Origin of the sequence: Streptomyces sp. NPDC098101 (assembly GCF_044760185.1) — a bacterium.
In the GTDB taxonomy this organism is placed as follows: Bacteria; Actinomycetota; Actinomycetes; order Streptomycetales; family Streptomycetaceae; genus Streptomyces.
Window position 1 is genome coordinate 1,070,800 of record NZ_JBIWAS010000003.1, and the last position, 57,421, is coordinate 1,128,220.

The following is a 57,421-nucleotide window of genomic DNA, read 5'->3' on the forward strand; positions in this document are numbered from 1 at the left end:
CTCGGCCAGGCGCTTCTCGGCCTTCGCCTGGCGCGAGGCCAGGTCCCGCTCCGACTGCTCGCGGCGCTTCGCCAGGTTGGTCTCGAAGTCCGCGGCGGCCTGGGCGGCCTTGGCGCGGGTCTCCTCGAAGAGGGCGTCCGCCTCCTCGCGCTTCGACTGCGCGTCCTTCTGCGCCTCGGCGCGCAGCGAGTTGGCCTCGCCCTGCGCCTTCTCGACGATCCGGACACCCTCGTCCTCGGCCTTGGCCTTGCGGTCGGACGCGAACGACTCCGCGTCGTTGCGCACCTGCTGGGCGGCCGACTCGGCCAGCTCGCGGTGCTGCTCGGCGGCGCGACGGGCCTCCTCACGCAGGTCCTTCGCCTCCTCCTCGGCGAGCCGGAGGATCTTCTCGACCCGGGCGCCGAGCCCCGCGTACGACGGCTCGGCGTCGGTGACCTGTGCCTGGGCGTTCTGCGTTTCGAGGTGGAGCTCCTCGATGCGCTTCTCCAGAGAGGTGATGCGCGAAAGAGCACTGTCGCGGTCGGCCACGAGCTTGGTAATGCGGTCGTCCACCTGACCGCGGTCGTAACCGCGCCGCACGAGCTCGAAGCCGAAGGGGGAGGAAGTGTCGCTCATGGGGTTCCTGTCGAATGAGACCGGTGAGGTGTTAGAGGGAATCCTAGGGGCCGAAGCGGCGTGTCATCGAGCGTATGCCTGTTTGGTCTGGAGAATGTCCAGCCTTTTGAGTGGCTAGCCGTCCTGGGACTTGCCACTCGTACGGGTGGAACCCGCCGAGGCCCCCGCTCTGGCGCCCACCGCCCCGGAGGACTTCGCACCGCCCGGGGTCTCGAAAGACTCCAACGCCTCCAGCACGTCCTGGACACGGGAGATCTCGGCGTTGATGTCCTTGCGCCGGCGCACCAGGACCTCCAGCTCGCGCTTGCCCTCCGCGATCGTCTCCTCGGCCTCGGCCGCCGCCTCGGCCCTGATCCGCTCGGCCTCCGCCTTGATGCCCTCGGCCTCCGCGACGAGCGACGCCTTCTTCTGCTCGGCCTCCTTGAGCAGCGCCTCGGCCTTGCGCACCGCCGCGATCCGGACCTTGCTCGCCTCCGAACTCGCGTCGGAGACCAGCTCCTTCGCCTTCTCCTCGGCCTCGGCGCGCTGCTCCGTCGCCGCCTTCACCAGCTTGTCGACCCGCTCGCCGGCCGTCTTCATCTGCTCGGCCGTCTCGCGCCGCGCCCGCTCGTGCAGCTCCTCGATCTCGCCCTCGATCCGGCTCCGCAGCTCCTCGGCCCGCTCCCTTATGGCCGTCGCGTCGCTGCGCGTCCCGACCAGGAGCTCGTCCGCGTCCGTGCGGGCCTTCTCCACCAGGGAATTGCCCTCGACGGTCGCCTCGGCGACGATCCGCTCGGCCTCCTTGCGGGCCGCGCCGACCATCAGGTCCGCCTGCGACTCGGCCTCCGTGGTGGCGCGCAGCGCCTCCTCCCGGGCCTTGTTGATGAGCTGGTCCGCCTGCTCGGCCGCGTCGGAGCGCTTCTTGGCCCCGGCCTCCCGCGCCTCGTCCAGGACCCGGTCCGCCTCCTCGCGGGCCTCCGCGCGCATCCGCTCGGCCGCCGCCTCGGCGTCCGCCTTCAGCCGCTCGGACCCGGCACGGACCTCCTCGGCGTCCCGCCGCGCGGAGCCCAGCGTCGCCTCCGCTCCGGCGCGCGCCTCCGCCACGACCGCCTCGGCCAGTTCGGCGGCCTCGCGGGTGATCCGCTCGGCCTCGCTGGTCGCCTCGGCGATGAGCGCGTCGGCCTGCTCGGCGGCATCGCTGCGGCGCTTGTCGGCGGCCTTGCGGGCCTCGTCGAGGACCTGCTCGCCGTCCGCGAGCGCGGCGGCCCGCAGGGCCTGGGCGTGCGCCTCGCCGTCGATCCTGACCTGCTCGGCCTCGGCGCGGATGCGCAGGGCGTCCTGCTCGGTCGTCTCCATGAGCTCGACCGCCTCGGCGGTGAGCCGCTCGGACTCGGCCGTCGCCTCGGACGTGACCCGCTCGGCCAGTTCGGCGGCCTCGCGGGTGATCCGCTCGGCCTCGCTGGTCGCCTCTGCGACGAGGGCGTCGGCCTGCTCGGCGGCGTCGGCGCGGCGCTTGTCGGCGGCCTTGCGGGCCTCGTCGAGGACCTGCTCGCCGTCCGCGAGCGCGGCCGCCCGCAGCGCCTCCGCGTGCGCCTCGCCGTCCGCCCTGACCCGCTCGGCCTCGGTACGGATGCGCAGCGCGTCCTGCTCGGTCGTCTCCATGAGCTCGACCGCCTCGGCGGTGAGCCGGTCCGCCTCGGACCGCGCCTCGCCGACCACCGTCTCGGCCCGCTCGGCGGCCTCCGAACGGATCCGGTTCGCGTCGTCCCGGGCGTCCGCCCGCGTGCGGGCCGCGTCCTGCTCGGCCGCGGCGAGCGAGTCCGTCACCTCGGTGCGCACCCGCTGCGCGTACTCGGCGGTGTCCGCCCGCAGCTTCTCCGACTCGGCGAGCGCGTCCGTGACCGTCCGCTCGGCCAGCGCCTTCGCGGCCTCGGTCTCCTCCTGGACACGCGCCCGCGTGCGGGCCGCGTCCTCGGTCGCCCGCTCCCGCTCCTCGTACGCGTCGGCGCGGACCCGGTCCGCCTCCTCCTGCGCCTCGCCGCGCGTCCGCTCGGCCGCGTGCTCGGCCGCCGACCGCAGCCCGGCGATCTCCTCCTCGGCCTGCTCGCGCAGACCGGCCACCGAGTCCCGCACCTCCTGGGCGGTCTGCTCGGCCGCCGCGACCATCTCGGTCGCCCGCGCGTCCGCCTCCTCGACCAGGCGCTGCGCCTCGGTCTGGGCGTCCTCGACCCGCTTGCGGGCGGCGGCGAGCAGCTCCTCGGACTGCTCCCGGGCCAGCTCGCGCTCCCGGCCGGCCTCGGAACGGGCCGACTCCAGCGTCTCCTCGGCCTCCCGGCGGCGCCGGACGGCCTCCTCCTGCGCGGCGGCCAGCGCCTCGGCGGCCTCGGCGGCCACCCGCTCGGCGGCGGCCGCGGCCTCCGACCGCACCCGGTCGGCGGTCTCCTGGGCCTCCGACCGCAGCCGCTCGGCCTCGTCGGACGCCTCCGTGCGCAGCCGTACGGCCGCGGCCTCGGCCTCGGTGCGCGCGGCGGACGCGTCCGCGGCCGCCTCGGCCCGTAGCCGCTCGGCCTCCTGCTCGGCCTGCTCCCGGAGGACGCGGATGCGCTCGGCGGCCTCGGTCCGCAGCCGCTCCGTCTCCTCGGCGGCCTCGCGCCGGATCCGCTCGCCCTCGGCGCGCGCGTCGGTGAGCTCCTCCCCGGCGGACGCCACCTTCGCCTCGGCCTCGGCGTGCAGCCGGGTCAGCTCCTCGGCGGCCTCCGCGCGCCGGGCCTCGGCGGCCCGCTCGGCGTCCGCGCGCAGCCCCGCCGCGGCCGTCTCGGCCGCGGCCCGCACCGACTCGGCCTGCTCCTCGGCCTCGACCCGCAGCCGCTCGGCCTCGGCCCGGGTGCGCTCCAGCGTCTCCTCGGCCTGGGCCCGGAGCGTCTGGGCGCGCTCCATCGCCTCGGACTTGACCTTCTCGCTCTCCGCGCCGGCCTTCGTCCGCACTTCCTCGGCGTCCGTACGGGCCTTGGAAAGCAGCTCCTCGGCGGTCTTGGCCGCCTCCTCGATCTGCTGGAGGGCCTCGCGGCGGGCCTCGCCGCGGATCCGCTCGCCCTCGTCGATGGCCTCGCCGCGCAGCTGCTCGGCCTCGCCGCGCAGCCGCCGCGCCTCCTCCTGGAGCTCGACGGTCTTGGCGCGGTACTCCTTGGTGTCGTCCTTCGCCGAACCGAGCAGCTCGTCGGCCTGCTCCCCGGCCCGGGCGCGCAGCCGGTCGGCCTCGGTCTCGGCCTCGCGGCGGACCCGCTCGGCCTCCTCGGCGGCCTTGCGGGTGGTCTCCCGGGCGTCCTCGGACGCCTTGGTGAGGATCTCCTCGGCGCTGCGGGCGGCCTTGGCGAGCGCGGCGGCGGAGTCCTCGGCGGCGGCCGTACGGGCCTTGTCGGAGGCCTCCGTGACGAGCTTCTCCGCCTCGGCGGTCGCCTCGCGGAGCTTCTCCTCGGCCTCGGCCTTGAGCGCCTCGGCCTCCTTGGTGGCCTCGCCGACGAGCCGGGCGATCTCCGCCTTGGCGGTACGGGTGCGCTGCTCGTTGACCGATTCGGCGGAGGAGAGCTGCCGGGCGGCGGCCTCCTTGGCCTCGGTGAGGGACTTCTCGGCCTCGGCGCGGGCGAGCCGCAGCCTCTCCTCGGCCTCCTGCATCCGCTGCTCGGCGGCGCGGGACAGCTCGGTGGCCTGGCGGCGGGCCTGGTCGGTCTCGGCGGCGGTGGAGGAGCGGAGCTGCTCGGCGTGGCTGGTGGCCTCCTGGGCCTGGCTGGACGCGGCTCCGAGGAGCCGCTCGGCGTCCTTGCGGGCGCGCAGCAGAATCGCTTCGGCCTCGGCACGGGCGGCCTCCGCCTCGGCGCCGGCCCGGCGGCTGGTCTCGTCGGCGAGCCGGGTGGCCTCGGCGCGGGCGGTGGCGAGCGCCTGCTCGGCCTCCGCGCGGGACTCCTCCATCAGCCGGCGGGCCTGGGACTCCGTACGGGCGCGCAGCTGCTCGGCCCAGGCGACGTTCTCGTTGACGTGCGCCTCGACGGTCTGGCGGCGCTCGTTCAGCTCCTGGTCCAGCTGCTGACGGCGCTGGACGGCCTCGTTGTGGAGCTCGGCCTGGAGCCGCGCCTGGTGCTCGGCGTGCTCCTGGAGGATGCGCTGGGTCTGGGCCCGGGCCTCGCGCAGCTCGCGCTCGGCGTCCTGGCGGAGCTGCTCGGCCTGTGCCTGCGCGTTCCGCAGCATCTGCTCGGCCTGGTAGCCGATGTCGGCGCTGTCGTACGCGGGCCGGGACGCGATGGTGCGCCGCGCCTCGTGGAGCTTGGCGCGCAGGACCTCGACCTGGTAACCGAGGTCCTCGGCGTGCTGGACGGCCTTCTCCCGCTCGGTCCTCAGCCGGTCCATCTCGGCTTCGAACCGGGCGAGATGGTCGTCTTCGGCTCGGTGGCTCTCCTGCCGTTCGTAGCCCCGCACTGCGCGGTCCCATCCTTCCCCGAGCTCTCAACGCGTTCGAGCAGGGGTGACCCCAACCCTGGTCGCAACACTCCACGAGCGCCGTCCCCTCGGACGGGGACGGGCCCCCGGGGAATCGTGGCAGATCGGACGACCCCGACATCCCGACTTGGGTGCCACGCGGAGCGGCCCCGACCGGCCCCGGCCCGGAGCCGCCCACTCTACCGGGCCGGGAATCCGGAGGTCAGTGCTCCGCTGAGGAGTGGTCAGCCGACGGGTCCGCCGAGGTGACCAGTTCCGTGAGCACGCCGTGACAGTCCTTGGGGTGCAGGAAGGTGATCCGGGAGCCCATGGAACCGGTCCTCGGCTCGTCGTAGAGGACCCGGACGCCCTTGCCGCGGATGGCCTCGGCGTCGCCGTCGACGTCGGCGGTGCCGAAGGCGATGTGGTGCACGCCCTCGCCGTTCTTGGCGAGCCACTTGCCCACCGCCGAGTCCTCCCGGGTCGGCTCCAGGAGCTGGAGGTAGGAGGCCCCGCCGTCCGAGGTTTCGTTGATCTTGAGCATGGCCTCGCGGACGCCCTGCTCCTCGTTGACCTCGGTGTGGAAGACCTCGAAGCCGTAGGTCGCGCGGTAGAACTCGACGGTCGCGTCGAGGTTGAAACAGGCGATCCCGATGTGGTCGATTCGCGTCAGCATGGCTCCAGTGCAACCCCGGAGGGGCGGTTACGCAACGTGCGCGCCGTCACACCGTCCGGCCGATGACCGGGCGCCGGACGCCTCAGTACATTGACTGTAAACCCTCGTTCACTTCTCACCCCTAGGGGCCGTGCCTCATGTCTGGAACGACCGGTACCACCTCAGTGATCGTCGCGGGCGCCCGCACGCCCATGGGACGCCTGCTCGGCTCGCTCAAGTCCTTCTCGGGCGCCGACCTCGGAGGCTTCGCCATCAAGGCGGCCCTCGACCGGGCCGGCATCGGCGGCGACCAGGTGCAGTACGTGATCATGGGGCAGGTGCTCCAGGCGGGCGCCGGTCAGATTCCGGCCCGCCAGGCCGCTGTCAAGGCCGGCATCCCGATGAACGTCCCGGCCCTCACCGTCAACAAGGTGTGTCTCTCCGGGCTCGACGCCATCGCCCTCGCCGACCAGCTGATCCGCGCCGGCGAGTTCGACGTCGTCGTCGCCGGCGGCCAGGAGTCGATGACCAACGCCCCGCACCTGCTCCCGAAGTCCCGCGAGGGCTTCAAGTACGGCGCGATCGAGATGCTCGACGCCATGGCGTACGACGGCCTCACCGACGCCTTCGAGGGCATCGCCATGGGCGAGTCCACCGAGAAGCACAACACCCGCCTGGGCATCGCGCGCCCCGAGCAGGACGAGATCGCGGCCCTCTCGCACCAGCGCGCCGCCGCCGCCCAGAAGAACGGCGTCTTCGAGGCCGAGATCACCCCGGTCGAGATCCCGCAGCGCAAGGGCGACCCGGTGATCTTCGCCAAGGACGAGGGCATCCGCGCCGAGACCACCGCCGAGTCCCTCGGCAAGCTCCGCCCCGCCTTCGCCAAGGACGGCACGATCACCGCCGGCACCTCCTCGCAGATCTCCGACGGCGCCGCCGCCGTCGTCGTGATGAGCAAGGCCAAGGCCGAGGAGCTGGGCCTGGAGTGGATCGCGGAGATCGGCGCCCACGGCAACGTGGCGGGCCCGGACAACTCCCTCCAGTCGCAGCCGTCCAACGCGATCCTGCACGCCCTGAAGAAGGAGGGCCTGACCGTCGACGACCTCGACCTGATCGAGATCAACGAGGCCTTCGCCGCGGTCGCCGTCCAGTCGATGAAGGACCTCGGCGTCACCTCCGACAAGGTGAACGTCAACGGCGGCGCCATCGCGCTCGGTCACCCGATCGGCATGTCCGGCGCCCGGGTCGTGCTCCACCTCGCCCTGGAGCTCAAGCGGCGCGGCGGCGGCATCGGCGCGGCGGCCCTGTGCGGCGGCGGCGGCCAGGGCGACGCCCTGATCGTCCGCGTGGCCGGCAAGTAAGTCACCCGGGCGACAGGCCGGGCAGGATCGGTCAAGGTCAGGCAAGGAGTTCTGCACATGGTGGACGTCCCCGCACTCGTCGCCCAGGCGCGCGAGGGCAGGCCCCGGGCCGTGGCCCGGCTGATCTCGCTCGTGGAGGGGGCGTCCCCGCAGCTGCGCGAGGTGATGGCGGCGCTCGCGCCGCTCACCGGCGGCGCGTACGTGGTGGGCCTGACCGGCTCGCCCGGCGTCGGCAAGTCCACCTCGACGTCCGCGCTCGTCACCGCCTACCGGCGGGCGGGCAAGCGGGTCGGCGTCCTGGCCGTCGACCCGTCCTCGCCGTTCAGCGGCGGGGCGCTGCTCGGCGACCGGGTCCGGATGTCGGACCACGCCTCCGACCCGGGCGTCTACATCCGCTCCATGGCCACCCGCGGCCACCTGGGCGGTCTGGCCTGGTCCGCCCCGCAGGCGATCCGCGTCCTGGACGCGGCCGGCTGCGAGGTGATCCTCGTGGAGACCGTCGGCGTCGGGCAGTCGGAGGTCGAGATCGCCTCCCAGGCCGACACCTCCGTGGTCCTGCTCGCGCCGGGCATGGGCGACGGCATCCAGGCCGCGAAGGCGGGCATCCTGGAGATCGGCGACGTGTACGTGGTCAACAAGGCCGACCGGGACGGCGCGGACGCCACCGCCCGCGAGCTCAACCACATGCTGGGCCTCGGCGAGGCGCGCGGCCCGGGCGACTGGCGTCCGCCGATCGTCAAGACGGTCGCGGCGCGCGGCGAGGGCGTCGACGAGGTCGTGGAGGCCCTGGAGAAGCACCGCGCCTGGATGGAGGAGCGGGGGGTCCTGGCGGAGCGCCGCAGGGCCCGGGCGGCGCGCGAGGTCGAGACCATCGCGGTCACGGCCCTGCGCGAGCGGATCGGGGACCTGCGCGGCGACCGGCGGCTCGACGCGCTCGCGGAGCGGATCACGGCGGGCGGCCTCGACTCGTACGCGGCCGCCGACGAGCTGGTCGCGGAGCTGACGGGCAACTGAGCGCGCGCACGCGTACGGAGAGGGCCCCCGGTGATCCGGGGGCCCTCTCCGTACGCGTACCGCCTACGGCTTGCCGCGCCGTCCGCGCAGCTGCTCCGCGACCGGCTTCAGGGACTCGTGCAGGTCGCCGAGCGCCTCGGGGGTGAGCTGGTCGATGAAGTGCCTGCGCACCGACTCGACGTGGTGCGGGGCGACCTTGCGCATGGTCTCCATGCCGGTGTCGGTGAGGACGGCGTACAGCCCGCGCCGGTCGGACTCGCAGTTCTCGCGCCGGACCAGGCCCGCGGTCTCCATGCGGGTGATCTGGTGGGAGAGGCGGCTCTTCGACTGGAGGGTGGCCGCGGCGAGGTCGCTCATGCGCAGCCGGCGCTCGGCCGACTCCGAGAGGTTCACCAGGATCTCGTAGTCGTTCATCGTCAGGCCGAAGGGCTGGAGGTCCTTCTCCAACTGGTACGTCAGCATCCGCTGGACGTCCAGGAAGGTGCGCCAGGCACACTGCTCGCCGTCGGTGAGCCACGGGGTGGCCGTCTCGGTCTCCATATGTGGATTCTACCTAAGAAGTTGAATTCTTGACGAAATCTGGGAGCGTGACGCCGGGCACCCGGGGCCCCACCCGGAAGCGACCCCCGCCCCGCCACCGGCGCAGACGTTCGAGGGCGTCACACTCCGCAGACTACCGCTCACAGCCCGAAGCGACGCTGGAGGTCCCCCAGCTGGCCGGGAAGGCGCGGTACCGCACCCTGCTGCCCGTGGCCTGAACCGTACCCGCCGTGACCGCCGGGCACACCCGCCTGTGCCGGGGGAGTACCGGCGTCCCGCTCCGCCATCAGCAGCTCCGTCGACTGGAGCAGCACCGTGCCCGCCCCCACGAACTCGAACTGGTGCTCCTCGCCCGAGGTGCCGCCCAGGCCCGTCAGGGACCGCAGACCGCCCAGCACGCCCGTCAGATAGCCGTGGTCGTAGTGGTGGCAGGGCGAGGGGCAGTCCGCCCAGCCCACGAGGGCCTGCGGGTCCACCCGCATCGGCGGCTCCATGAAGACCACCGGACCGTTCGACGCGGCGACGAACTTGCCCGTCCCGATCAGCGTCACGAAGCCCGGCACGATCGACTGCTTCAGCGCCAGGGTCGGCTGGTAGGCCAGCAGGTTCCCGGACCGGATCGTCAGGTTGCCCTCGTCCAGGTCGAAGGAGTTCACGTCGAAGGCCCGGTCCGCGAGCAGCATCTTGCCGCTGCCCTCGGCCACCACCCAGTCGCTCGCGTGCAGCGGCGAGTGGAAGGACGTCCGCACCAGCCGGTCGAGCCGCCCGTGCCCGATGCCGTTGAACTCGATCCGCCCGTAATAGGCGATCATCTTGCCCTTCTGCAGGAACCACTGGGAGCCCTTGAGCTCCACGCAGAAGGTGTACGGATTGACGTTGTCGTCCGACGGCAGGGTGTGCGGATCGTGGATGACAGGGGTGCTCACAGCTTCTCCTCCGAGGCCTGGACGTACACCGCGCCGCTGCCGCTCAGCTCCAGCTGGAACGCCTCGCCCGAGCCGCGCCCCACCATGTCCCGCCAGCCGAGCGCGGTGGAGAGCTTGTTCCGCACGTCGCCGTGGTGGGCCACGTACGCCTGCGGGTCGACGTGCACCGGACGGCCCGGGACGATCGGCAGCTCGATCACGCCGCCGTGCGCCATGACGGCCACCGAACCGTGGCCCTTCAGGGTCGTGGTGAAGAGTCCCTGGCCGGTCACCTGGCCCCGGACCATGCCCATGACCCCGCCCTGCGAGCCCAGGAACATCGTGCCCTGCTCCAGGGTCCCGTCGAAGGCGAGCAGCCGGTCGGCCTCGACGTACAGGGTGTCGCCGGTCAGCGCGATCACCTGGATGTGGTGGCCGCCGTGCCCGAACATCACCGTGCCGCTGCCCTCGACCGTCATCAGCGGGGTCGCCTCGCCGGCCACCCGGCGCCCGATCATCGACATCAGGCCGCCCTGGCCGCCCGCCGTGTTCGGCGTGAAAGAGACCTCGCCCCGGTACGCCAGCATCGCGCCGCGCTGGCTGAACAGCCGCTGCCCCGGGACGACGGTCGCCTCGACCATCTTCGAGTTGATCTCGCGGAACGGCATCAGACGTCGCCCCCGATCGTGTTCCGCTCGCTGGGCTGGACGTACACCAGGCCGTCCCCCTCGAAGCGGATCTGGAAGGCCTCGCCGCCGCCCTCGCCCATGAAGGTGCGGAAGGTCACACCCGACTGGAAGTGCTGCTGGAGGTTGCCCTGGTGGGCTATGTACGCGCCGGGGTCGACCTGGAGCGGGTACTGCGGGGTCACCCGCAGCACCACCGCCGGGCCGTCCGACATGATCGCCGCCTGGCCCGTCCCCTCCACCGTCGTGGTGAAGAGGCCGTTGCCGGTGGCACCGCCGCGCAGCCCCGTGAAGGTGGTGCCGGTGCGCAGCCCCGCGTCGGTGCACAGCAGATTGCTCGCCTCCACCCACAGCTTGTCGCCGTGCAGGGAGACGAGGTTGATCTCGGAGGCCCGGTCGGCGAACCAGCAGGTCCCCTGCCCGCGCACCTCCATCACCTCCATCTGCTCACCCGTGAGCCGGCGGGTCACCATGCCGCGCAGGCCCTCACCGCCGCCGCTCATCTTCTTGAACGCCATCTGGCCGTCGTAGGCGACCATCGAGCCGTTCTTCGCCTTCACGGCGTCGCCGGTCAGGGAGACGGCGAGCACCTTGCTGCCTTGGAGTCGGAACGTTGCCACGGGCCGAAGGTACTGGGGACCCGGTTAAAGGGACAGCAAAGTCGCCGTGCACAATGGACGGGCCCTTGTGCTTCCGTTCACAAGATCGCGTCACGAGACCGAACGAAGGTGACCCCCTCCGTGGACATCAAGACCGCCTCCTCCCTCCACCGGCTCCGGCTCGTCTCCGCGCCGGAGGCCGTCTCCTTCCTGCTCCTCCTCGTCTGCTCGGTGCTCAAGCGGACGACGGAGTTCAACGCGGTGCCGGTCATGGGAGCGATCCACGGCATCCTGTTCGTCGTCTACGTCCTCTTCTGGCTGGACGCCTGGAACCGGACCAAGTGGGGCTTCGGCACCGCCGCCCTGTACTTCGCCCTCTCGGTCCTGCCCCTCGGCGGCTTCTACGCCGAGCGGAGGCTGAAGCGCGAGGCCGAGGACGCGGTCATCGCGTCCCGCGCCCGCCGCGAGGGCACGGTGAACGCGTGATCGTCGCCTTCTCGGTGACTCCGCTCGGCGTGGGCGAGGAGGTCGGCGCATACGTCGCCGACGCCGTCCGGGTCGTCCGCGAGTCCGGCCTGCCGAACCGCACCGACGCGATGTTCACCTCGATCGAGGGCGAGTGGGACGAGGTCATGGACGTCGTCAAGCGCGCCGTCGCCGCCGTCGAGGCCCGCGCGCCCCGGGTCTCCGTCGTCCTCAAGGCCGACATCCGCCCCGGCGTGACGGACGGTCTGACCTCCAAGGTCGCGACGGTGGAGCGCCACCTCGACGCCTGACCCCCGTCCGTCCCCTCGCGCGCGGCCCCCGCTCCCGTCCGGAGCGGGGGCCGGTCCGTTTTCCCCGCTTCCCCCGCTTCCCCCGCGACGGCGCGGCGAACGACACGCCCGGCAAAACCCCTCGCACGGACGACTCCGGTCGACACACCGGTTCTTTGCCCCTTTGGTGGTGATATCAACCCGTTCGGCGAGGGCTGGAGGCAGCGTGCGGCCGGAAGGCTACGACTACGACACCTACAGCCGACTCGCCGGCCCCCTCACGGAGCCGGACCCGACGACCACCTACCGGGTGGAGTACCGGAGCCTGCTCGCCGGGGAACCGCACCGCGTGCGCGCCGTCCTCCTGATGTGCCTCGCGCCCCTCCTGTCGGCGCTGCTCCTCGCCTACCTCGTCTGGCCCACCCACCGGACCGTCCGCGAGAACGGCGAGCGCTGGCTCGTCCACCTCGACACCGTCATGCTCGTGTCGATCGGGCTCGTCTGCCTCTTCATGTTGGTGAACGTCGCGTCCATCGCCCACGCCACCATGGTCGCCCGCGACCCGATACCCGTGTCCCCCGAACCGGGCGTCCGCGTCGCCTTCCTCACCACGTACGTCCCCGGCAAGGAACCCCTCGCCATGGTCCGCGCGACCCTGGAGGGCGCCACCCGGCTGCGCCACGACGGACCCCTCGACGTCTGGCTCCTCGACGAGGGCGACGCGCCCGAGGCCAGGGCGCTCTGCGCCGCCCTGGGCGTCCACCACTTCACCCGCGCCGGCGTCCCCGAGTGGAACCGCCCGAAGGGCCCCCACAAGGCCCGGACCAAGCACGGCAACTACAACGCCTGGCTGGACGCGCACGGCGACGCGTACGACCTCTTCGCCTCCGTCGACACCGACCACGTCCCGCTCCCCGGCTTCCTGGAGCGGATGCTCGGCTACTTCCGCGACCCCGACACCGCCTTCGTCGTCGGACCGCAGGTGTACGGCAACTACACCGGCCTCGTCACCAAGGCCGCCGAGTCCCAGCAGTTCCTCTTCCACGCCCTGATACAGCGGGCCGGAAACCGCTACCACGCCCCCATGTTCGTCGGCACCAACAACGCCGTCCGGATATCCGCCCTCCGGCAGATCGGCGGCCTGTACGACTCCGTCACCGAGGACATGGCCACCGGCTTCGAACTGCACCGCAGGCGCAACCCGGCCACCGGCCGCTTCTGGCGCTCCGTCTACACCCCCGACGTGCTCGCCGTCGGCGAGGGCCCGGTCTCCTGGACCGACTTCTTCACCCAGCAGCTCCGCTGGTCCCGGGGCACGTACGAGACCCTCCTCAAGCAGTACGGAAAGGCGCCCTTCCGCATCCCGCCGGGCCGCTTCCTCAACTACACCCTGATGCTCGTCTACTACCCGATGACGGCCGTCAACTGGCTCGTGGGCGTCCTCGGCTGCGTCCTCTACCTCTGGTTCGGCGCCTCCGGCACCCAGGTCTCCGCCTCGGTCTGGCTGATGATCTACAGCGACGCCGTCGCCCTCCAGATCGGCCTCTACCTCTGGAACCGGCGGCACAACGTCTCGCCCCACGAACCCGAGGGCTCCGGCGGCCTCGCCGGCATGGCGATGTCCGCGCTCTCCGCCCCCGTCTACCTCCGGTCGCTCGGCTCGGCGCTCCTGCGCACCAGCGGCCGCTTCGTCGTCACCCCCAAGGGCGGCGCGGCCAGCGCCGACCGCCTCCCCACCTTCCGCCTCCACCTCTTCTGGGCCGGGGTCCTCGCCGTCTCGCTCGCCGCCTCCGTCCACTTCGGCCACACCCACGCGGCCATGCGCACCTGGGCCTGCCTCGCCCTGGCCGTCTCCCTCTCCCCGGTCGCCCTCTGGGCGTTCACGAGCCTGCGGGAGCGGCGCGCCCTGCGCGTCCGGGAGACCGCCCGCGCCCGGCTCCGCGCCCGCGCCGGGACCCCCGCCCCGACCGCTCCCGCCCCCACCACGCCCGGAGGGAACTGAGCCATGCACCACAGGCGGCCCAAGAACCTCAGGAAACCCCTGCTCGGTGGCGGGGCGTTCCTGGTCCTGGCGGCGCTCAACGCCCCCGCCGCCGTCTCCTTCGCCGAGCAGCGCTACCACGCGTACAAGATCTCCCGGCCCGCCTACCAGCGGCAGTACGGCTCCTGGGCCCGGGTGGAGGTCCCCGCCGAGTACCGCGTCAACGCCATCCACGCGGCCCTCCTGCACACCGGCAAGGTGCTCCTGATCGCCGGCTCCGGCAACAGCCAGAAGAACTTCGACGCCGGCACCTTCGACACCGTCCTCTGGGACCCGGTGGCGAACACCTTCAAGAAGGTCCCCACCCCCGAGGACTTCTTCTGCTCCGGCCACTCCCAGCTCCCCGACGGCCGCCTCCTCGTCGCCGGCGGCACCGCCCGCTACGAGATCCTCGACGGCGAGGTCAGGAAGGCCGGCGGCGGGATGCGCGTCAAGAACGAGAGCCCCGACAAGGCCGTCACCCTGAAGAAGGGCACCGTCTTCCGCTCCCCGTCCGGGATCGAGTACGTCTCCAGGGCCGACGTCACCGTCCCGAAGGCCACGCGCGAGTTCGAGGTCTCGTACTTCGGGAACGGCGCGATGAAGCCCTGGAAGACCAAGGTCACCGCCGCCGAGGCCCGGGTCTTCGTCGAGGCCGTCGAGGAGGGCCCGCAGGCCCTCACCACCCAGGCCGCGCAGTACGAGGTCGTCGGCCTCCACGGCGAGGACGCCGACAACGTCTACGGCCTCGCCCAGAAGCTCACCACCGAGAAGCAGGACTTCCAGGGCATCAGGAGCGCCTACGAGTTCGACCCGAAGGCCGAGAAGTACGTCCCCGTCGACCCGATGCGGGACGCCCGCTGGTACCCCACCCTCGTCACCCTCCAGGACGGCCGGGTGCTCGCCGTCTCCGGCCTGAACGACGTCGGCGACGTCGTCCCCGGCGACAACGAGATCTACGACCCGAAAACCAGGAAGTGGACCAAGGGCCCCACCCGCTACTTCCCCACCTACCCCGCCCTCTTCCTCACCCGGGGCGGCAAGCTCCTCTACACCGGCTCCAACGCCGGATACGGCCCCGCCGACAAGGGCCGCGAACCCGGCCTGTGGGACCTGGAGAAGAACACCTTCACCGGGCTCGGCGGCCTCACCGACCCCGACCAGCTGGAGACCTCCGCCTCCCTGCTCCTGCCGCCCGCCCAGGACCAGAAGGTCATGGTCCTCGGCGGCGGAGGCGTCGGCGAGTCCGAGAAGTCCACCGCCCGGACCTCCGTCGTCGACCTCTCGAAGGACAGCCCCGTCTTCACCGACGGACCCGACCTCCCGCAGGGCACCCGCTACCTCAGCAGCGTCCTCATGCCCGACGACACCGTCTTCACCAGCGGCGGATCCGGGGACTACCGGGGCCGGGGCGGCAGCGACGTCCTCAAGGCCCAGTTCTACGACCCGGGGACCAACGCCTTCACCGAGGCCGCCGAACCCACCGTCGGCCGCAACTACCACTCCGAGGCCCTGCTCCTGCCCGACGGCCGGGTCGCCACCTTCGGCTCCGACCCCCTCTACGGCGACCGGGACAACACCAAACTCGGCACCTTCGAGCGGCGCGTCGAGGTCTTCACCCCGCCCGCCCTCCACCGGGGCGGCGCGAACCGGCCCGTCCTGGGAAACGGACCGGCGGAGCCCGGCGCCGACGGCCGCGCCACCTTCGCCACCGAGGACGCCGGCCGGATCGCCGCCGCCCGCCTGATGCGGCCCGGCGCCGTCACCCACACCACGGACGTCGAACAGCGCTCGGTCGCACTGGAGCTGACCCGGGGCCGGGACGGCCGGAGCGTCACCGTCGACGTCCCGGACGACCGGACGCTCGTCCCGCCCGGCTGGTACATGCTCTTCGTCACCGACGGCGACGGCGTCCCCTCGGTGGCCCGGTGGATCCGGGTCAAGTGAGGAGCGCCCTCAGGACGCGGCCCGCCGGGCAAGCCCCAGGGCGTACTCGGGCCACCACGTCCCGGCCGCCGGACCGCCCCGGCACTCCCCGTCCGAGTCGCCCGGCCGCTTGATCCACAGATAGGCGTCGACGAGCGCGTCCCCGGTCCGGTCCGTCGGCGGCGCCCCCAGGGCCCGGCCCGGCGGATTGCACCAGGCCTCCGCCCGGTCGCCCGGCAGGGGCCCCGCGCCGTTGCGGCTGGTGTCCACCGTGAAGCGGGCGCCGCCGAGCAGGCCGGAGAGCACGCCCCCGAAGCCCCGTACCGCCTCGTCCGTCTGGAAGTTGGAGACGTTCAGGGAGAAGCCGTCCGCGCGCGCCACGCCCGCCCGGCGCAGCGGCTCCACCAGCTTGGCCGGGTCGTCGATCCAGGCCGGGTTGCCCGCGTCCAGGTAGACCCGGACGCGCGGCTGCCGCTTGAGCCGGTCGACCGCCCCGGCGAGCAGCGCGTAGCGCTCGTCGTGGTACCCGGCCGGGGTGCAGCCGTCCACCACGTGCGGCACCGCGTCCGGCTCCAGGACGACGATCGCGGGGGCGTCGCCGAGCGCGGCGGCGAAGGAGTCGATCCACGTCCGGTAGGCCTCCCCGTCGTGCGCGCCGCCCGCCGAGTACATCCCGCAGTCGCGGTGCGGGATGTTGTACGCGACGAAGACGGCCGTGCGGTTCCCGGCGGCCGCGCCCCGGACCGCGCGCGCGATCTCCGGCACGGGGTCGTCGCCGGGCGGCCACTGGGCCGCCGGACGCTCCGAGATCCGCCGCAGCACCCGGGCGTCCTCGGCCCGGCCCTCCGCCTCGTAGCGGCGCACCTGCCGGGCCGCGTCGCTCTCCGGGTCCACCCAGAACGGGGAACCGCCCGCCGGGGCCGCGCTCGCGCCCCCGGTGCGGGCCGGGCGCTCCTCCGGCGGCCCGTCCGCGCCGCACCCGGTCAGGAGCAGCGCGGCGACGAGGGCCGGGGCGGCGAGGACGGTACGGCGGGACATCCGGCCCCCAGGGTCGGGAACGGCGTGCGCGGCGGCGCGTACGGGCGAGCGGACGATCCGCGCCATCGTGACATGACGGTCAGCCGGTTCCGGGCTGCGACACCGCCAGGCCCAGCGGGGTCCGCTCGTACAGCACCTGGTGCCCGTAGCGCCGGGAGGTGAGGAGCCCCGCGTCCCGCAGCACCGCCAGGTGCGCCGAGACGGTGGAGGGCGCCCTGCCCAGGAGGTGGGCGAGCGCCGTGGTCCCCATCGGCTCCGTCAGGGCGCACAGGACGTCCGCCCGCACCGGACCGAGGAGCCGCCCGAGGACCTCCGGGGTGCGGTCCCGGGCGTCCGTCCACAGCCCGCCGATCCCGCGCGCCGGGTACACCACCGTCGGCTGCCACGGCGGGTCGAAGCCGCTCACCACGTCCGGCCAGGTGAACACGGACGGCATCAGGACGAGGCCCTGCCCCTCCAGCGGCCGCACGTGCTCGCCGTGGTGGTCCACTCGGAGCGTGGCCGTCTCCGCCTCCCAGGCGAAGGACGGGTGCAGCTCGCCCAGGAGCCGCTCGAAGCCGCCCTCCGCGAGCCGCCGCGAGTGGTACGCCACGTCCGCCTCCAGGAGCGCCCGCAGCCGGGGCCAGTCGGGCGCGACCAGCGCCTCCCAGGCGGCCCGCAGCAGCTCGGCGAGCCGCCCCACCGCACCGGCCGGGTCCGCGAGCATCCGCCGCCCCTCGTCGGTCCCCGCCGCCCCCGGCGTCGAGGCCAGCGCCCGCTCGAAGTCGTCCAGGGCGAGCGCCGGAGGGGTCTCCCGCACGGCCTCGATCTCCTCCTCGAAGGAGGCGGCGGGCCCCAGCGGGGGCGGGTACAGGAAGTCCGGGCTGTGCCCGCGCACCGGCATCAGCAGGTGCAGCGGCCCCAGGTCCAGCCCCCGCGCGGCGCCCGCGATCCGGCGCATCCAGGGCAGGTGGTACCCCTGCTGCCGGGGCCGCGCGAGGACCCGCACGGCGGAGTGCGTCTCCCACAGCGGCGACACCGCGAACCGCACCCGCAGCGGGTCGGCCTCCCCGAAACGCAGGCGGTACGGCACGGCCCACCCCTCCCGAAGATTCGTCCCCACCCGAAAGCCTAGGCCCCCCGCCCGCCCGACGGCAGTCTGCGCCCATGCCGAAACCCGACGCCCTGGACACCTCCGAGTCGGCGGAGGAGCCCGCGCCCGTGCCCGTACGGACGGACGCATCCGCATCCGCGCCCGCACCGGCGGGGGAGCCCTTCCCCGTACCGGCCGGGGCGCCCACGCCCACCGCCCGGCCGGCGGCTCTGCCGGGCGGAACGCCCCCGCGCCCCGTGGCGCCTACGCCCACCGCCCGGCCGGCGGCCTCGGCCCCGCCCGCCGGAGGGCCGGCGGCTCTGCCGGGCGGGACGCCCCCGGGCCCCGTGGCGCCCCCGTCCACCGACGGGCCGGAGGCCGGTCGCCCGCCCGCGCCCGCGCCCGCACTCGCCGTCCGGCCCGGAGCCGTACCCGCTCCCGCTCCCGGCGATCCGGCACCGGACGAGGGCGCGGGCCCCGGCCCCGGCCCGAAGGGCCCGGCCGGCAGCGGATACCGGGCCGTCTTCCGGGTGCGGGAGTTCCGGTTCGTGTTCGTGGCGCACCTGTTCTCGCTGCTCGGGGTCGTCGTCAGCGAGCTCGCGCTCACCGTGCTCGTCTACGACCTCACCCGCTCCCCGCTCCTCTCCTCCCTCACCTTCGCCCTCGGCTTCCTCCCCTACCTCCTCGGCGGCACCCTCCTCGCCGGTCTCACCGACCGGTTCCCGCCCCGCCGGATCCTCGTCGTCTGCGACCTCCTCTGCGCCGCCTGCGTCGTCCTGATGACCGTCCCCGCCACCCCCGTCGCCGCCCTGCTCGCGCTGCGCTGCGCCATCGCCGTCGTCTCGCCCGTCTTCAACGGGACCCGCATGGCGACCCTCGCCGACGTCCTCGGCGAGGGCGACCTCTTCGTCCTCGGCCGCTCCCTCCTGCGGATCGTCTCCCAGAGCGCCCTGCTCGCCGGGTTCGCCGCCGGCGGCCTCCTCCTCACCGTCGTCCCGCCGCGCGGCGCCCTCGTCGTCACCGCCGCCACCTTCCTCACCTCCGCGCTGCTGCTCCGCCTCGGCACCGTCCGCCGCCCCGCCCGGGCCGCCGGGTCCGCGAGCGGGCTCTCCGGCACCTGGGCGGTCCTCCGCGACCGCCGCGTGCGCGCCCTGATGGTGATGTTCTGGGTGCCGCCGCTCTTCGCCGTCGTACCGGAGGCCCTCGCCGCCCCCTACGCCGACGAGATCGGCGTCTCCACCGCCGCCCTCGGCCTCCTCATGTGCGCGCTGCCCGTCGGCACCATCGCGGGCGAGCTCCTCGCCGGCTCCCTCCTCTCCGCCGCCACCCGCTCCCGGATCGTGCTGCCGCTCGCCGTCACCGGCGTCCTGCCCTACCTCCTGTACGCCGTCGGGCCCGGCGTCGCCCTCGCGGCCGCCGCGCTCTTCCTGGCCGGCGCCACCGGCGCGTACACCCTCGGCCTCGACGCGTGGTTCGTCGCCGCCGTCCCCGAGGAGCGGCGGGGGAGGGCCATGACCCTGATGACGGCGGGCCTGATGACCGTCCAGGGCGTCGGGATGGCGGGGGCCGGGCTCGCGGCCGAGTTCTTCCCCGTCCACGCGGTCGTCGCGGGCACCGGGGTCGTCGGGACCCTCTGCCTCCTCGCCGCCGCCGCGGAACTGCGGGCGGCCGGGGCGACCGAAGGACGAGACGGGGCTGACCGCCATGTTCCCCATGGGTAAGGTCGACGCGTGCCGAAGCCGCTCAGTCTCCCCTTCGACCCCATCGCCCGCGCCGACGAACTCTGGCAGAAGCGCTGGGGCCCGGTCCCCTCGATGGCCGCGATCACCTCGATCATGCGCGCCCACCAGATCCTCCTCGCGGAGGTCGACGCGGTCGTCAAGCCGTACGGCCTGACCTTCGCGCGGTACGAGGCCCTGGTGCTGCTCACCTTCTCCAAGGCGGGCGAGCTGCCGATGTCCAAGATCGGCGAGCGGCTGATGGTCCACCCCACCTCGGTGACGAACACGGTCGACCGGCTGGTGAAGTCCGGTCTCGTCGCCAAGCGCCCCAACCCCAACGACGGCCGCGGCACCCTCGCCACCATCACCGACAAGGGCCGCGAGGTGGTCGAGGCGGCCACCCGCGACCTGATGGAGATGGACTTCGGCCTCGGCGCGTACGACTCCGAGGAGTGCGCCGAGATCTTCGCGATGCTGCGCCCCCTCCGGGTGGCGGCGAACGACTTCGACGAGGCCTGACCCGCGCGAAGATCGCCCGGAACGTGCGGTTACGCTCGACGGCATGAAATCCAGCGTGCTGACCCGCTACCGCGTCATGGCGTACGTGACCGCGGTCATGCTCCTCATCCTGTGCGCGTGCATGGTCGCCAAGTACGGCTTCCACACGGGCGAGGACCTCACCTTCGCGGTCTCCCAGACCCACGGCGTCCTGTACATCCTTTACCTGGTCTTCGCCTTCGACCTGGGCTCCAAGGCGCGCTGGCCGTTCGGCAAGCTCCTGTGGGTGCTGGTCTCCGGGACCATCCCCTTCGCCGCCTTCTTCGTCGAGCGCAAGATCTACCGCGAGACGCTTCCGCTGGTCAGCGGCGCGCAGCCCGTCCCCGCCAAGGTGTAACCCCCACCCCGCGCCACGCCGCGCGGGGTCCGCCATCGACATTTACTAGGACGTCCTAGTAAATTCGAAGCATGGACGCTGACGCCATCGAGGAAGGCCGCCGTCGCTGGCAGGCCCGTTACGACAAGGCCCGCAAGCGGGACGCCGACTTCACCACGCTCTCCGGCGACGCCGTCGAGCCCGTCTACGGCCCCCGGCCCGGGGACGTCTACGAGGGGTTCGAGCGCATCGGCTGGCCCGGCGAGTACCCCTTCACCCGGGGGCTCCACCCCACCGGCTACCGCGGCCGGACCTGGACCATCCGCCAGTTCGCCGGCTTCGGCAACGCCGAGCAGACCAACGAGCGGTACAAGATGATCCTGGCCGCCGGCGGCGGCGGCCTCTCCGTCGCCTTCGACATGCCCACCCTCATGGGCCGCGACTCCGACGACCCCCGCTCGCTCGGCGAGGTCGGCCACTGCGGCGTCGCCATCGACTCCGCCGCCGACATGGAGGTCCTCTTCAAGGACATCCCCCTCGGCGACGTCACGACGTCCATGACGATCTCCGGGCCCGCCGTCCCGGCCTTCTGCATGTACCTGGTCGCCGCCGAGCGCCAGGGCGTCGACCCGGCCGTGCTCAACGGCACGCTCCAGACCGACATCTTCAAGGAGTACATCGCGCAGAAGGAGTGGCTCTTCGAGCCCGAGCCCCATCTGCGCCTCATCGGCGACCTGATGGAGCACTGCGCGGCGAAGATCCCCGCGTACAAGCCGCTCTCCGTCTCCGGCTACCACATCCGCGAGGCCGGGGCGACGGCCGCGCAGGAGCTGGCGTACACCCTCGCGGACGGCTTCGGCTACGTGGAGCTCGGCCTCTCCCGCGGCCTGGACGTCGACGTCTTCGCCCCCGGCCTCTCCTTCTTCTTCGACGCGCACCTCGACTTCTTCGAGGAGATCGCCAAGTTCCGCGCCGCCCGCCGCATCTGGGCCCGCTGGATGAAGGAGACGTACGGCGCGAAGACCGACAAGGCGCAGTGGCTCCGCTTCCACACCCAGACCGCCGGCGTCTCCCTCACCGCCCAGCAGCCGTACAACAACGTCGTGCGGACCGCCGTCGAGGCCCTCTCCGCCGTCCTCGGCGGCACCAACTCCCTCCACACCAACGCCCTCGACGAGACCCTCGCGCTCCCCAGCGAGCAGGCCGCCGAGATCGCGCTGCGCACCCAGCAGGTGCTCATGGAGGAGACCGGCGTCGCCAACGTCGCGGACCCGCTGGGCGGTTCCTGGTACGTCGAGCAGCTCACCGACCGCATCGAGGCCGACGCCGAGCGGATCTTCGACCAGATCAAGGAGCGCGGCCGCCGCGCCCACCCGGACGGGCGGCACCCGATCGGCCCGATCACCTCCGGCATCCTGCGCGGCATCGAGGACGGCTGGTTCACCGGCGAGATCGCCGAGTCCGCCTTCCAGTACCAGCGTTCCCTGGAGAAGGGCGACAAGCGGGTCGTCGGCGTCAACGTCCACCACGGCTCCGTCACCGGCGACCTGGAGATCCTCCGCGTCAGCCACGAGGTCGAGCGGGAGCAGGTCCGCGTCCTCGGCGAGCGCAAGGGCCGCCGGGACGACGCGAAGGTCCGCGCCTCGCTCGACGCCATGCTGGCCGCCGCCCGCGACGGCTCGAACATGATCGGGCCGATGCTGGAGGCCGTCCGCGCCGAGGCCACCCTCGGCGAGATCTGCGACGCCCTGCGCGACGAGTGGGGCGTCTACACGGAGCCCCCGGGCTTCTAGCTCCCGGGCTTCCGACCCCCGGGCTTCCGACCCCCGGGCTTCTGAAGTCCCGCGCAGGACAGGGGCGGTACGGCGATGAGGGGCGGTACGGGATTCCCGTACCGCCCCTCACGCGTCCGTGCGCCGCTCGGCCTCGGCCCCGGCCGCGGCCGCCGCGCCCAGGCCCCCCACCAGGAGGGCCGACAGGCGCGCCACCCACGGCCCGTCCACCGGCTCGGCGCTGACCAGGGCGCGGTGCACGACCGCGCCCGCGATCACGTCGAAGATCAGGTCGTCGGTGGCGCCGACGGCCGGCAGGTCGCGGTCGGACGGGAGTTCGCCGCGCCGCTGCGCCCGCATCCGGCCCTCCAGGACCAGCCGCTTCTGGCGGTCGACGATCGAGGCGCGGATGCGCCGGCGCAGCGGCTCGTCCCGGGTCGACTCGGCGACCACCGCCATCAGCGCCGTCTTGGTCTCGGGACGCTCCAGGAGCGCCGCGAACTGGAGCACCACGTGCTCGATGTCGGCCCGGAGCGAGCCCAGGTCGGGGAGTTCGAGCTCGTCGAAGAGGACGGCGACCGCGTCCACCACCAGCTCGCTCTTGTTGGCCCAGCGGCGGTAGAGGGTCGTCTTCGCAACCCCGGCGCGGCCGGCGACGTCCCCCATCGTGAGCTTGGACCAGCCCAGCTCGACCAGGGCCGCCCGCGTCGCCTCCAGGATGGCCTCGTCGGCCTCGGTGGAGCGGGGGCGCCCGGTACGGCTGCTGCGGTGGGTGCGGCTACACATGAACGACGACCATACCCGCCGGTAGGTACCGCGCCAGAGGGCCGTGATGTGAGGCAGTTCACCGTACGGATCGGCCGTCCGCCCTCCCGCCGCCTCCGCCCCGCCAGTTACGCTACGACTCGTAGCGAAAGGCTTTGAGCGGCCCGAGCGACAACCATGGTGCCGGGTGGGGACCCGGTACGGAATCCAGACAACAGAAGACGGGCAACCGTGTCGTCCACGCGTCTCGCACACCGGCGGGAGGCGGGTGGACGGCGCGGTTCGGCCACGGCTTAACGGTTACGCGCGCGGAGGGGGGAGGATGGAGCCATGCAGCCCCGAAACATGTCCATGAGCGGCGTCGTCGACCTCGCCGCGGTGAAGGCGGCCGGAGAGGCCAAGGCGAAGGCGGAGCAGGCGCGCGCCGAAGCCGCCCGGCAGGGCGGAACGGCCGCCGTGCCCCCGTCCGCCCTGGTGATCGACGTCGACGAGGCGGGCTTCGAGCGCGATGTGCTCCAGCGTTCCGCCGAGGTCCCGGTCGTCCTCGACTTCTGGGCCGAGTGGTGCGAACCCTGCAAGCAGCTCGGCCCCCTCCTGGAGCGGCTCGCCGTCGAGTACCACGGCCGCTTCCTGCTCGCGAAGATCGACGTCGACGCCAACCAGATGCTGATGCAGCAGTTCGGCATCCAGGGAATTCCGGCCGTTTTCGCGGTGGTCGCCGGTCAGGCGCTGCCGCTCTTCCAGGGCGCGGTGCCCGAGGCCCAGATCCGCGAGACCCTCGACCAGCTGATCGCGGTCGGCGAGGAGCGCTTCGGCCTCACCGGGATCGCCGTGGACGCGGAGGCCGACCCCTCGGCCCCCGCCCCGCGTCCGGCCGGCCCGTACGACTCCCTCCTCGAAGCGGCGATGGTCGCGCTCGACGCGGGCGACCTGGCGGGCGCCGTCCAGGCGTACAAGAACGTGCTGGCCGACGACCCGGCCCACCCGGAGGCCAAGCTCGGCCTCGCGCAGGCCGAACTCCTCGCCCGCGTCCAGGACCTGGACCTGGACCCGGGCGCCGTCCGCCGGAACGCCGCGGACGACCCGGCCGACGTCACCGCGCAGCTCGCCGCCGCCGACCTCGATCTGGCGGGCGGCCACGTGCAGGACGCCTTCGGGCGCCTGGTGGAGACCGTGCGCCGCACGGCCGGTGAGGACCGGGACGCGGTGCGGCTGCGGCTCCTGGAGCTGTTCGAGGTGATCGGCTCCGACGACCCGCGCGTGACAGCGGCCCGGCAGGCCCTCGCCCGCGTGCTCTTCTGAGGTCTTCCGGACCCCTTCCCCCGCGCCCGATCGTCCGGCGATTTGGCAGCGGAGTGACAAATGGCGGCCGCGCTTTACCAAAACTTGGTAATCGCGGCCGCTGTTACTTGCAGTAAATCGAACCCGGCGCTCTGTCCGGATTCGTCTGGCGATCTGCCGATATTCCCCTCCCCTTGAAGGCACCCTGTGTGCCCGTTCGGTCCCGTCCCGCCATGTCGCGGTTATCCACCCGTTACTAGCCAGTAACGAACCCCCTTGTGCGGGCGCCCGGAATGGACCACGATCGGCCACGCTCGGTCCGAACCGCACGACCCCGGCAACCAACCGGGATCACGGAGAGGGTCCCCACCGGGCGGACCGGTGCCCCGGCACCGGTCGTGGACAGGGGGGTTCCCGCTCTCACCGAACGGGGCCTGTCCGATCAGGTCACGCGCACCGCGTGGCCCATGGTTGTCGCTCGGGGGTGATCGCCGGTGATGCGGAGGCGTACTGCGCCGCTCGTCGCCTCGGCGCTCTCCTTCCCGAGGACGTAGCTCTTCTCCCATCGCAGAACGGGCCCACGCCCCTTCTGGAGATGTACGTCCGAGAAGGAGGATTCTCATGAAGTCCCAGGTTCGTGGCGGGACCAGATGGAAGCGTTTCGCCGTCGTCATGGTGCCCAGCGTGGCCGCGACGGCAGCGATCGGCGTCGGCCTGGCGCAGGGCGCGCTCGCCGCGTCGTTCGCGATCTCCGGCCAGGAGTTCAAGGTCTCCACCGACAAGCTGGTGGGCACCGAGTTCGTCCAGTACGGCAGTGTCGCCAAGGGCAACAAGCTGGACGGCACGCCGTTCGGCGCCCCGGTCGCGGTCTCCGGCTTCGACACGGCCCACATCACCAACATGTGCCAGTCGGTCGTGACGCCGGTTCCGGGTCTCGGCGACATCACCCTCCGCCTGGAGGCCGGCAACAGCGCCGCCGCCAAGAAGGGTGACACGGACGAGCAGGTCTACGCGAAGGACCTGTACCTCGACGTCTCCTACCTGGAGGCCGACGCCGAGTTCAAGCAGATCGACATCGGCATCGCGGCCGGCTCGCTCAACGCGGGCCCCGACGGCAAGCCGACGGACCGGCAGGGCATCCAGCCCAACACCGAGGCCAACAAGTTCGGCTTCGGCCAGCGCGCCAAGGACGCCACCCTGAGCAACGTCAAGCAGAAGGCGTGGGCCACCACGGCCGCCACCTTCAGGCTTCCCGACCTGAACCTGTCCCTGCACCGGGGCACGGAGAAGGAGTGCTTCAAGGGCTGACCGGTCCCCGGACCGATCCGCCCCGAAGCGGCGGGACCGCCGTGCGCGGTCCCGCCGCCGGGCCCCTCTCTTCTCATCTCCACTTCTCAGCAACACCGCTTCCAGGGAGCTGTTTTCCATGAGCGCCGAGACCCCTGCCTCCCGCGAAGTCCCCAAGGAGAACCGGTTCAAGGTCTGGCGGCAGACCCGGCCCTTCTGGGCGGGACTGTTCACCCTCCTCGGTGGCGTGCCGATCGCCTACCTCCCCTACGGGGACATGCGGCTCGGCAACATCACCCTCGCGATGAAGACGACCGCCGGATCCAGCGCGCTGATCATCGGCACCCTGCTCATCACGCTCGGCCTGATGATGTGGTTCCAGCCCGCCGTACGGGTCTTCGCGGGCGTCGCGACGATCGTCCTCGGACTGGTCTCCATCCCCGTGTCGAACTTCGGCGGTCTCGGCGTCGGATTCCTGCTCTCCCTCATCGGAGGCGGCATGTCCATCGCCTGGGCGCCCGCGCCCCCGGTCGAGGAGGCCGTGGACACGGAGGGCGAAGCCGGGCAGGAGGCCCCCGCGGAGGCCGGGGCCGTACTGACGGCCGGACTCCCGGAGCAGCGCGGACCGGAGCACTACGCGACCGACAAGACGTTCGATGCCAACGGCGGGAGGAACAGTGCGGGGTGACGAGACCCAGCCGGCGCTCGCGAAGGGCGGACCGCGCCACGCGGCCCCACGCAAGACGCTGCTGAACAGGATCCAGGGCCCCGCGGGCAAGGCGATGGCGCTGGCCGCCATGCCGACCGCGGTGTTCGTGGGGATGGGCCTCACGCCCAAGATCGCCCTCGCCGACGACAAGGACGTCCCCTTCGCGCCCGGCCCCTGCGTGACGCGCTCGGACGAGCCGACGCCGGAGGCCACGGAGACGCAGAAGGAGACGCCGAAGCCGACGGCCACCCCCTCGGCGACCGCCACGCCCTCGGCCACTCCCTCCGGGACCCCGTCCGCCACCGCGACGCCGACGCCGACCGCGACCGGACAGACGACCACGCAGCGGAAGCTGACCACCACCACGGCCCCGAAGCCCGCCGCCACCCCGACCCCGACGGCCACACCCACGCCGACGAAGTCGAAGAACCCGCTGGACCCGCTGGGTCTGGGCGACGCGCTGAAGGACGTCTTCGACGGCCTCGCCCCGAAGAAGGCGACCCCCACGCCCACCGCGACGGCCACGCCCACCGCGACGGCGGCGCCGACGACCCCGGCCCCGACCGCCACGGCCGCCGCGCCGAAGCCGACCGCCGACCCGAAGGCCACCACGGCCCCGAAGCCGGCCGTCGACCCGGACGCGGAGAAGAAGAAGGCCGTGATCCGCGAGGCCGCCGAGAAGGCCGGTGCCAAGACCGAGGAACTGCCGGAGAGCGCGAAGGGCCTCGACGCCAAGAAGGACGAGGACATACCCGAGGGCGCCAAGCCCCGCTTCCCGTGCCCCGAGCGCGACGACAAGGCGCTCGCGGCGGCCGAGCTGGAGCCCGGCGTCCCGCTGCTCCCGGACGAGCCGTGGCGCCTGGAGAGCACGAAGCTCACGCTGAGCGGTCTGAAGTACCACGGCATCGTCGAGGTGAAGACCTACGGCGGCAAGGTCAAGAAGGTCCTGAAGTTCACCGCGACCGATGTGACCATCAAGGACCTGCACCAGATGACGGACCACTCCGAAGGGCGCACGGCCCACGTCCGTTCGGCCAGGGGCAAGGACTCCACCATCACCGACGGCACGGTCACGATGTACACGGAGGAGCTGAAGGGCAACATCTTCAGCCTCCCCTTCGTCCGGATCACCTTCAGCCCGGAGTCCCCGCCCCCGGTGGACATCCCGTACGTCTGGTTCAGCGACGTGGAGCTCAAGCAGGCCGGCCAGTTCGGCGGCACCCTCAGGGTCCCGGGCCTGCGCAACACGATCGAGCCGAACTGACCCCCGTAACACCCCGGGAGCCGCACCACGCCACGGGCCGCACTCACTTCGTGGGATGCGGCCCGTAGCTCTTGCCAGGCTTGAAAAGATCTTTACTTAATCAAATTGGTGTTCTATTTTCAATGTCACTGAGGTCGACCACCTCGGCGTGCGGGCGTCGGGGGCGGCCGTCGTGCAGTGCTCCTCCGCGCGTCCCGCGCAGGTAGAACCTGTGAGGACCAACCACGCTTATGTCTCGTAAGACCGCTCACCTGTTCCGGAGAGCGGTGATCTGCGCGATCGCCCTGAGCGCCGCACTGGCCGCCTTGTTCACCGTCACGAGACCATCACTCCCGTAAAGTGACCGTACGGACGCGGCTGCGGCCCAGCAGGTCCAGGCCGCTCCCGGACCCGTCATGTTCCCTCTCTTCGGCCGCAAGTCCGGCCGGCTCTACGACTACGAACCCAAGGGGACCACTGCGGGCTTCAAGCCTTTGGTGGATATGGGCGGCGGTTGGCCCGACTTGAAGGCGTGCTTCACCAAGGGCGATGTAGAGGCCTGCCTGTGGACGTTGTTCCCCGAACCTCCCTCCGCGCGTGCCGGCGCCCAAGGTCGCGAGCTTTGTCGCCTTCTCCTCGTCCGCCAACAGCACCCCGAACCACTGCAACTTCGGTAACGCGAGCGGTCTGAAGAAGGAGTACCTGGACTACCTCAAATACCAGTACCGTCAGGACGTGGCCACCGGCGTCGACTACAACTGGGTGCGCAGGCACGATGGGACCGCCCATGCCGCCAACCACTCGATCATCGGTATCGGCCGGGACATCGACAAGCTCGGCAAGTACCTGGACAGCTGGCGCGGCCGGGGCACCCATTACGACAAGCGGCACGGCGTGAACACCAAGGTTGCCTACGGCAAGTCCAAGGGTGTCGTCATCATCATCGAGCCGCACCGCATCCACGCCTACCACCTTCCCGAGGCGGAATTCATGAACGAGAAGCTCTACCTCCCGCTGCCGGACAACTGATGAGGAGGATCGTCGACCTCGTCGCCCTGCCGGCCGGTGGATACCGCGCGGTGTTCACTCCCGATCAGGGGCTGGCGGCCCACGCGGCCCTCAGCGCTCTCGCCCGGGGCCCCTTCACGGACGCCGCGACGAGGGTCCAGACGGGCCTGGAGAAGAAGGAGCTGCGAGAGCTGGCCGGCCGGATGCCGACGGACCCGGGTGATCCCGGTGCCGAAGGGCTGGAGCTGAGCGAGGGGGAACTGCACGCGATCCACACGGCCCTCACCGCCGTCGCCACCCTCTACCTGGTCAACTCCGCCTACTTCGCTCAGGAGCCGTTCCAGATCGAGGTGGGCTATCTCCGGGAACACATGGACGCCTTCGCGCTGGGCCTGACGAAGGCGGTCTCCGAGGCCACCCGTCCGTCCTAGCCGTCGGTTCCGAAGGACCCGCGGGTCGTACTCCCTCCGAGGGGGTACGACCCGCGGTCGCCGGAAGGCGCTTCCCGGCGCGCGGCCGGTCGATCGCGACCGAGCCGGACGAGCGGGAGGGGTTCGAGGTCATCGAGCTACGGGAGGAGCTTCATGGGTGATCCGCTGCATCTGGTGAGGACGCCGCACTTCGACGCGGTCTTCATCCTGGGCGCCGAGGACGACGAGGCCACCGTGGACAACGTCGACGTGATCGTCACGCTCCAGGACGGGACGCGGTACAGCGCCACCTTCCTCACGCTCGGGGCGATCCGGCGATGGATGGAGGGGGAGCGCGAGGAGTACGAGCGCATTCAGTTCCAGTGCCCCGATCTGGTGATCACCCGGGACGCCGGGGTGCCCGCCATGATGCGCGTCCTGGAAATGGCCCACGAACGTGACGACCTGCGGTTCCTGCTGACCATGCTGGAGCCGTCGGTCCTCGACGACGAGGACGACGACTGACCTCAACGCGCGGTGGGCCGCACCCCTTTCCAGGGGTGCGGCCCACCGTCACGTGCGGTCCGACGCAGGCGCGTCAGTCGCGCTCGCCGCCGCCCAGGTGGTGCACCCGGACCATGTTCGTGGTGCCGGGGACGCCGGGGGGCGAGCCGGCCGTGATGACCATGGTGTCGCCCTCGTTGTAGCGCTGGAGCTTGAGCAGCTCGGCGTCCACGAGGTCGACCATCGCGTCGGTGTTGTCCACGTGCGGGACGACGAAGGACTCGACGCCCCAGCTCAGGGTGAGCTGGTTGCGGGTGTTCTCGTCCGTGGTGAAGGCGAGGATCGGCTGCTGGGTCCGGTAGCGCGAGAGGCGGCGGGCCGTGTCGCCGGACTGGGTGAAGGCGACCAGCGCCTTGCCGCCCAGGAAGTCCGCGATCTCGCAGGCCGCGCGGGCGACCGAACCGCCCTGGGTGCGCGGCTTCTTGCCCGGGACCAGGGGCTGGAGGCCCTTGGAGAGCAGCTCCTCCTCGGCCGCCGTGACGATCTTCGACATCGTCTTGACGGTCTCGATCGGGTACGCGCCGACCGAGGACTCGGCCGACAGCATGACCGCGTCGGCGCCGTCCAGGATCGCGTTGGCGACGTCGCTCGCCTCGGCGCGGGTCGGACGCGAGTTGGTGATCATCGACTCCATCATCTGGGTGGCGACGATGACCGGCTTGGCGTTCCGGCGACAGAGCTCCACCAGGCGCTTCTGCACCATCGGGACCTTCTCCAGCGGGTACTCCACGGCGAGGTCGCCGCGGGCCACCATGACCGCGTCGAAGGCCGCGACGACGGCCTCCATGTTCTCCACGGCCTGCGGCTTCTCCACCTTGGCGATGACGGGGACCCGGCGGCCCTCCTCGTCCATCACCTTGTGGACGTCCTTGACGTCGTCGGCGTCCCGGACGAACGACAGGGCGACCATGTCGCAGCCCATCCGCAGGGCGAAGCGCAGGTCGTCGACGTCCTTCTCGGACAGGGCCGGGACGTTCACGGCCGCGCCGGGCAGGTTGATGCCCTTGTGGTCCGAGACGACACCGCCCTCGATGACGATGGTCCTGACCCGGGGGCCCTCGACCTCGACCACCCGCAGCTCGACGTTGCCGTCGTTGATGAGGACCTGGTCGCCCTTGGAGACGTCGCCCGGCAGACCCTTGTAGGTGGTGCCGCAGATCGACTTGTCGCCCGGGACGTCCTCGGTGGTGATGGTGAACTCGTCACCGCGCACCAGCTCGACCGGTCCCTCGGCGAAGGTCTCCAGACGGATCTTGGGGCCCTGGAGGTCGGCGAGGACGCCGACGGCCCGCCCGGTGTCCGCGGCGACCTGCCGGACGCGGTCGTACCGCTCCTGGTGTTCTGCCTGGGAGCCGTGGCTGAAGTTGAATCGGGCCACGTTCATGCCGGCCTCGATGAGAGCCTTCAGCTGCTCATACGAGTCGACGGCGGGGCCCAGCGTGCAGACGATTTTGGAACGGCGCATGAGGCGGATCCTATCGGTTTGTTTCACTGCGGAATATTCCGACTGGCGGAAAGTACAAATGGGCGGGCGGCCGCTCAAGCGATCACTCGTTCGAGCCCTCCGCACCCCGTACGAGCGCGTCCCCCGCCGGCGCGTCCTCCCCGCGCGCACCCCGTACGAGCGCGTAGCTCTGGCGCGCGATCTCCAGCTCCTCGTCCGTCGGCACCACGGCGACCGCCACCCGCGCGTACTCCGGCGAGATGAACCGCGCCTCGTCCGAACGCACCGCGTTCAGCTCCGCGTCCACCGCGAGCCCCAGCTCCTCCAGGCCCGCGATCGCCGCCTGCCGCACCGGCGCCGCGTTCTCCCCGACCCCCGCCGTGAACGCCACCGCGTCCACCCTGCCGAGCACCGCGTAGTACGCGCCGATGTACTTCTTCAGCCGGTGGACGTAGACGTCGAAGGCGAGCGCCGCCCGCTCGTCGCCCTCGTCGACCCGGCGGCGGATCTCCCGCATGTCGTTGTCGCCGCAGAGCCCCACCAGACCGGACCGCTTGTTCAGCAGGACGTCGATCTCGTCCGCCGACATCCCCGCCACCCGCCGGAGGTGGAAGGTGACCGCCGGGTCGATGTCCCCCGAGCGGGTCCCCATGACCAGGCCCTCCAGCGGCGTCAGGCCCATCGAGGTGTCCACGCACCGGCCGCCCCGCACCGCCGAGGCGGACGCCCCGTTCCCCAGGTGCAGCACGATCACGTTCACCTCCTCCGGCTCCTTGCCGAGCAGCCGCGCCGTCTCCCGCGAGACGTACGCGTGCGAGGTGCCGTGGAAGCCGTACCGCCGGATCCGGTGCGCGTCGGCGGTCTCCACGTCGATCGCGTACCGCGCCGCCGACTCCGGCATCGTGGTGTGGAAGGCGGTGTCGAAGACCGCCACCTGCGGCAGGTCGGGCCGCAGCGCCATCGCCGTACGGATGCCCACGAGGTTCGCCGGATTGTGCAGCGGCGCCACCGGGACGAGCCGCTCGATCTCCGCGAGCACCTCGCCGTCGATGACGGTCGGCTCGGTGAACCGCAGCCCGCCGTGCACCACCCGGTGCCCGATCGCCGCCAGTTCGGGGGAGTCCAGGCCCAGGCCGTCCGCCGCCAGCTCCTCGGCGACCGCCTTCAGGGCGGCCGAGTGGTCGGAGATCGGCCCGTTCCGCTCGCGCCTCCCGCCGTCCCCCTCCTGGAGCGGGGTGTGCGCGAGCCGCGAGGTCTCCTCGCCGATCCGCTCCACCAGCCCCTGCGCCAGACGGCTGCCGTCGCGCATGTCGAGCAGCTGGTACTTCAGCGACGACGAACCGGAGTTGAGGACGAGGACGCGGGTGGGGGTGCCGGTGGGCGCGGTCATGCGGGGAGCTCCTGACCCTGGGACTGGATCGCCGTGATGGCGACCGTGTTGACGATGTCGCTGACGAGCGCGCCGCGCGAGAGGTCGTTCACGGGCTTGCGCAGGCCCTGCAGGACCGGGCCGACGGCCACGGCGCCGGCCGAACGCTGCACGGCCTTGTACGTGTTGTTGCCGGTGTTCAGATCGGGGAAGATCAGCACCGACGCCTGCCCCGCCACCTCCGAACCCGGCAGCTTCGTCGCCGCCACCGAGGGCTCCACGGCCGCGTCGTACTGGATGGGCCCCTCGATCCGCAGCTCCGGGTGCGCCTCCCGGACGAGCTTGGTCGCCTCCCGCACCTTGTCGACGTCGGCGCCGGAGCCCGAGGTGCCCGTGGAGTACGAGAGCATCGCGATCCGCGGCTCCACGCCGAACCGGGCCGCGGTGGCCGCCGACTGGACGGCGATGTCCGCGAGCTGCTCGGCGTTCGGGTCCGGGTTGACCGCGCAGTCGCCGTACACGAGCACCTTGTCCGCCAGGCACATGAAGAAGACCGAGGAGACGATCGAGGCGTCCGGCTTCGTCTTGATGATCTCGAAGGCCGGGCGGATCGTCGCGGCCGTGGAGTGCACCGAGCCGGACACCATCCCGTCGGCCAGCCCCTCCTGGACCATCAGGGTGCCGAAGTAGTTCACGTCCGACACCACGTCGTACGCCAGCTCCACGGTGACGCCCTTGTGGGCGCGCAGCGCCGCGTACTTCTCCGCGAACGCGTCCCGCAGCTCCGAGGTGTGCGGGTCGATCAGCTGCGTCTCGCGCAGGTCCACGCTCAGGTCGGCCGCCTTCTTGCGGATGGTCTCCACGTCGCCGAGCAGCGTCAGGTCGCACACGTCCCGGCGCAGCAGCACGTCGGCCGCGCGCAGCACCCGCTCCTCGGTGCCCTCCGGGAGCACCACCCGGCGCCGGTCGGCCCGCGCCTGTTCGAGCAGCTCGTGCTCGAACATCATCGGGGTGACCCGGCCGCTGCGGGCCACCGAGATCCGCTTGAGCAGGTCGGCGGTGTCCACGTGCCGCTCGAACAGGCCGAGCGCGGTCTCCGCCTTGCGCGGGGTCGCCGCGTTCAGCTTGCCCTCCAGGGCGAAGAGTTCGGCGGCGGTCGGGAAGCTGTTCCCGGCGACCGAGACCACCGGGGTGCCGGGCGCGAGCCGGGCCGCCAGGGTCAGGATCTCCTCGCTGGGCCGCTCGTTCAGGGTGAGCACCACCCCGGCGATCGGCGGGGTGCCGGCCGAGTGCGCGGCGAGCGCGCCGACGACCAGGTCGGCCCGGTCCCCGGGGGTGACGACCAGACAGCCGGGCGTCAGGGCGTGCAGGAAGTTCGGCAGCATCGCGCCGCCGAAGACGAAGTCCAGGGCGTCCCGGGCGAGCCCGGCGTCGTCCCCGAGGACGACGGTGGCGCCGAGCGCGTGGGTGATCTGGGCGACCGTCGGCGCGGAGAGGGCCGGCTCGTCCGGCAGGACGTAGCAGGGCACCGGCAGCCGGGCCGCGAGCCGCTCCGCGATGGCCTCCCGGTCCTCGGCCGCCACCCGGTTGACCACCATCGCGAGCACGTCGCAGCCGAGCCCGTCGTACGCCCGGAAGGCGTTGCGCGCCTCGGCCCGCACGGACTCCGCCGACTGGCCCTTGCCGCCGACCACCGGGATGACGGAGGCGCCGAACTCGTTGGCGAGCCGCGCGTTGATCGCCAGCTCGTCGGGGAGCTGGGTGGCGGCGAAGTCGGTGCCGAGGACGAGGACGACCTCGTACTCCCGGGCGACGGCGTGGAAGCGGTCGACCAGCCGGGAGACCAGCTCGTCGGTGCCCCGCTCGGCCTGGAGGGTGGAGGCCTCGTGGTAGTCCATGCCGTAGACCGTCGACGCGTCCTGCGAGAGCCGGTAGCGGGCGCGCAGCAGGTCGAAGAGCCGGTCCGGCCCGTCGTGCACCAGCGGCCGGAAGACCCCCACCCGGTCCACCTGGCGGGTGAGGAGCTCCATGACTCCCAGCTCGACGACCTGGCGGCCGTCACCGCGGTCGATCCCGGTCACGTACACGCTGCGCGTCACGCCGTGGTCTCCTGTCCAGTCCTGCGGAAGGGCCCGGGCGGTGCCCCAGCTCCGCCTTCCCGGCCCGTACGTCCTCACCCGTGTGTGCGACCGGGTGCGTCAATCAAAAGGGCTTGGAAAGCCCCGTTAGGGCGGCATTACCCCCTTGACAATACCCCCGGCGGTGGTTAGGTCGCCCGCCGGACGAAGGGCCCGGAACCCCGGGCCGAAAGGCCCCGGAAAGACCACGGCAGGACCGCCGGAGACCTGCCGCAGACCTGGCGGTCGGGCCGCCGGGAGGGCCGCGGCGGGGCCGCCGACGGGCCCCCGGCAGGGACGCGCGGAACGGCGACGAGCGCGCCCCTCGGGCCCGCCGTGTGAGAATTGCCGTGGCTCACACGGACCGCGACCGAGCAGGAGACACAGCACGATGCGCATCGGAGTTCTCACCGCAGGCGGCGACTGCCCCGGCCTGAACGCAGTGATCCGGTCGGTCGTGCACCGGGCGATGACCGGCCACGGAGACGAGGTCATCGGCTTCGAGGACGGCTTCAAGGGCCTCCTCGACGGCCACTTCCGGCCCCTCGACCTCAACGCGGTCAGCGGCATCCTGGCCCGCGGCGGCACCATCCTCGGCTCGGCCCGCCTGGAGCGGAACCGGCTGCGCGAGGCCGCCGAGTCCGCCGCCGACCTGGCCCACCAGTACGGCATCGACGTCCTCATCCCGATCGGCGGCGAGGGCACCCTGACCGCCGCCCGGATGCTCTCCGACGCGGGGATGCCCGTCGTCGGCGTCCCGAAGACCATCGACAACGACATCTCCTCCACGGACCGCACCTTCGGCTTCGACACCGCCGTCGGCGTCGCCACCGAGGCCATGGACCGGCTCAAGACCACCGCCGAGTCCCACCAGCGCGTGATGGTCGTCGAGGTGATGGGCCGCCACGCCGGCTGGATCGCCCTGGAGTCCGGCATGGCCGGCGGCGCGCACGGCATCTGCCTCCCCGAGCGCCCCTTCGAGGTCGACGACCTCGTCAAGATGGTCGAGGAACGCTTCTCGCGCGGCAAGAAGTTCGCCGTCATCTGCGTCGCCGAGGGCGCGCACCCCGCCGAGGGCTCGATGGAGTACGCCAAGGGCGAGATCGACCAGTTCGGCCACGAGCGCTTCCAGGGCATCGGCACCCAGCTCGCCGTCGAGCTGGAGCGGCGCCTCGGCAAGGAGGCCCGCCCGGTCATCCTCGGCCACGTCCAGCGCGGCGGCACCCCGACCGCGTACGACCGGGTGCTCGCCACCCGCTTCGGCTGGCACGCGGTGGAGGCGGCGCACCGCGGCGACTTCGGCCGGATGACGGCGCTGCGCGGCACGAACATCGAGATGGTGCCGCTCGCGGAGGCCGTGACCCAGCTCAAGAGGGTCCCGGCGGACCGGATGCGCGAGGCGGAGTCGGTCTTCTGAGCCTCCGGGCCTCCACGGCCCCGACCGTCCCCCCGTGGACGGTCGGGGCCGTTTCCGCGCACCGGCATCCCCCCGGAAATGCCGGAATCCACTCTTGAGCCGGAGCCCGGGATCAACAAGGCTTGGGGCCTGTCCCGGACATGTCCCAGCCCTGTCCGCCGGTCCGGGAGAAGGGGGAGGCGAGGATGACGCCGGGGGAGCACGCCCCTGACCCGAGGGGCGTACGGAGCCCCGCCGAGTTCCTCGCGCGCCTCCAGGCGCTCAAGGACTGGTCCGGCCTGACGTACCGCGAGCTCTCGGCACGGGCGGAGGCGCGCGGGGACGTCCTGCCCCGCTCCACCGTGGCGAACATGCTGTCCCGCACGACCCTGCCCCGCGAGGAACTCCTGACGGCCTTCGTCCGCGCGTGCGGCACGGGCCCGGCCGGGCTGGAACGCTGGCGGACGGCCCGGAGGGAACTCACGGAGCGCCGGGGGTACGGGGCGGAGGACCCGGATCTTCCGGCCCGGGACCCGGACCTCTCGGCCCCGGACCCGGAGGGGACGCCCCCGGAGGCCCTGGCCCCTGCCCCGGCCCCGGAGGAGACCGGCCCGGCGCGCGAGAAGCCGCCCGCCCCCAAGGAGCCGCCCGCCCCCGGGGGACCGCACGGACCCGAGGAACCGCCCGCCCCCGAGGCCGCCCCCGGCGCCCCGCCCGTCTGGCCCGGTGCCCCCGCCGGCGAGCCCCCGGCCCCCGGCGCCGGGAGCCGGTTCCGAATACGCCGCCTCCTCGTCCCGGCGGTCGCGGTCGCCGCCCTGGTGTTCGCCGGGGTCAGCGTCGTCGCCTTCCTGCGGGACGGGCACACCGGACATCCGCCCCGCACCCCCACCGCGCCCGCCGCCGGCGACGTCCGCATCCGGGTGGTCGGCACCGACCTCTGCCTCGGCGAGCGGCGCGGCACCCGGACCGGCCAGATCTACCAGGCGCCGTGCGCCGCCGCGGGCGTCCCGCTGTACGCGCTCGCGGAGGCGGGCGGCGGCCGGTGGCGGATCGCCTCCGACCACCCCGACTACGGCGCCGGCTGCTCGGGCGTGCCCTCCGGCGGGCGGGTGCCCGGCGTGCCGTACGAGGACTCCGAGTGCGGCGACCCCACCCGGGTCGAGGAGTTCTCCCTGGAGCCGTACGGTACCCCCGTCAGGGGGTACCGGATCGTCCCGGCCGGCTCCGCGCCCCCCGGCGGCTGCGTCACCGTCGTCGGCGACCGCGCCGCCGCCTGGTCCCGCCTCGCCCTGGCCCCCTGCGCACCGGACGCCGAGGGCCAGCTCTTCGACTTCGACCGCCGGGACTAGACGGCGGCCGGCGGCTCCACCAGACGGGTCCTCAGGGCCGTCACCACGGCCGGGTCCAGACCGACGTGGCCGGTGGCGTACGCCTCCACCGATCCGTACCGCGTCCGCAGGTCCGCGAGGAACAGGCGGATGATCTCGGCGGGCGCGCGGCCGTAGCCCGGCCAGCGGAGTTCGCGGCCCGGGTGGGACGCGTGCCAGTCGGCGACCAGGCGTTCCGTGGCCAGCTCGGTGAGGGCGAAGTCCGCGAGGATCTCCTCGTCGGGGACCTCCAGGAGCGCGAGGAGCACCGCCGCGAGCAGTCCCGTACGGTCCTTCCCCGAGGCGCAGTGGAAGACGAGCGGCCCGTCGGCGGCGGCGATGACCTCCAGGGCCGTACGGAGTTCCACGGCCCCGTCCTCGGCGACCTCGGCGAACCGGTCGGCGAGGTACCGCCACGGGTCGAGGGCGGGGTCGATCTCCGCCTGGTCGTAGGGGCGGTGCTCGACGGAGAGGTTGTGCCAGGCGACGCCGTCGGTCTCCGGCAGGCGGCCCTTGGCCGCGATCTCCCACGGGTAGCGCAGGTCGATCACCGTGGTCACGCCCAGCTCCCGGAAGCGTTCCAGGTCGGCGGGGCCGGCGTCCGCGAGCTTGCCGAGGGAGTCGGAGCGGTAGAGGGTCTCCCACCGCACGGTTCCGCCGCCGGAGGTCCGACAGCCGCCCAGGTCACGGAAGTTGTGGAGTCGCTCGAAAGGTATGTGTCGTCTCACGGAGCCAATCTACGGCGTCAATCTACGGTGCCGGTCAGGGACTTCGGCGTACGGCCCGGGGTCACGTGCCGGTGTACGTCCAGAAGTGGCCGATGACGTCGTCCAGATACGCGCGCCCCGCGTCGCCGGAGCCCCCCGACGCGCCCCAGCTGCTGGTCGCCGCCATCCGGGCGTGGTAGTCCGCGTGCAGCCGCTGGAGCGCGGCCTCCACGGTCCGCCGGGGCAGCGGCACCGTCCGCGCCACCGGCTTCACGTACGCCTGCCAGCGGGTGGTGGCCGCGTCGCGCAGCAGCTCGGCGAGGCGCTCGTCGCCGCCGGTCGCGGTGATCAGGGCGCGCGGGCCGAGGCCGAGGGCCTCCGCGAGGGCGGCCGTCTGGCGTTCGGTGCCGCGCCAGCGCCCCTCCTCCTCCATCCGCCGGTACTCCCGGGCCGTGACCCCCACCCGGCGCGCCAGCTCCTCGGGGGCGATCCCGCGCGCCACCCGGTGCTCGCGCAGGGTGGAGGCGGTGGCGATCAGCTCGGCGGGGGAGCACCACAGGACGCCCGCGAGGGCGGTGAGCTCCTGCTCGGTGGGGACCGCCCGGCCGCGCTCCCAGGCGAGGACGGTCTCGGGGGTGGCGAGGACGCCGTACTGCGCCCGCAGGCCGTAGGCGACGTGGTCGTGGGCCATGCCGAGCCCTTCCCGCAGGCGGCGCGCGGCCGGGGCGTCGAAGGGTGGGGAAGGAGGGTGCACGCGGACACCGTAGGTGCGGAGGGTGACGGCTGGATACGGTGCGTTCGCCCAAGGCGCGAGGTTCGTAGGAACGTGGGAACCGCCCGGTAACGGCGTTCCGCCCGTTCAGTGGCTCCGTACGGGGCCGTCCAGCCAGCGGTACTGGAGCTCGGGTCGTCCGATCTGCCCGTACTGGGGCGCCCGTACGGCCCGGCCCTCGGTCACGAGGTGTTCCAGGTAGCGGCGCGCGGTGATCCGGGAGATCCCGACGGCCGCCCCCGCCTCGGCGGCGGTGAGCCCCTCCGGGGCGGCCCGGAGGGTACGGGTGACGGCCTCCAGGGTCGGGGCGCTCAGGCCCTTGGGGAGCGCGGCGGGGTGCGGGGCCCGCAGGGCGGCGAGCGCCCGGTCCACCTCGTCCTGCCCGGAGGCCTCCCCGGCGGCCGCCCGGAACTCGGCGTACCGCACGAGCCGGTCCCTGAGGGTCGCGAAGGCGAAGGGCTTGAGCACGTACTGGACGACCCCGAGGGAGACGCCCTCCCGCACGACCGCCAGGTCCCGGGCGGAGGTCACCGCGATGACGTCGGCGGTGTGCCCGGCGGCGCGCAGCGCCCGCAGGAGCTGGAGGCCGTGGCCGTCCGGCAGGTACAGGTCGAGCAGGATCAGATCGACCGGCGTCCGGTCGAGCACCCGCACGGCGGCGGCCCGCGAGTGCGCGACCCCCACGACGACGAAGCCCTCGACGCGCCCGGCGTAGAGCGCGTGCGCGTCGGCGGCCACGGGGTCGTCCTCGACGACCAGCACCCGAAGAGGAACGGCACTCACGGGGCCACCTCCGCGCCGGGGGCGCCTTTCGTATCGGGGGCGCCGCTCGCACCGGAGACGCGCTTCGCGTCGGGGGTGCCCTGTGCGCCGGGGGTGCCGCTTGCACGGGAGACGCCCTGTGCACCGGGGGTGCCGCCCGCGCCGGAGACGCCCTGCGCGCCGGGGGCGCCGTCCGCGCCGGAGACGCTCTGCGCGCCGGGGGTGCCGCTTGCACGGGAGACGCCCTGTGCACCGGGGGTGCCGCCCGCGCCGGAGACGCCACCCGCGCCGGAGACGCCCTGTGCACTGGGGGTGCCGTCCGCGCCGGAAACGCCGTCCCCGCCGGAAACGCCGTCCCCGCCGGAGACGCCGCCCGCACCGGAGACGTCCCTCGCGTCAGAGGCGCCCCCCGCTCCGGGGCTGCCCTCCGCTCCGGCGGCATCGCCCCTGCGGGGCGGCCCCCCGGCTCTCCGAGGCACCGGCACCGGCACCGGCACGGCCTCCCGCACTGCCACGGCCTCCGGTGCCGCCCCGTCTCCCCGCACCGCCATCTCCTCCCGTACCGCCGCCTCCCCCCGTACCGCCCCCGCTCCCCGTCGCAACGGCAGCCGTACCGTGAATTCCGCCCCGCCCTCCGCCCCGTCCGCGAGGGTCAGCGTGCCCGAGGCGCGGGAGACCGCCTGGCGGACCAGAGCCAGGCCGAGGCCGCGGCCCGGGCCCCGGGTGGACCAGCCGCGGCCGAGGACCGCGTCCCGGTCGGCCGGGCGGACGCCGGGGCCGCTGTCCGAGACCCGGATCAGCAGCTCGCCGTCCCCCGCGCGGGCCGCGACCGTGACCGTCACGCGCGCGTGCGGGGTCCCGCCCGCCGCCTCCACGGCGTTGTCGATCAGGTTGCCGAGGATCGTCACCAGGTCCCGCGCGGGCAGCGCCTCCGGCACCCGGCCGTCGTCGATGCGGCTGTCCTCGCCGAGGACCAGCTCCACGCCCCGCTCGTTGGCCTGCGCCGCCTTGCCGAGCAGCAGCGCCGCGAGGACGGGTTCGCCGACCGCGTCCACGACCCGGTCGGTGAGCGCCTGGGCCAGCTCCAGTTCCGCCGTCGCGAACTCCACCGCCTCCGCCACCCGGCCCAGCTCGATGAGCGAGACGACCGTGTGCAGCCGGTTCGCCGCCTCGTGCGCCTGGGAGCGCAGCGCCTCCGTGAAGCCCCGCTCGGAGTCCAGCTCGCCCGACAGGGCCTGGAGCTCCGTGCGGTCCCGCAGCGTCACGACGGTCCCGCGCCGCTCCCCGCCCACCACCGGGCGGGTGTTCACGACGAGGACCCGGTCGTCCGTCAGGTGCGTCTCGTCCACGCGCGGCTCCGAGGACAGCAGCGCGCCGGTCAGCGGCGCGGGCAGCCCGAGGTCCGCCGCCGGACGCCCCACGACCCCCTCGTCCAGGCCGAGCAGCTCCCGCGCCCCGTCGTTGATCAGGGCGATCCGCCGCCGCCCGTCGAGCATCACGAGCCCCTCCCGCACGGCGTGCAGCGCGGCCTCGTGGTAGTCGTGCATCCGGCTCAGCTCGGCGGCGTTCATGCCGTGGGTGTGGCGGCGCAGCCGCGCGTTCACCACGTACGTCCCCGCCCCGCCGAGCGCGAGCGCCGCGCCCGCCATGCCGAGCAGGGCGGTCACCTGCTCCCGCACCTGCGCGCTGATCCGCTCGATCGTGATGCCCGCGCTGACCAGCGCGACGACCCGCCCGTCGGCGTCGAAGACGGGCGCGATCGTCCGCACGGAGGGGCCGAGGACCCCCAGGTGGGTCTCGGAGTGGACCTGCCCCCGCCGCGCCTCCTCGATGTGGCCGAGGTACGTGCGGCCGATCTGGTCCGGCTCCGGATGCGTCCAGCGGGTGCCGTCCGGCGCCATGATCACCACGAAGGCGACGTCCGCGTGGCGCCGCAGCGCCTCCGCGTACGGCTGGAGCGCCGCCGACGGATCGGCCGAGCGGACAGCCGCGGCCACGGACGGGGAGTCGGCGACGGCCGCGGCGGTGGCCGTGGACTGGCGCCGCGCGGTCTCCTCGGCCTGCTCCCGGTCCGTGAGGTACGCGAAGACCGCGCACCCCGCCACGACGACGGCCACGAGCACGACCTGCATCGCGAAGAGCTGGCCGGCCAGGCTGCGGGGGCGGGGGAGGCGGAGGCACATGCGGGTAAGTGTGCACGTCCGGGGCCGCGCGGCGGCGTCCCGGCCCCGCCCGGTTCCGCGCCCCCGTCGTTTCGGCCGTGAACGAAACGTACGCAACCGTGACCCGGGTCACAGGCTGGTGGATAGTCGCGGAGGTCCACCGGGACGCGGACGCCCGGAGGACACCCACCAGCACGAGGAGGACCGCCGTGGCCGCACGCCGGGACCGTACCCACTATCTGTACCTGGCCGTCATCGGCGCCGTACTGCTCGGCATCGCGGTCGGCTTCCTGGCGCCGGGCTTCGCCGTCGAGCTGAAGCCGCTCGGCACCGGCTTCGTCAACCTGATCAAGATGATGATCTCCCCGATCATCTTCTGCACGATCGTGCTCGGCGTCGGCTCGGTGCGGAAGGCCGCGAAGGTCGGGGCCGTCGGCGGCCTCGCCCTCGGCTACTTCCTGCTCATGTCGACCGTGGCGCTCGCGATCGGCCTGCTCGTCGGCAACCTCCTGGAGCCCGGCTCCGGACTGCACCTCACCAAGGAGCTGGCCGAGGCCGGAGCCAAGCAGGCGGAGGGCGCGAGCGAGTCCACGCCGGACTTCCTCCTCGGGATCATCCCCACCACCCTCGTCTCCGCCTTCACCGAGGGCGAGGTCCTCCAGACCCTCCTGGTCGCCCTCCTGGCGGGCTTCGCGCTCCAGGCGATGGGCGCGGCCGGGGAGCCGGTCCTGCGCGGGATCGGGCACATCCAGCGGCTCGTCTTCCGCATCCTCGCCATGATCATGTGGGCGGCCCCGGTCGGCGCGTTCGGCGCGATCGCGGCCGTCGTCGGCGCGACCGGCGTGGACGCGCTGAAGTCCCTCGCCGTCATCATGATCGGCTTCTACCTGACCTGCGGACTCTTCGTCTTCGTCGTGCTCGGCGCGCTCCTGCGCCTGGTCGCCGGGATCAACATCTGGACCCTCCTGAAGTACCTGGGCCGCGAGTTCCTGCTGATCCTCTCCACCTCCTCCTCCGAGTCGGCGCTGCCGCGCCTCATCGCGAAGATGGAGCACCTGGGCGTCTCCAAGCCGGTCGTCGGCATCACCGTGCCGACCGGCTACTCCTTCAACCTCGACGGCACCGCGATCTACCTCACGATGGCCTCGCTCTTCGTCGCCGAGGCGATGGGCGACCCGCTGTCGCTCGGCGAGCAGGTCTCCCTCCTCGTCTTCATGATCATCGCGTCGAAGGGGGCGGCGGGCGTCACCGGCGCGGGCCTCGCCACCCTGGCGGGCGGCCTCCAGTCGCACCGGCCCGAACTGGTCGACGGGGTGGGCCTGATCGTCGGCATCGACCGCTTCATGAGCGAGGCGCGCGCCCTCACCAACTTCGCGGGCAACGCCGTCGCCACCGTCCTCGTCGGCACCTGGACCAAGGAGATCGACAAGGCGCGGGTGACCGAGGTCCTCGCCGGCCGCGTCCCCTTCGACGAGCAGACCCTCGTCGACGACCACGCCCCGACCCCGGTCCCGGACCAGCGGGCGGACGGGGAGGGCGAGAAGACCCCCGCGACGGTCTGACCGGCCTCCGTCCTCTCCCCGCTCCCGCGAAGAACCTCCGGGTCCCGGGCCTTGAGCCGGATCCGGGCCCCGGACACGGGAAGTCCCCGGCCGCCACGCGCGACCGGGGACTTCCCGTTCACCCCCGTACCGCCGCCAGCTCCGCCAGCTCCTCCTCCGTCAGGACGAGCCCGGCCGCGGCCGCCGAGTCCCGGGCCGTCTCCGGACGGCTCGCCCCCGGGATCGGCAGGACGGTCTCCGAGAGCGACAGCAGCCAGGCGAGCGCCACCCGCTGCGGGCCGACCCCGCGCGCCCGCGCCACCCGGTGGAACGCCCCGAACTCCGGGTCCTCCGCCAGGGCGGACGCCCCGTCCAGGGAGCTGCGCGAGATCCCGCCCAGCGGGCTCCACGGCAGGAAGGCGAGACCGAGCTCCGCGCAGAGCCGCAGCTCCGCCTCCCCGTCCCGGACGGCGGGCGAGTACCGGTTCTGCACGGAGACCAGCCGGTCGCCCAGGACCTCCCGGGCCAGCAGGATCTGCCCGGTGTCCACGTTCGACACCCCGGCGAGCCGGACCGTGCCCGCGTCCAGCAACTCCCGCACCGCGCCGAGCGATTCGGCGTACGGGACGGCCGGGTCCGGCTTGTGCAGCTGGTACAGGCCGATCGCGTCGCCCCCGAGCCGCCGGGCCGAGGCCTCCGCCGCCCGCCGCAGGTGCCCGGGCCGCCCGTCCACGGTCCAGCCGCCGCCGGCCGTCCGCCCCCGCCCGCCCTTCGTCGCCACGAGCACCCCGTCCGTACGGCCCCCGTACGAGGCCAGGGCCCGGGCCACGAGCAGTTCGCCCTCGCCGGGCTCGCCGCCGGGCGGGTGGTAGGAGTCGGCGGTGTCGAGCAGGGTCACGCCCGCGTCCAGGGCCGCGTGCACCGTGGCCACGGCCCGCGCCCCGTCGGGCCGCCCCTCGATGGAGAGCGGCATCGTGCCGAGGCCGACGGCCCCGACCCGTACGTTCCCCAGCGTCCGGAAGCGCGTCACCGCGCCGCCCCGACCGCGTCGGAGACGGCCCGCGCGAGCCACTCCGAGGAGTGCGAGAAGGAGTAACCCAGCTCCGTGGCCCGCGTGTTGTCCATTCCGTAGGAGCGGGCGAAGGAGAACGGCGAGACCTCCCCGGCCTCCACCTCCCGGAACACCGTCCGGCCGCCCACCTGCCGCTCGATCTCCGCGCAGAGGTCGGCCGTGCGCAGCGGGCCGTGGGAATGCGCGTTCACCGGCCCGGTGAAGTCCGCCTCCACCGCCCAGGCGAGGAACGCGGCGATCTCCTCCACGTACACGTAGGTCGCCGGGCGGTTCACCGCCGGCACCGCGATCGGCTCGCCGTCCCGGACGCGCCGCACGTAGTGGTCGAGCCGGCCGGTGAAGTCGTCGCCGCCGCCGAGGACGTGCGCCACCCGCACCGAGGCCCACGCGAACGGCGCCCCCGCCGCGAACACCGCCTCGGCCTGCCGCTTGCCCTCCCCGTAGTGCGCGTCGCGGAACTCCGGGTCGTCCCAGGGCGCGCCGGTGTCGACGGCGACCGACGCCAGGTCGAGGGCGCTCTCCGGGACCGGCTCGGCCGAGTCCTCGTCCCCGTACACCTCCACCGTCGACGTCATCACGTAGCGCCGGACGCGCCTCGTGAAGACCCGCCGGGCGATCTCCGCCTGGCGCGGGGTGTAGCAGACCTGGTCGAGGACGACGTCGAAGGAGCGGCCCGCGAGCACGGATTCCAGAGCGGCCTCGTCGTCGCGGTCGGCCACGAGGTGCCCCGTTCCGTCCGGAACTCCGGAGGAACCCCGGTTGAGCACGGTGACGCGATGCCCGGATTCCCGCAGGAGCGCGATGACCCGCTTGCCGAAATAGCGGCTCCCGCCGATGACCAGAACGTCCATGAATTCCCACTCCCTTTTCTCCGGGGACAAGTGTTACGGTCGGCGTCCGCCGTCTGAAGGGGGAGACATGGGCGTTCCGGCCCTCGCGCCGAAGGAACCACGGCGTTCGAGAGGAATCGCCGACGAAACCCCGGCGGCCCCTCACGCGGCTTTCGATCCGGTCGACCGGCAGATCCTGGACCTGCTCCAGACCGACGGCCGGATCAAGCTGAGCGAACTCGGCCGCCGCGTCCGGCTCAGCCCGGCGGCCGTCACCGAACGGGTCCGCCGCCTGGAGGCGAGCGGCGCGGTCACCGGCTACGGGGCCCGGGTCTCCCCGGCCCGCCTCGGCTACGGCCTCCAGGCCTTCATCCGGGTCAATCCGCACGGCGGCTACACCCTCAAGCACCCCCGCACCCTCGAACTGACCGCCCGCCCCGAGGTCCTGGAGGTCCACCACGTGGTGGGCGAGGACTGCTGGATCCTCAAGGTCGCCGTCACCGACACCGTCCACCTCGAAGACGTCCTGGAGCAGACCTCGACGCTCGGCCGGACCACCACCTCGATCGTGCTGTCCTCCCCGGTGGAGGGGAAACCGCTGCTGCCGCCGACCGGAAGGCGCCCTTGACGCCCGTCGGGGCGCGCGGCTGGAATGGGGGGACTCACGTCGCGTGCCGGTCCGCGCTCGAAAGCGGAGGCATGGAGGCAAGAGGGCATTAGGGACGGCTTTGCCCCTCCACTTCAACACCGAGATCATCGACGAGTTCCGTACCAACGCCGGACGCCTCGGCGGCCCCTTCGAGGGCTGGACGCTCCTCCTTCTCACCACCACCGGCGCCAGGTACGGAAAAGAACACACGACCCCGCTCGGCTTCGTGGAAGACCACGACCGACTGCTCGTCGTCGGCTCGGCCGGCGGCTCCGACCGGCACCCCGACTGGTACCGCAACCTCCTCGTGAACCCCACGGTCACCGTGGAACTCGGCACGGAGACCTGGCGGGCCACCGCCGTCGCCGCCTCCGGTGCCGAACGCGACGAACTCTTCGCGAAGGTCGTCGCGGCGGCCCCCGGCTACGCCGACTACCAGAAGGCGACCGACCGCGTCCTCCCGGTCGTCGTCCTCCACCGCCTCCCGGAGGAGACGTACACCCCGCCGGACCGGCTCGACGCCCTCGCCGACGAACTGGTCGCGATCCACGACGGGCTGCGCGCCGACCTCGCCGCGCTGAGCGACGGCCTGGGCACCCGCACGGCCCCCGGCCTCACCGTGGAACTGCGACGGCGCTGCGTCACCTTCTGCTCCGCCCTGGCCGTCCACCACGGCGGCGAGGACGCCGGCCTCTTCCCGTACCTCGCCCGGGAGTACCCGGAGAAGGCCGCCGTCTTCGAGCGGCTGCGCACCGAGCACGACACGGTCGCCCGCGTCCTCGACGAGCTGCGGACCCTGCTCGCCCGGGTCGACGAGACCGGGCCGGCCGAGCTGCGCGGCAAGTTCGAGCGGCTCCGGGGCGAGCTGGAGACCCACTTCGCCCACGAGGAGGCCGAGGTCGTCCCGCTGCTGAAGGCAGCCGCCTGACCTCCTCCCGCACGCACGCCCTTGCCCTGACGCCGACGTCAAGGCCTACCGTCGGGGACATGCGCATCGGAGAGCTGGCCGAGCGGGCCGGGACCACCCCGCGGACCCTGCGGTACTACGAGTCCCGGGGGCTCCTGACCGCCCGGCGTACGGACCGGGGGCACCGCACGTACGACGAGGACGACCTGCGGCTCCTCCAGCAGATCAGGACCCTCCAGGACTTCGGGTTCGAGCTGGAGGAGACGCGGCCGTTCGTCGACTGCCTGCGCGCGGGGCACCCGGCGGGGGACGCGTGCCCCGCGTCGATCGCCGTCTACCGGCGGAAGCTCGCCGAGCTGGACGGCCTGATCGAACAGCTCCGGGCGGTACGCGCCCAGGTGGGCGCCCAGCTCCTCCGGGCCGAGGCGGAACTGCCGCACGGCCCGGAGCCCCGGTGCGAACTGGCCCTGGAGACGGAGGAGTGACGGACATGACGACGAACACGACGAACACGCCGGGCGTGACCGAGGTGACGGACGCGGACTTCGCCACGGAGGTACTGGGCTCCGGACCGCCGGTCCTGGTGAAGTTCACCGCCGAGTGGTGCGGGCCGTGCCGGCAGATGAAGCCGGTGCTCGGCGCGCTCGCCGAGGAGGAGGCCGGACGCCTCCGGATCGTGGAGATCGACGTGGACCGCAACCCGGGGACCACGGTGCGGTACGGGGTCCTCGCCACCCCGACCCTCATGGTCTTCCGGGCCGGCGAACCCGTGAAGTCCCTGGTGGGCGCCCGCCCGAAGCGCCGCCTCCGGGAGGAACTGGAGGACGTCCTCGGCTCCTGAGCGGCGAAGGCCCCGGTGCCCCGTGCCAGACTCGGCCGCATGAACCATGATCACGACCCGACCGGCCCGACAGATCCGACCGGCCCGACAGACCTGACCGGCCTGACCGTCGGCGACCGCGACCCCGAGCTGGCGAAGCTCCTCGACCGGGGGCTCGACGCGTACAACTTCGCGGCCACGGGGACCGGCCCCAAGGACCAGAGCGAGTTCTCGGTGAAGGCCGTCGATCCGGCGACCGGCGAGGTCGTCGGCGGGATCACCGCCTGGACCTGGGCCGGACTGCTCGGCATCGACATGCTCTGGGTCCACGAGGAGCACCGCCGCGACGGCTGGGGCGGCAGGCTCCTGCGGGCCGCCGAGGAGGAGGCCCGCCGCCGCGGCTGCGACCGGGCCACGGTCTCCTCCTTCACCTTCCAGGCCCCGGACTTCTACCGCCGGCACGGCTACGTGGAGACCGGCCGCACCCTCGGCATCCCGGGCGGCGCCGAGGACGTCCACTTCCACAAGGTCCTGACCCACAAGAATCCGGCCGGGGACCCCGCGGGCGAAGAACGGAAAAACCCCGACCGGAATTGACAGTCGGGGTGTTGCGGAGCGTATATTGGTGGATTCCGTGCCTGCACAGCAAAAAGGCGCACCCAAGTGCGCCTGCAAGTCACGGTGAAGCTCAATAAACGTACTGTATCGCGCCGGGAGTCGAATTGTCAACCGAGGAATTTCGGAACGAACAACAATTCATCACCGATCTCTACACACGACTCGACGACCTGAGGGACCAGGCCGAGGCCGCCGTCGACCGCGCCCTGCGCACCCCCGGCACCGGCGGCAACCAGGGACGGCTCGAACGGGACGTGATGGTCGCCGAGCAGTCCGGGCTGCTCGCCGCGCTCAACGCGGGGGAGAGCGGCCTCTGCTTCGGCCGGCTCGTCTTCCGCGACGGGCGCGACCACCACATCGGCCGGCTCGGCATCCGCGAGGACGACCCGAACCGCACCCCCCTCGTCGTCGACTGGCGCGCCGAGGTCGCCCGCCCCTTCTACCTCGCCACCGGGTACGAGCCGATGGGCCTCTCCCGCCGGCGCCACATCGGCACCACCGGCCGCACGGTCACCAGCCTCCACGACGAGGTCCTCGACCTCGCCGACGCCACCCGCACCGGCCACGAGAGCCGGGACGCCGACGAGGTGCTGCTCGCCTCGCTCGACGCCGCCCGCACCGGCCGGATGCACGACATCGTGCAGACCATCCAGGCCGAGCAGGACGCCATCATCCGCTCCCCGCACCGCGGCGTCCTCGTCGTCGAGGGCGGCCCCGGCACCGGCAAGACCGCCGTCGCCCTGCACCGCGCCGCGTACCTCCTCTACGCCCACCGCGAGCAGCTCGCCCGCCGGGCCGTCCTCATCGTCGGCCCCAACCCCGCCTTCCTCGGCTACATCGGCAACGTGCTGCCCTCCCTCGGCGAGACCGGCGTCCTCCTCGCCACCCCCGCCGAGCTCTTCCCCGGCGTCCGCGCCACCGGCACCGACACCCCCCGCGCCGCCGCCGTCAAGGGCTCCGCCGCCATGGCCGGCGCCCTCGCCGCCGCCGTCCGCGACCGCCAGCGGGTCCCCGAGCGCGGCGAGCCGCTGGTCGTCCCGCACGAGGACGGCGACCTGGTCGTCGACTGGGACATGGCCCTGGAGGCCCGCCACAAGGCCCGCGAGACCGCCCTCCCGCACAACCTCGCCCGCCCCTACTTCGTCTTCCGGATCCTCGACGCCCTCGCCGGGCAGCTCGCCGACCGCATCGGCGCCGACCCCTACGGCGGCCCCAACTTCCTCGGCCCCGACGACATCGCCCTGCTCGCCAAGGGCATCGCCGCCAACCCCGAGGTGTACGCGGCCCTCGACACCCTCTGGCCCGCCCTCACCCCGCAGGAGTTCCTCGCGGACTACCTCACCGAGCCGACCCACCTGCCCGACGCCGACGCCGCCGCGATCCGGCGCGGGGACGGCGCGTGGACCCCCGCCGACGTGCCCCTGCTCGACGAGGCCGCCGAGCTGCTCGGCGAGGACGACTCGGCCCTCCGGGCCGCCGAGGAGGCCGAGCGGCAGAAGCGGATCCAGTACGCGCAGGGCGTCCTCGACGTCTCCTACGCCTCCCGCACCTACGAGTTCGAGGACAAGGAGGAGCAGGACAAGGACGCCTCCGAGGTCCTCTCCGCGCACGACATCATCGACGCCGAGCGGTTCGCGGAGCGCCACGAGGAGGCCGACCACCGCACCGCCGCCGAGCGGGCCGCCGCCGACCGCACCTGGGCCTTCGGGCACATCATCGTGGACGAGGCCCAGGAGCTCTCCGCGATGGCCTGGCGGCTCCTCATGCGCCGCAGCCCCACCCGCTCCATGACCCTGGTCGGGGACCCCGCCCAGACCGGCGACCCGGCCGGCGTCGGCGCCTGGCGGGACATCCTCGGCCCGTACGTGGAGGACCGCTGGGAGCTGGTCCGGCTCGGCGTCAACTACCGCACCCCCGCCGAGATCATGGCCGTCGCCGCCGGCGTGCGGCGCGAGACCGACCCCGGCTTCGAACCGCCGAGCTCGGTCCGCTCCACCGGCGTCGAGCCCTGGGACCGCACGGCCGGGGACCCGGTGAAGGAGACCGCCGACGCGGTCGCCGCCGAGCGGCGCCCCGACGGGCGGCTCGCCGTGATCGCCCCGCCGGAGCTGCACCCGGCCCTGGCCGCCGCCCTCCCGGACGCCGACCACGGCCCGGCCCCCGACCTCACCCGGCCGGTGGTCCTCCTCGACCCCCGGCAGGCCAAGGGCCTGGAGTTCGACACGGTCCTCGTCGTCGACCCGGACGGCATCCGGGCCGGCGCCCCGCACGGCGTGAACGACCTGTACGTGGCGCTGACCCGGGCCACCCAGCGCCTCGGCGTGATCAGGCCCGCGTGATCACGCCCGCCGTGCCCTTCAAGCCGGCCTGAGCCACACCGTCGCCAGCGGCGGCAGCGTCATCCGCACGCTCGACTCCCGACCGTGCCACGGCACCGACTCGGTCTTCACCGGGTCGGTGCCGACCACGTCCGAGCCCCCGTACCGGCCCGCGTCCGTGTTCAGCACCTCCGTCCAGGCCGCGAAGGTGTCCGGCACCCCGAGCCGGTAGTCCTGCCGCACCACCGGCGAGAAGTTCGACACGGCGAGCAGCGGCGAGCCGAAGCCGTCGAAGCGCAGGAACGCGAAGACGTTGTCGTCGGCCGCGTCCCCGACCACCCACTCGAACCCCTCGGGCGAGGTGTCCCGCTCCCACAGCGACGGCGTCGCCGTGTACACCGTGTTCAGGTCGCGGACCAGGTCCCGCACGCCCCGGTGGTCGGCCGCCGCCCCGTACGCCGGGTCGAGCAGCCACCAGTCCGGGCCGTGGTCCGCCGACCACTCCCCGCCCTGCGCGAACTCCTGTCCCATGTACAGGAGTTGCTTGCCCGGGTGGGCCCACATGAAGCCCAGGTAGGCACGGTGGTTGGCCCGCTGCTGCCACCAGTCGCCCGGCATCTTCGACACCAGCGACCGCTTGCCGTGCACCACCTCGTCGTGCGAGATCGGCAGGATGTAATTCTCGCTGTACGCGTACACCATCGAGAACGTCATCTCGTTGTGGTGGTACTTCCGGTGCACCGGCTCCTTCTGCACGTACTCCAGGGAGTCGTGCATCCAGCCCATGTTCCACTTCATGCCGAAGCCCAGGCCGCCGAAGCCGCCCGGACCCACCTGGTCCGTCGCCCGCGTCACCCCGTCCCAGGCCGTGGACTCCTCCGCGAAGGTCACGATCCCCGGGCAGCGCCGGTACACGGTCGCGTTCATCTCCTGGAGGAACGCCACCGCGTCCGGGTTCTCCCGGCCGCCGAACTCGTTCGGCACCCACTCGCCGTGCTCGCGCGAGTAGTCCAGGTAGAGCATCGAGGCGACCGCGTCCACCCGCAGGCCGTCGATGTGGAACTCCTGGCACCAGTACACGGCGTTCGCCACCAGGAAGTTCCGCACCTCCTTGCGGCCGTAGTCGAACTCCAGGGTCCCCCAGTCCGGATGGTGCGACCGGCGCGGGTCCTCGTGCTCGTACAGCGGCCGCCCGTCGAACTCGGCCAGCGCCCAGTCGTCCTTCGGGAAGTGCGCCGGGACCCAGTCCATCAGGACCCCGATCCCCGCCCGGTGCAGCGCGTCCACCAGGTGCTTGAAGTCGTCCGGGGTGCCCATCCGGGCCGTCGGCGCGTAGAAGCCGGTGACCTGGTAGCCCCACGAGCCGCCGAAGGGGTGCTCGGTGACCGGCATGAACTCCACGTGCGTGAAGCCCAGGTCGCGCACGTACGCGGGCAGCTGCTCGGCCAGCTCGCGGTAGGTCAGGCCGGGACGCCAGGACGCCAGGTGCACCTCGTACACCGACAGCGGGGCCTCGTGCGCCGGGCGCGCGCCCCGCCGCTCCATCCACTCCGCGTCGCCCCACGCGTGGTGCGACGCGGTGACGATCGACGCGGTGTTCGGCGGGCACTCGGTCCGCCGGGCCATCGGGTCCGCCCGCAGCGTGTGCGAGCCGTCGGGCCGGGTGATGTCGTACTTGTAGACCGTGCCCTCGCCGAGGCCGGGCACGAACAGCTCCCACACGCCCGTCGAGCCGAGCGAGCGCATCGGCAGGCCCGCGCCCCAGTACGTGAACTCGCCGGTGAGCCGCACCCCGCGCGCGTTCGGCGCCCAGACCGCGAAGCGGGTGCCGGTCACGCCCTCGTGCGTCATGATCCGGGAGCCGAGCGCCGTCCACAGCTCCTCGTGCCGGCCCTCCCCGATCAGGTGCAGGTCCAGGTCCCCGAGCGAGGGCAGGAAGCGGTACGGGTCCTGGACCTCCAGCTCGGGCCCCTCGTCGTAGCGGACCCGCAGCTCGTACGCCGGCACCTTCCGCAGCAGCGGCAGCAGCCCCGAGAACAGCCCGTCCCCGTCGTCGTGCAGCACCACCCGGCGGCCCTTGGTGAGGACGGCGACCTCCCGGGCGAACGGGCGCAGCACCCGCACCACCACCCCGCCGCGCACCGGGTGCGCGCCGAGCACCCCGTGCGGGTCGTGGTGCTCCCCGGCGAGCAGCCGGGCCCGGTCGCCCGGGTCGAGCGGTGGCGCCTTCCGCACGGCGGGCCGCGCCGGTGCCGGCTCCTTCCGCACGGCGGGCAGGTCCGCCGCGGACGCCTTCTTGGCAGTGGCCGACGCGGGCGCCTTCTTGGCTGTGGACGTCTTTCCTGCGGGTCGGGCGGTCACGGGGATGCCTCCTGGAGGACGGAAGAAGGGGATACGGGGTGTGAACGGTCCGCCGCCCGCCCGGGAAACTCGGCCGAACGGGGCGCGTGGCCGTGCTCGCGGGCGGGAGCGGTCACGGGGACGGGGGACGCTGCTCCGAACGAGGGCGTCACGGGGCCGCCGCCAGACGTTCGATCGCCGCCATCGGGACCGGCAGCCAGTCCGGCCGGTGCCGGGCCTCGTAGACGACCTCGTACACCGCCTTGTCGGTCTCGTAGGCGCGCAGGAGCGCCGGGTCCGAGCGGGGGTCGGCGCCCGCCGCCTCCGCGTAGCCGGTGCAGAAGGCGGCCCGGCAGCGGGACGCCCAGTCGGCGTTCCAGGGGCGGTGGGTGCGGGCCGCGTAGTCGAAGGAGCGGAGCATCCCTGCCACGTCCCGGACCGTGGGCTGGGGGCTGCGCCGCTCGTCCAGCGGCTTCGCGGGCTCGCCCTCGAAGTCGATCACCGCCCAGGCCCCGTCGGAGCCCCGCAGGGTCTGCCCGAGGTGCAGGTCGCCGTGGATGCGCTGGACCGCGCCCGCCCCGGCGGTCCCGCCCGCCGCCGCGAAGACGGCCCGCAGGCCGGGCACGTGCGGCAGCAGCGCGGGCACGGCCTGCGCCGCCGCGTGCAGCCGCCGGTCCATCGCGTCGGCGAGCAGCTCCGCCTCGGCCTTCCCGAGGCGCCGCGTCGGCAGCGTGTCGGCGAGCGCCAGGTGCACCTCGGCCGTGGCGCGGCCGAGCGCCCGCGCCTCGGTGGCGAACTCCCGGCCGTCGGCCAGCGCGTCGAGCGCGAGCCGCCAGCCGTCCCGGGAGTCCCGCAGGTACGGCTGGAGGACGCCGAGGGTCGCGGCCCCCGACTCGAACCAGGCGACCGGCGCGGGCACCCGGGCGCAGCCGGCCCGGCTGAGCGCCAGCGGCAGCTCCAGGTCGGGGTTGGCGCCGGGACTGACCCGCCGGAAGATCTTGAGGATGTACGCGTCCCCGTAGACCAGCGAGGAGTTGGACTGCTCGGCGTCGAGCACGCGGGGCGCGAGCGCGGCCGGCAGGGCGGTGGTGGCGTGGAAGCGCAGCGGGCCGGTCCGGCCCGGGGTGCGCAGCCGCTCGTAGAGGAGTCCGGCGAGCCGCGGGTCGCGCAGCCCTTCGTAGACGGCCCGTCCGGCGAGCGGCCCCTGCCGGATCCGCCCGATCAGGGCGGGGGCGAGGCGGGGCGGGAGCTGGGTCCGCACGCCCAGCAGCAGTTGGTAGCAGTCGGAGGGCGAACCGGCCGGGCGGCCGGGCTGTTCGACCCGTACGAGCAGATGGAGGAGGCCGGGCCCCGGGCCGTCCAGCGGCAGCAGCTCGGTGGCCGCGTCCAGGGTGAATCCGGTGACCCTGCGGCCCTTGCCCGCGAACCAGCGCTGCCGTGGCAGCCATTCGTGGAGCAGGGGGGCGAGGGACGGAAGGAGGGCGTCCGGGGCCCGGGTGTTGGATGCGGTCTCCGGCATGGCATCGCGTCCTTTCCCCGGGGCGCGCAGTTGGCTTTCGTATACGTTCAAATGCGCAGAGTGTCCCGGATGGCGGCTTGGACTGTCCGGATGTGCGGGACGTGTCGGAAAGGGAAGATCCGTATGGGCCCGGGAAGAAGGCCCGTATGGACCTGAATCGTGTGTGGTTCACAGTGCCCCCGGCGGGACGGGCGAAACCGCCCCGCCGCGGACGTGGCCGAACCGTCGCGGTCTCAGGCCTTCTTGAGGCGGAACCAGTAGAACCCGTGTCCCGCGAGGGTCAGGAGGTACGGGAGTTGGCCGATGGCAGGAAACTTCACGCCACCGATCAGCTCCATGGGGTGCAGACCGGCGAAGCGCCGCAGGTCCAGCTCGGTCGGCTGCGCGAACCGCGAGAAGTTGTTCACGCACAGCACCAGGTCGTCGCCGTCCTCGCGGAGGAAGGCGAGCACCGCCGGATTCGACGCCGGGAGCTCCGTGTACGTCCCCGTGCCGAAGGCCCGGTTCTGCTTGCGGATCTCGATCATCCGCTTCGTCCAGTGCAGCAACGACGACGGCGAGGCCATGCCCGCCTCGACGTTGGTCACCTGGTAGCCGTGGACCGGGTCCATGATGGTCGGAAGGTACAGCCGGCCCGGGTCGCAGGAGGAGAAGCCGGCGTTCCGGTCGGGCGTCCACTGCATCGGGGTCCGCACCCCGTCCCGGTCGCCCAGCCAGATGTTGTCGCCCATGCCGATCTCGTCGCCGTAGTACAGCACCGGTGAGCCGGGCAGCGAGAAGAGCAGGGCGGTGAACAGCTCCATCTGGTTGCGGTCGTTGTCCAGGAGCGGGGCGAGGCGGCGCCGGATGCCGATGTTGGCCCGCATCCGCGGGTCCTTGGCGTACTCGGAGTACATGTAGTCGCGCTCTTCGTCCGTGACCATCTCGAGCGTCAGCTCGTCGTGGTTGCGCAGGAAGATGCCCCACTGGCAGCCGGAGGGGATCTCCGGGGTCTTCGCCAGGATCTCGGAGACCGGGTAGCGGGACTCGCGCCGCACGGCCATGAAGATCCGCGGCATGACCGGGAAGTGGAAGGCCATGTGGCACTCGTCGCCGCCCGACCGGAAGTCGCCGAAGTAGTCGACGACGTCCTCCGGCCACTGGTTGGCCTCGGCGAGCAGCACCGTGTCCGGGTAGTGCTCGTCGATCTCCTTGCGGACCCGCCGCAGGAAGGCGTGGGTGGCCGGGAGGTTCTCGCAGTTGGTCCCCTCCTCCTGGTACAGGTACGGCACCGCGTCGAGCCGGAAGCCGTCGATCCCCAGGTCCAGCCAGAACTTCAGCGCGGACAGGATCTCCTTCTGCACCGCCGGGTTCTCGTAGTTGAGGTCCGGCTGGTGGGAGAAGAACCGGTGCCAGTAGTACTGCTTGCGCACCGGGTCGAAGGTCCAGTTGGAGGTCTCCGTGTCGACGAAGATGATCCGGGCGTCCGGGTACTGCTTGTCGTCGTCGGCCCAGACGTAGTAGTCGCCGTACGGCCCGTCCGGATCGCGCCGCGACTCCTGGAACCACATGTGCTGGTCGCTGGTGTGGTTCATGACGAAGTCGATGATCACGCGCATACCGCGCTGGTGGGCCGCGTCCACGAACTCCACGAAGTCGGCCAGGTCGCCGAACTCCGGGAGCACGGACGTGTAGTCGGCCACGTCGTAGCCGCCGTCCCGCAGCGGGGACTTGAAGAACGGCGGAAGCCAGAGGCAGTCCACGCCCAGCCACTGGAGGTAGTCCAGTTTGGACGTGATGCCCTTCAGGTCGCCGACGCCGTCGCCGTTGCTGTCCTGGAAGGAGCGGACGAGGACCTCGTAGAACACGGCCCGCTTGAACCAGTCGGGATCACGGTCCTTGGCGGGGGTGTCCTCGAAGGTGTCGGGGACGGGCTCGTTGACAGTCATGAGGTGGGTGACCCTCCGGTCTGCGGGGACGGTCGCAGGGCCAGCACGTGCGCGGGCGTGACGCCCGGCTCTAGGCGCACGTAGTTGGCCCTGCCCCAGTGATAGGTCTCGCCGGTGAGCTCGTCGCGCACCGGCGCGGTCTCGTGCCAGTCGAGGCCGAGTTCCGGCATGTTCAACGAGACCGTCGCCTCCTGGGTGTGGTGCGGGTCGAGGTTGACGACCACCAGAACGGTGTTCGAACCGGAGCGCTTGCTGTACGCGATCACCTGCGGGTTGTCCACGTCGTGGAAGGTCAGGTTCCGCAGCCGGCGCAGCGCCGGGTGACGGCGCCTGATCCGGTTCAGGGTCGTGATCAGCGGGGTGATCGTCCGCCCCGCGCGCTCCGCCGACTCCCAGTCACGGGGCCGCAGTTCGTACTTCTCCGAGTCGAGGTACTCCTCGCTCCCCTCCCGCAGCGGGGCGCTCTCGCACAGCTCGTACCCGGCGTACATGCCCCAGGACGGCGAGAGCGTCGCCGCGAGCACCGCCCGCGCCTCGAACGCGGGCCGGCCGCCCTCCTGGAGGTAGCCGGGCAGGATGTCCGGGGTGTTCACCCACAGGTTCGGCCGCATCTGCGCGGCCGTGTCGCGGGACAGCTCCGTCAGGTACTCCGTCAGCTCCTCCTTGGTGTTGCGCCAGGTGAAGTACGTGTACGACTGCTGGAAGCCGATCGCGCCCAGGGTCCGCATCATCGCGGGCCGGGTGAACGCCTCCGCCAGGAAGATCACGTCCGGGTCGTCCTTGTTGACCGCCCCGATCACCCGCTCCCAGAACACCACCGGCTTGGTGTGCGGGTTGTCGACGCGGAAGATCCGGATCCCGTGGTCCATCCAGTGCCGCAGCACCCGCACGGTCTCCTCGACGATCCCGTCCATGTCCTTGTCGAAGGCGATGGGGTAGATGTCCTGGTACTTCTTCGGCGGGTTCTCCGCGTACGCGATCGAGCCGTCCGGGCGGTGGTGGAACCAGTCCGGGTGCTTCTCCACCCACGGGTGGTCCGGCGAGCACTGGAGCGCGAAGTCGAGCGCCACCTCCAGGCGCAGCTCCCGGGCCCGCGCCACGAAGGCGTCGAAGTCCTCGAAGGTGCCCAGGTCCGGGTGGAGCGCGTCGTGCCCGCCCTCCGGCGAACCGATCGCCCACGGCACGCCCACGTCGTTCGGCGACGCCGAAAGCGAGTTGTTGGGGCCCTTGCGGTGGGTCTCGCCGATCGGGTGCACCGGCGGCAGGTACAGCACGTCGAAGCCCATCGCCGCCACCGCCGGCAGCCGCTCGGCGGCCGTCCGGAAGTTCCCCGGGACCGTGCGCCCGTCGACCGTCCGCGCGCCCTCCGAACGCGGGAAGAACTCGTACCACGAGCCGTACAGGGCCCGCTCCCGCTCCACCTGGAGGGGGAACTTCGGCGAGGAGGTGAGCAGTTCGCGCAGCGGGTGGCGGTCCAGGGCCTCCACCACCCGGGGGGCGAGCGCCGCCGCGAG

Annotated in this window: 48 protein-coding genes and 1 pseudogene (2 of these 49 running past the window's edge); 26 read left to right on the forward strand and 23 right to left on the reverse strand. The window is 72.8% G+C overall.

All coding sequences use genetic code 11. From position 1 onward, the window contains the following. From ACIQVI_RS17960 to mce, 3 genes are all read right to left on the reverse strand, one after another. Positions 1-615 carry the 5' portion of a cellulose-binding protein gene (locus ACIQVI_RS17960; protein ID WP_351971951.1) on the reverse strand. It extends 321 nt beyond the left edge of the window, so the window shows 615 of its 936 coding nt (coding positions 1-615); it begins with the start codon at positions 613-615; its stop codon lies off the left edge, out of view. A gap of 114 nt (positions 616-729) precedes the next feature. Next, on the reverse strand, positions 730-5,064 hold the full coding sequence (gene scy, locus ACIQVI_RS17965; RefSeq protein ID WP_403596527.1) for a polarized growth protein Scy: 4,335 nt from the start codon (positions 5,062-5,064) through the stop codon (positions 730-732). A gap of 223 nt (positions 5,065-5,287) precedes the next feature. Continuing rightward, a complete protein-coding gene (mce, locus tag ACIQVI_RS17970; RefSeq protein WP_403596530.1) occupies positions 5,288-5,740 on the reverse strand; it encodes a methylmalonyl-CoA epimerase in 453 nt (150 codons plus the stop codon). A gap of 137 nt (positions 5,741-5,877) precedes the next feature. Here mce and ACIQVI_RS17975 point away from each other — a divergent pair, with 137 nt between their 5' ends. Together ACIQVI_RS17975 and meaB are read left to right on the forward strand one after the other, a co-directional pair. Further along, positions 5,878-7,080: an acetyl-CoA C-acetyltransferase gene (locus ACIQVI_RS17975; RefSeq protein WP_351971218.1), complete on the forward strand. Its 1,203-nt coding sequence runs from the start codon at positions 5,878-5,880 to the stop codon at positions 7,078-7,080. Positions 7,081-7,137: 57 nt separating this feature from the next. Further along, positions 7,138-8,094 carry a methylmalonyl Co-A mutase-associated GTPase MeaB gene (gene meaB / locus ACIQVI_RS17980; RefSeq protein ID WP_403596534.1) on the forward strand — a complete coding sequence of 319 codons (957 nt, stop codon included), beginning with the start codon at positions 7,138-7,140 and terminating at the stop codon, positions 8,092-8,094. A gap of 63 nt (positions 8,095-8,157) precedes the next feature. Here meaB and ACIQVI_RS17985 read toward each other — a convergent pair whose 3' ends face one another. From ACIQVI_RS17985 to ACIQVI_RS18000, 4 genes are all read right to left on the reverse strand, one after another. Then, complete coding sequence (locus ACIQVI_RS17985) at positions 8,158-8,634, reverse strand: MarR family winged helix-turn-helix transcriptional regulator (RefSeq protein ID WP_121833448.1); 477 nt, start codon at positions 8,632-8,634, stop codon at positions 8,158-8,160. A gap of 140 nt (positions 8,635-8,774) precedes the next feature. Then, positions 8,775-9,560: an AIM24 family protein gene (locus ACIQVI_RS17990; RefSeq protein WP_351971220.1), complete on the reverse strand. Its 786-nt coding sequence runs from the start codon at positions 9,558-9,560 to the stop codon at positions 8,775-8,777. Beyond that, positions 9,557-10,207 carry an AIM24 family protein gene (locus ACIQVI_RS17995; RefSeq protein WP_351971221.1) on the reverse strand — a complete coding sequence of 217 codons (651 nt, stop codon included), beginning with the start codon at positions 10,205-10,207 and terminating at the stop codon, positions 9,557-9,559. Before ACIQVI_RS17995 ends, ACIQVI_RS17990 begins: the two co-directional genes overlap by 4 nt. Then, entirely contained in the window at positions 10,207-10,845 is a 639-nt protein-coding gene (locus tag ACIQVI_RS18000; RefSeq protein WP_121833451.1) for an AIM24 family protein, read from the reverse strand. The genes ACIQVI_RS17995 and ACIQVI_RS18000 overlap by 1 nt, the downstream gene beginning before the upstream one ends. A 120-nt stretch (positions 10,846-10,965) precedes the next feature. Here ACIQVI_RS18000 and ACIQVI_RS18005 point away from each other — a divergent pair, with 120 nt between their 5' ends. The 4 genes from ACIQVI_RS18005 to ACIQVI_RS18020 all read left to right on the forward strand — a co-directional run bounded on the left by ACIQVI_RS18005 (position 10,966) and on the right by ACIQVI_RS18020 (position 15,546). After that, a complete protein-coding gene (locus ACIQVI_RS18005; protein WP_351971222.1) occupies positions 10,966-11,310 on the forward strand; it encodes a DUF3817 domain-containing protein in 345 nt (114 codons plus the stop codon). Further along, a complete protein-coding gene (locus ACIQVI_RS18010; RefSeq protein WP_351971223.1) occupies positions 11,307-11,600 on the forward strand; it encodes an MTH1187 family thiamine-binding protein in 294 nt (97 codons plus the stop codon). The genes ACIQVI_RS18005 and ACIQVI_RS18010 overlap by 4 nt, the downstream gene beginning before the upstream one ends. A 205-nt stretch (positions 11,601-11,805) precedes the next feature. Then, entirely contained in the window at positions 11,806-13,581 is a 1,776-nt protein-coding gene (locus ACIQVI_RS18015; protein WP_403596540.1) for a glycosyltransferase family 2 protein, read from the forward strand. Positions 13,582-13,584: 3 nt separating this feature from the next. Beyond that, complete coding sequence (locus ACIQVI_RS18020; RefSeq protein WP_403596543.1) at positions 13,585-15,546, forward strand: galactose oxidase-like domain-containing protein; 1,962 nt, start codon at positions 13,585-13,587, stop codon at positions 15,544-15,546. A gap of 9 nt (positions 15,547-15,555) precedes the next feature. Here ACIQVI_RS18020 and ACIQVI_RS18025 read toward each other — a convergent pair whose 3' ends face one another. Continuing rightward, positions 15,556-16,563 carry a glycoside hydrolase family 6 protein gene (locus tag ACIQVI_RS18025; protein WP_351971226.1) on the reverse strand — a complete coding sequence of 336 codons (1,008 nt, stop codon included), beginning with the start codon at positions 16,561-16,563 and terminating at the stop codon, positions 15,556-15,558. A gap of 79 nt (positions 16,564-16,642) precedes the next feature. Continuing rightward, positions 16,643-17,635 (reverse strand): DUF5937 family protein, encoded by a 993-nt coding sequence (locus ACIQVI_RS18030; RefSeq protein ID WP_403596547.1) that lies wholly within the window; start codon positions 17,633-17,635, stop codon positions 16,643-16,645. Between the two features lie 347 nt (positions 17,636-17,982). On the opposite strand from ACIQVI_RS18030, the gene ACIQVI_RS18035 reads away from it, so the two are divergent. From ACIQVI_RS18035 to ACIQVI_RS18050, 4 genes are all read left to right on the forward strand, one after another. Further along, positions 17,983-19,356 carry an MFS transporter gene (locus tag ACIQVI_RS18035; RefSeq protein ID WP_403596910.1) on the forward strand — a complete coding sequence of 458 codons (1,374 nt, stop codon included), beginning with the start codon at positions 17,983-17,985 and terminating at the stop codon, positions 19,354-19,356. A gap of 9 nt (positions 19,357-19,365) precedes the next feature. After that, on the forward strand, positions 19,366-19,875 hold the full coding sequence (locus ACIQVI_RS18040; protein ID WP_121828752.1) for a MarR family winged helix-turn-helix transcriptional regulator: 510 nt from the start codon (positions 19,366-19,368) through the stop codon (positions 19,873-19,875). Between the two features lie 43 nt (positions 19,876-19,918). Further along, the gene (locus ACIQVI_RS18045) at positions 19,919-20,251 is read left to right on the forward strand and encodes a DUF3817 domain-containing protein (protein WP_351971229.1); all 333 of its coding nucleotides are present in this window, start codon (positions 19,919-19,921) and stop codon (positions 20,249-20,251) included. Between the two features lie 71 nt (positions 20,252-20,322). Next, on the forward strand, positions 20,323-22,023 hold the full coding sequence (locus ACIQVI_RS18050) for a methylmalonyl-CoA mutase family protein (RefSeq protein ID WP_351971230.1): 1,701 nt from the start codon (positions 20,323-20,325) through the stop codon (positions 22,021-22,023). A 108-nt stretch (positions 22,024-22,131) separates the two neighbouring features. Here the strand turns inward: ACIQVI_RS18050 and ACIQVI_RS18055 are convergent, their stop codons facing one another. Then, a complete protein-coding gene (locus ACIQVI_RS18055; RefSeq protein WP_403596551.1) occupies positions 22,132-22,788 on the reverse strand; it encodes a TetR/AcrR family transcriptional regulator in 657 nt (218 codons plus the stop codon). A gap of 309 nt (positions 22,789-23,097) precedes the next feature. On the opposite strand from ACIQVI_RS18055, the gene ACIQVI_RS18060 reads away from it, so the two are divergent. The 7 genes from ACIQVI_RS18060 (at position 23,098) to ACIQVI_RS18090 (ending at position 29,230) form a co-directional block, all read left to right on the forward strand. After that, a complete protein-coding gene (locus ACIQVI_RS18060; protein ID WP_403596553.1) occupies positions 23,098-24,069 on the forward strand; it encodes a tetratricopeptide repeat protein in 972 nt (323 codons plus the stop codon). A 600-nt stretch (positions 24,070-24,669) separates the two neighbouring features. Further along, entirely contained in the window at positions 24,670-25,356 is a 687-nt protein-coding gene (locus ACIQVI_RS18065; RefSeq protein ID WP_403596556.1) for a DUF6230 family protein, read from the forward strand. Between the two features lie 118 nt (positions 25,357-25,474). Continuing rightward, positions 25,475-26,023, forward strand: coding sequence for a DUF6114 domain-containing protein (locus tag ACIQVI_RS18070; protein WP_403596559.1), 549 nt, complete (start codon positions 25,475-25,477; stop codon positions 26,021-26,023). Continuing rightward, positions 26,013-27,308: a hypothetical protein gene (locus ACIQVI_RS18075; protein WP_403596562.1), complete on the forward strand. Its 1,296-nt coding sequence runs from the start codon at positions 26,013-26,015 to the stop codon at positions 27,306-27,308. The genes ACIQVI_RS18070 and ACIQVI_RS18075 overlap by 11 nt, the downstream gene beginning before the upstream one ends. A gap of 576 nt (positions 27,309-27,884) precedes the next feature. Beyond that, on the forward strand, positions 27,885-28,316 hold the full coding sequence (locus tag ACIQVI_RS18080) for a hypothetical protein (RefSeq protein ID WP_403596565.1): 432 nt from the start codon (positions 27,885-27,887) through the stop codon (positions 28,314-28,316). Continuing rightward, positions 28,316-28,726, forward strand: a complete 411-nt coding sequence (locus ACIQVI_RS18085; protein WP_381733059.1) for a hypothetical protein — start codon at positions 28,316-28,318, stop codon at positions 28,724-28,726. Before ACIQVI_RS18080 ends, ACIQVI_RS18085 begins: the two co-directional genes overlap by 1 nt. A 153-nt stretch (positions 28,727-28,879) precedes the next feature. Then, positions 28,880-29,230 carry a hypothetical protein gene (locus ACIQVI_RS18090; RefSeq protein ID WP_403596569.1) on the forward strand — a complete coding sequence of 117 codons (351 nt, stop codon included), beginning with the start codon at positions 28,880-28,882 and terminating at the stop codon, positions 29,228-29,230. Between the two features lie 73 nt (positions 29,231-29,303). Here ACIQVI_RS18090 and pyk read toward each other — a convergent pair whose 3' ends face one another. From pyk to pta, 3 genes are all read right to left on the reverse strand, one after another. Next, positions 29,304-30,734, reverse strand: coding sequence for a pyruvate kinase (gene pyk / locus ACIQVI_RS18095; protein ID WP_351970723.1), 1,431 nt, complete (start codon positions 30,732-30,734; stop codon positions 29,304-29,306). A gap of 82 nt (positions 30,735-30,816) precedes the next feature. Further along, a complete protein-coding gene (locus ACIQVI_RS18100; RefSeq protein ID WP_403596572.1) occupies positions 30,817-32,103 on the reverse strand; it encodes an acetate kinase in 1,287 nt (428 codons plus the stop codon). Beyond that, entirely contained in the window at positions 32,100-34,181 is a 2,082-nt protein-coding gene (gene pta, locus ACIQVI_RS18105) for a phosphate acetyltransferase (RefSeq protein ID WP_351970725.1), read from the reverse strand. The genes ACIQVI_RS18100 and pta overlap by 4 nt, the downstream gene beginning before the upstream one ends. A gap of 409 nt (positions 34,182-34,590) precedes the next feature. Here pta and ACIQVI_RS18110 point away from each other — a divergent pair, with 409 nt between their 5' ends. Both ACIQVI_RS18110 and ACIQVI_RS18115 read left to right on the forward strand, forming a co-directional pair. After that, positions 34,591-35,616 (forward strand): ATP-dependent 6-phosphofructokinase, encoded by a 1,026-nt coding sequence (locus tag ACIQVI_RS18110; RefSeq protein ID WP_351970726.1) that lies wholly within the window; start codon positions 34,591-34,593, stop codon positions 35,614-35,616. Positions 35,617-35,801: 185 nt separating this feature from the next. Further along, entirely contained in the window at positions 35,802-36,944 is a 1,143-nt protein-coding gene (locus ACIQVI_RS18115; RefSeq protein WP_403596575.1) for a helix-turn-helix domain-containing protein, read from the forward strand. Here the strand turns inward: ACIQVI_RS18115 and ACIQVI_RS18120 are convergent. The 4 genes and pseudogenes from ACIQVI_RS18120 to ACIQVI_RS18135 form a co-directional block, all read right to left on the reverse strand. Then, positions 36,941-37,690 (reverse strand): tyrosine-protein phosphatase, encoded by a 750-nt coding sequence (locus ACIQVI_RS18120; protein WP_351970728.1) that lies wholly within the window; start codon positions 37,688-37,690, stop codon positions 36,941-36,943. The two genes, ACIQVI_RS18115 and ACIQVI_RS18120, sit on opposite strands and share 4 nt — an antisense overlap. A 61-nt stretch (positions 37,691-37,751) precedes the next feature. After that, complete coding sequence (locus ACIQVI_RS18125; RefSeq protein WP_403596913.1) at positions 37,752-38,360, reverse strand: helix-turn-helix domain-containing protein; 609 nt, start codon at positions 38,358-38,360, stop codon at positions 37,752-37,754. Between the two features lie 168 nt (positions 38,361-38,528). After that, a complete protein-coding gene (locus tag ACIQVI_RS18130; protein ID WP_351970730.1) occupies positions 38,529-39,224 on the reverse strand; it encodes a response regulator in 696 nt (231 codons plus the stop codon). Between the two features lie 560 nt (positions 39,225-39,784). Further along, positions 39,785-41,386 (reverse strand): annotated as a pseudogene (locus tag ACIQVI_RS18135) (ATP-binding protein); the annotation flags it as partial. A 188-nt stretch (positions 41,387-41,574) separates the two neighbouring features. Between ACIQVI_RS18135 and ACIQVI_RS18140 the strand changes: the two are divergent. Beyond that, entirely contained in the window at positions 41,575-42,927 is a 1,353-nt protein-coding gene (locus tag ACIQVI_RS18140; protein ID WP_403596580.1) for a cation:dicarboxylate symporter family transporter, read from the forward strand. A gap of 118 nt (positions 42,928-43,045) precedes the next feature. Here ACIQVI_RS18140 and ACIQVI_RS18145 read toward each other — a convergent pair whose 3' ends face one another. Beyond that, the gene (locus ACIQVI_RS18145) at positions 43,046-43,936 is read right to left on the reverse strand and encodes an aldo/keto reductase (RefSeq protein WP_403596583.1); all 891 of its coding nucleotides are present in this window, start codon (positions 43,934-43,936) and stop codon (positions 43,046-43,048) included. Next, on the reverse strand, positions 43,933-44,829 hold the full coding sequence (locus ACIQVI_RS18150) for an NAD-dependent epimerase/dehydratase family protein (RefSeq protein WP_403596586.1): 897 nt from the start codon (positions 44,827-44,829) through the stop codon (positions 43,933-43,935). Before ACIQVI_RS18150 ends, ACIQVI_RS18145 begins: the two co-directional genes overlap by 4 nt. A gap of 67 nt (positions 44,830-44,896) precedes the next feature. Between ACIQVI_RS18150 and ACIQVI_RS18155 the strand changes: the two genes are divergently transcribed. From ACIQVI_RS18155 to ACIQVI_RS18180, 6 genes are all read left to right on the forward strand, one after another. Next, positions 44,897-45,436 carry an Lrp/AsnC family transcriptional regulator gene (locus tag ACIQVI_RS18155; protein ID WP_403596589.1) on the forward strand — a complete coding sequence of 180 codons (540 nt, stop codon included), beginning with the start codon at positions 44,897-44,899 and terminating at the stop codon, positions 45,434-45,436. A gap of 100 nt (positions 45,437-45,536) precedes the next feature. Then, on the forward strand, positions 45,537-46,385 hold the full coding sequence (locus ACIQVI_RS18160) for a nitroreductase/quinone reductase family protein (RefSeq protein ID WP_403596592.1): 849 nt from the start codon (positions 45,537-45,539) through the stop codon (positions 46,383-46,385). Positions 46,386-46,444: 59 nt separating this feature from the next. Then, positions 46,445-46,849 (forward strand): MerR family transcriptional regulator, encoded by a 405-nt coding sequence (locus tag ACIQVI_RS18165; protein WP_351970735.1) that lies wholly within the window; start codon positions 46,445-46,447, stop codon positions 46,847-46,849. Positions 46,850-46,854: 5 nt separating this feature from the next. Continuing rightward, entirely contained in the window at positions 46,855-47,205 is a 351-nt protein-coding gene (locus ACIQVI_RS18170) for a thioredoxin family protein (RefSeq protein WP_403596596.1), read from the forward strand. Positions 47,206-47,244: 39 nt separating this feature from the next. Next, a complete protein-coding gene (locus ACIQVI_RS18175) occupies positions 47,245-47,781 on the forward strand; it encodes a GNAT family N-acetyltransferase (protein WP_403596599.1) in 537 nt (178 codons plus the stop codon). A gap of 125 nt (positions 47,782-47,906) precedes the next feature. Next, complete coding sequence (locus ACIQVI_RS18180; RefSeq protein ID WP_403596602.1) at positions 47,907-50,141, forward strand: HelD family protein; 2,235 nt, start codon at positions 47,907-47,909, stop codon at positions 50,139-50,141. A gap of 18 nt (positions 50,142-50,159) precedes the next feature. Here ACIQVI_RS18180 and glgB read toward each other — a convergent pair whose 3' ends face one another. The 4 genes from glgB to ACIQVI_RS18200 form a co-directional block, all read right to left on the reverse strand. Next, on the reverse strand, positions 50,160-52,481 hold the full coding sequence (gene glgB, locus ACIQVI_RS18185; RefSeq protein ID WP_403596605.1) for a 1,4-alpha-glucan branching enzyme: 2,322 nt from the start codon (positions 52,479-52,481) through the stop codon (positions 50,160-50,162). Between the two features lie 148 nt (positions 52,482-52,629). Continuing rightward, entirely contained in the window at positions 52,630-53,979 is a 1,350-nt protein-coding gene (locus ACIQVI_RS18190; protein ID WP_403596608.1) for a maltokinase, read from the reverse strand. Positions 53,980-54,212: 233 nt separating this feature from the next. Next, the gene (gene treS / locus ACIQVI_RS18195) at positions 54,213-55,907 is read right to left on the reverse strand and encodes a maltose alpha-D-glucosyltransferase (RefSeq protein WP_351971516.1); all 1,695 of its coding nucleotides are present in this window, start codon (positions 55,905-55,907) and stop codon (positions 54,213-54,215) included. Then, positions 55,904-57,421, reverse strand: partial view of an alpha-1,4-glucan--maltose-1-phosphate maltosyltransferase gene (locus tag ACIQVI_RS18200; RefSeq protein ID WP_351971517.1) — the 3' portion only. Its footprint extends 468 nt past the window's final position; 1,518 of the gene's 1,986 nt are visible here — the last part of the coding sequence; the start codon falls outside the window, past its right edge; the stop codon is at positions 55,904-55,906. The genes treS and ACIQVI_RS18200 overlap by 4 nt, the downstream gene beginning before the upstream one ends.

Excerpts from the sequence above, each read along its gene's own strand:
- mce (WP_403596530.1), bottom strand. The coding sequence starts at position 5,740 with ATGCTGACGCGAATCGACCACATCGGGATCGCCTGTTTCAACCTCGAC.
- ACIQVI_RS17975 (WP_351971218.1), top strand. The coding sequence starts at position 5,878 with ATGTCTGGAACGACCGGTACCACCTCAGTGATCGTCGCGGGCGCCCGC.
- meaB (WP_403596534.1), top strand. The coding sequence starts at position 7,138 with ATGGTGGACGTCCCCGCACTCGTCGCCCAGGCGCGCGAGGGCAGGCCC.
- ACIQVI_RS17985 (WP_121833448.1), bottom strand. The coding sequence starts at position 8,634 with ATGGAGACCGAGACGGCCACCCCGTGGCTCACCGACGGCGAGCAGTGT.
- ACIQVI_RS17995 (WP_351971221.1), bottom strand. The coding sequence starts at position 10,207 with ATGCCGTTCCGCGAGATCAACTCGAAGATGGTCGAGGCGACCGTCGTC.
- ACIQVI_RS18020 (WP_403596543.1), top strand. The coding sequence starts at position 13,585 with ATGCACCACAGGCGGCCCAAGAACCTCAGGAAACCCCTGCTCGGTGGC.
- ACIQVI_RS18025 (WP_351971226.1), bottom strand. The coding sequence starts at position 16,563 with ATGTCCCGCCGTACCGTCCTCGCCGCCCCGGCCCTCGTCGCCGCGCTG.
- ACIQVI_RS18045 (WP_351971229.1), top strand. The coding sequence starts at position 19,919 with ATGAAATCCAGCGTGCTGACCCGCTACCGCGTCATGGCGTACGTGACC.
- ACIQVI_RS18050 (WP_351971230.1), top strand. The coding sequence starts at position 20,323 with ATGGACGCTGACGCCATCGAGGAAGGCCGCCGTCGCTGGCAGGCCCGT.
- ACIQVI_RS18055 (WP_403596551.1), bottom strand. The coding sequence starts at position 22,788 with ATGTGTAGCCGCACCCACCGCAGCAGCCGTACCGGGCGCCCCCGCTCC.
- ACIQVI_RS18060 (WP_403596553.1), top strand. The coding sequence starts at position 23,098 with ATGCAGCCCCGAAACATGTCCATGAGCGGCGTCGTCGACCTCGCCGCG.
- ACIQVI_RS18065 (WP_403596556.1), top strand. The coding sequence starts at position 24,670 with ATGAAGTCCCAGGTTCGTGGCGGGACCAGATGGAAGCGTTTCGCCGTC.
- ACIQVI_RS18070 (WP_403596559.1), top strand. The coding sequence starts at position 25,475 with ATGAGCGCCGAGACCCCTGCCTCCCGCGAAGTCCCCAAGGAGAACCGG.
- ACIQVI_RS18085 (WP_381733059.1), top strand. The coding sequence starts at position 28,316 with ATGAGGAGGATCGTCGACCTCGTCGCCCTGCCGGCCGGTGGATACCGC.
- ACIQVI_RS18090 (WP_403596569.1), top strand. The coding sequence starts at position 28,880 with ATGGGTGATCCGCTGCATCTGGTGAGGACGCCGCACTTCGACGCGGTC.
- pyk (WP_351970723.1), bottom strand. The coding sequence starts at position 30,734 with ATGCGCCGTTCCAAAATCGTCTGCACGCTGGGCCCCGCCGTCGACTCG.
- ACIQVI_RS18100 (WP_403596572.1), bottom strand. The coding sequence starts at position 32,103 with ATGACCGCGCCCACCGGCACCCCCACCCGCGTCCTCGTCCTCAACTCC.
- ACIQVI_RS18110 (WP_351970726.1), top strand. The coding sequence starts at position 34,591 with ATGCGCATCGGAGTTCTCACCGCAGGCGGCGACTGCCCCGGCCTGAAC.
- ACIQVI_RS18115 (WP_403596575.1), top strand. The coding sequence starts at position 35,802 with ATGACGCCGGGGGAGCACGCCCCTGACCCGAGGGGCGTACGGAGCCCC.
- ACIQVI_RS18125 (WP_403596913.1), bottom strand. The coding sequence starts at position 38,360 with ATGGCCCACGACCACGTCGCCTACGGCCTGCGGGCGCAGTACGGCGTC.
- ACIQVI_RS18150 (WP_403596586.1), bottom strand. The coding sequence starts at position 44,829 with ATGGACGTTCTGGTCATCGGCGGGAGCCGCTATTTCGGCAAGCGGGTC.
- ACIQVI_RS18155 (WP_403596589.1), top strand. The coding sequence starts at position 44,897 with ATGGGCGTTCCGGCCCTCGCGCCGAAGGAACCACGGCGTTCGAGAGGA.
- ACIQVI_RS18165 (WP_351970735.1), top strand. The coding sequence starts at position 46,445 with ATGCGCATCGGAGAGCTGGCCGAGCGGGCCGGGACCACCCCGCGGACC.
- ACIQVI_RS18170 (WP_403596596.1), top strand. The coding sequence starts at position 46,855 with ATGACGACGAACACGACGAACACGCCGGGCGTGACCGAGGTGACGGAC.
- ACIQVI_RS18175 (WP_403596599.1), top strand. The coding sequence starts at position 47,245 with ATGAACCATGATCACGACCCGACCGGCCCGACAGATCCGACCGGCCCG.
- ACIQVI_RS18190 (WP_403596608.1), bottom strand. The coding sequence starts at position 53,979 with ATGCCGGAGACCGCATCCAACACCCGGGCCCCGGACGCCCTCCTTCCG.
- treS (WP_351971516.1), bottom strand. The coding sequence starts at position 55,907 with ATGACTGTCAACGAGCCCGTCCCCGACACCTTCGAGGACACCCCCGCC.